Source organism: Klebsiella sp. F11, assembly GCF_056712265.1.
The window spans coordinates 112206-169283 of the sequence record NZ_CM160060.1 but is presented as its reverse complement, the minus strand read 5'-3'; the positions used below and the strand labels follow the sequence as shown (position 1 = coordinate 169283).

Genomic DNA, 57078 nt, shown 5'->3' with positions numbered 1-57078 from the left:
CACCACTTCGCCGACGTATTCGTGCCCGACGACCATCGGCACCGGGATGGTCTTCTGCGACCACTCATCCCAGTTATAGATGTGTACGTCGGTACCGCAAATAGCGGTCTTACGGATTTTAATCAGCAGATCGTTGTGGCCGACTTCCGGTTCCGGTACGTCGGTCATCCAGATGCCTTCTTCCGCTTTCAGTTTGGATAACGCTTTCATCTCACACCCTCAGGCAATGACGCCCAGTTGTTTGCCGATGCGGGTAAAGGCTTCCACCGCACGTTCAATTTGTTCAGGGGTATGCGCCGCAGACATCTGGGTGCGAATACGCGCCTGGCCTTTTGGTACCACCGGATAGAAGAATCCGGTGACGTAAATACCCTCTTTTTGCAGCTCGCGGGCAAAATTCTGCGCCACGGTCGCTTCGCCGAGCATCACCGGGATAATGGCGTGATCGGCGCCCGCCAGGGTAAAGCCCGCCGCGGTCATTTTTTCGCGGAACAGGCGCGCGTTGGACCACAGGCGGTCGCGCAGCTCGGCGCCGGATTCCACCATCTCCAGCACTTTGATAGAGGCGGCGACGATCGCCGGAGCCAGCGAGTTGGAGAACAGATACGGGCGTGAGCGCTGACGCAGCCACTCAACCACCTCTTTGCGCGCCGCGGTATAGCCGCCGGAGGCGCCGCCCAGCGCCTTCCCGAGGGTGCCGGTGATGATATCCACCCGACCCATTACCTCGCAGTACTCGTGGGAGCCGCGGCCGTTTTCGCCGACAAAGCCGACGGCGTGAGAGTCGTCGACCATAACCAGCGCGTCGTATTTATCCGCGAGGTCGCAGACGCCTTTCAGGTTGGCAATCACGCCGTCCATGGAGAACACGCCGTCGGTGGCGATCAGCACGTGACGGGCGCCGGCCTCGCGCGCCTCTTTCAGCCGCGCCTCCAGCTCCTGCATGTCGTTGTTGGCGTAGCGGAAACGCTGCGCTTTGCACAGGCGTACGCCGTCGATGATCGACGCATGGTTCAGAGCATCGGAAATAATCGCGTCTTCCGGCCCCAGCAGGGTTTCGAACAGGCCGCCGTTGGCGTCAAAGCAGGAGGAGTAGAGAATCGCATCTTCCATGCCGAGGAACTCGGCCAGCTTCTTCTCGAGCGCTTTGTGGCTGTCCTGGGTCCCGCAAATAAAGCGCACGGAGGCCATGCCGAAGCCGTGACTGTCCATACCGGCTTTCGCCGCGGCAATCAGCTCCGGGTGGTTGGCGAGGCCAAGATAGTTATTGGCGCAGAAGTTAATCACGCTATTGCCGCCGACGGTGATGTCCGCCTGCTGCGCCGATGTGATGATGCGCTCTTCTTTAAACAGCCCCTCCGCGCGAGCAGTATCCAGGCTATTGGTTAACTGTTGATAAAAATCACCACGCATTGCAACTCTCCAGATTCGGCAAAATTTGGCACATATTACCCAAAGCTATACGCTGATACGAGATGATGCATGCCTGAATGAATTATTTGCAGCATAAATCACGCTCACCCGGCACCTTTTCTGCGAAGGGCTGAAGCCTGTCTCATGTGGTGATATGATAGAAGCATTCATGTCCGGATTATCTCTGGACTCCATACTTCAAAGGTTACTGTTATGATCATCGTTACCGGCGGCGCAGGGTTTATCGGCAGCAATATCGTTAAGGCCCTGAATGACAAAGGCATTACCGACATTTTGGTCGTAGATAATCTGAAAGATGGCACCAAGTTTGTGAACCTGGTTGACCTGAACATCGCTGATTACATGGATAAAGAAGACTTCCTGATCCAGGTAATGGCGGGCGAAGAGTTCGGCGAAGAAATTGAAGCGGTATTCCATGAAGGCGCCTGCTCCTCCACCACGGAGTGGGACGGTAAGTACATGATGGATAACAACTATCAGTACTCCAAAGAGCTGCTTCACTACTGCCTGGAGCGCGAAATCCCGTTCCTGTACGCCTCTTCCGCCGCCACCTACGGCGGCCGCACCAGCGACTTTATCGAATCCCGCGAATACGAGCAGCCGCTCAACATCTACGGCTACTCCAAGTTCCTGTTTGACGAATACGTGCGCCAGATCCTGCCGGAAGTCGATTCGCAGATCGTCGGCTTCCGCTATTTCAACGTCTACGGGCCGCGCGAAGGCCATAAAGGCAGCATGGCGAGCGTGGCGTTCCACCTCAATACCCAGCTGAATAATGGCGAAAGTCCGAAACTGTTCGCAGGCAGCGACGGCTTCAAGCGTGATTTCGTCTACGTCGGCGACGTGGCGGCGGTCAACCTGTGGTTCTGGGAGAACGGCGCATCCGGTATTTTCAACCTCGGCACCGGCCGGGCAGAATCCTTCCAGGCGGTAGCCGATGCCACCCTGGCGTACCACCAGAAGGGCAGCATCGAATACATCCCGTTCCCGGACAAGCTGAAGGGCCGCTACCAGGCATTTACCCAGGCAGACCTCACTAACCTGCGCGCGGCGGGTTATGACAAACCGTTCAAGACCGTCGCCGAAGGCGTAACGGAATATATGGCCTGGCTCAACCGCGACAGCGATACAAATTCACAAAATCATTCTGGCAGCTAAGTGAATCCCCGGGAGCTGACAAAAGCAAGTGACCGGAGTGAACGCAGGCAGCCAACGCAGAGACCGTTTGAAGGATGAAGTGAATGAAAATACTGGTGATCGGCCCGTCATGGGTGGGCGACATGATGATGTCGCAAAGCCTCTATCGCACGCTCAAGGCGCGCTATCCCCAGGCAATCATCGACGTGATGGCGCCCGCGTGGTGCCGTCCGCTGCTGTCACGGATGCCGGAAGTCAACGAAGCCATTCCCATGCCGCTGGGCCACGGCGCGCTGGAGATCGGCGAACGGCGCAAGCTCGGGCTCAGCCTGCGCGAGCGCCGCTACGATCGCGCCTACGTGCTGCCGAACTCGTTTAAATCGGCGCTGGTTCCCTTCTTCGCCAACATCCCGCACCGCACCGGCTGGCGCGGCGAGATGCGCTATGGCCTGCTGAACGACGCCAGAACGCTGGATAAAGACGCGTGGCCGCTGATGGTTGAGCGCTACGTGGCCTTAGCCTATGACAAAGGCGTGATGCGCGGCGCTAAGGATCTGCCGCAGCCGCTGCTCTGGCCGCAGCTGCAGGTGCATGAAGGGGAAAAGTCGCAGGTCCGCGACGCCTTCAATATTGCCACCCATCGCCCCATTATCGGCTTCTGCCCCGGAGCGGAGTTCGGTCCGGCCAAGCGCTGGCCGCACTACCACTACGCCGAGCTGGCAAAACATTTGATCGATGACGGCTATCAGGTGCTGCTCTTCGGTTCGGCCAAGGACCATGAGGCGGGCAACGATATTCTGGCCGCTCTCAGCACCCAGCAGCAGGCATGGTGCCGTAACCTGGCCGGCGAAACCCAGCTTGAACAGGCGGTGGTACTGATTGCCGCCTGCCAGGCGGTTGTCAGCAACGACTCCGGGCTGATGCACGTCGCCGCCGCGCTCAATCGCCCGCTGGTCGCGCTGTATGGCCCAAGCAGCCCCGACTTTACCCCGCCGCTGTCGCATAAGGCGCGGACGATCCGTCTGATCAGCGGCTACCACAAGGTGCGGAAAGGAGAAGCGGCAGAAGGATATCATCAGAGCCTGATCGATATTACGCCGCAGCGCGTGCTGGAAGAGCTGAACCCGCTGTTGCAGAACAAAGCGGAAAAAGAGGAAGCCTAGCGGATGCGGGTATTGATCGTTAAAACTTCGTCTATGGGCGACGTCCTGCACTCGCTGCCCGCGCTGACCGACGCGGCGCAGGCCTTCCCCGGAATTCGTTTCGACTGGGTAGTCGAAGAGGGCTTCGCCCAGATCCCCTCCTGGCACCAAAGCGTTGACCGCGTGATTCCGGTGGCCATTCGCCGCTGGCGCAAGGCGTGGTTTTCCGCGCCGGTGAAGGCCGAGCGTAAAGCCTTTCGTCAGGCGCTGCGGGCGGAGCAGTACGACGCAATCATTGACGCCCAGGGGCTGGTGAAAAGCGCGGCGCTGGTCACCCGGCTGGCGCGCGGCGTGAAGCACGGCATGGACTGGCAGACCGCCCGCGAGCCGCTGGCCAGCCTGTTCTATAACCGCCGCCACCATATCGCTAAGCAGCAGCACGCCGTTGAGCGCACCCGCGAGCTGTTTGCCAAAAGCCTCGGCTACGCCAGGCCAGAGGCCCAGGGCGATTACGCGATTGCCCGCCACTTTCTGCGCCAGGAAAATGCCGGCGCCGCGCCCTATCTGGTCTTCCTGCACGCCACCACCCGCGATGATAAACACTGGCCGGAAGAGAACTGGCAGGCGCTTATCGCCCTGCTTGCCGACAGCGGACTGCGGATCAAGCTGCCGTGGGGCGCGCCGCACGAAGAGGCACGGGCCAAACGGCTGGCGCAGGGCCACGATTTTGTCGAAGTGCTGCCGCGCATGAGCCTGGAGCAGGTCGCTCAGATCCTGGCCGGCGCCCGCGGCGTGGTTTCCGTCGATACAGGCCTGAGTCATCTGACCGCCGCGCTCGATAAGCCGAATTTCACCCTCTACGGCCCGACCGATCCGGGGCTTATCGGCGGTTATGGGCAAAACCAGTACGTCGTGCGTCCGGAAAACGGCAGCAGCACGGGGGATATTAGCGCCGCGCGGGTTCTACAGCAGCTGACCTCCCGGGGACTGGCCTGATGGGTTCACTGTTTAAGCAAATCTATCGCTACACGCACCCGCGCGCCTTTCGCCACAATGAGAACCTGTGGCCGTGGGCGAAGATAACCCGCGCAGCGTCGGGTGAGATTTGTTCAATGATTTACAAAGGCAAAACGGTGCCGCTGTGCAGCCTGAGCAAGCTGAAAAATAGCTTTTCCGGACCACTGCTGCTGACCGCCACGGGGCCATCGGTTAAGGATATTGATTTTTCCGTTATCCCTCGAACCATACCGGTAATGGGCGTGAATGGTGCCTTCTCGCTGGAAGGAAAACTCAGTTTCTCCTTGTACCTTATCGTGGATATGGAATTTTTCGACCGCAAGCCGGACGTTATTTCCGCTATTGTCAGAAATCCGCAGATTCTATTTTTCACAACTACCCACGGTATTGCCAAAATTATCGATCGCATAGGCATGGAGAATATCCGCTGCCGGCTGGCGCTGGTTGAAGATGCCTGCTACAAAATTTATCAACCTCGGGTAGTCAGCAAAGACATTCGCGCCCGATTTACCGATTTTGATACGGTAATATTGCACGAGCGCATTGATAATATTGCTTTCTCTATCGATATTCGTCAAGGGATATTCGATGCAGGCACCGTAGCCTACTGGGCGCTGCAAATTATTGCCTACCTTGGGTTTGATAAAGTTATCATCGCAGGTCTGGATATGAATAATTTCAATCGACCACGATTTTATGAAAATGATGCAAATAAGTTGCCTTCTTATCTCGAAAGCAAGGTTACTGCGCTGATTTTCCCTGCGCTTACGCTGGCCAGCCGCTATATGCAAAGCTCCGGAATCGACATCATCAACACCTCAATAAATAGCGCGGTTCCTGTCGATATATTCCGTAAAGCACCGTTCAGCCAAACGGTGAAAGAAGTGACCGGACAGGCCACCTCTTTCACCTGATCATGCTCGTGCCGGTTTGGCTCCCGATAGACCCGCGAAAATCATGAGACCGGCGATGAGCATGACAATAAATCGGTCATGAATAAAAAGGGAATCCACTGAGCCGAACAAGATAACCGGCGCACATAAAAAGGCAGTGGCGCACGATAATAGCCCTTTTCTATGAACATAGAAAATCATTGCCGCGTACAGGCACAGTAAGATGATGCCCCCGATAACGCCTTGTAATGACATCGTCTCAATGAGGTCATTGTGCAAATGGTAAACCATGTTACGCATTCCCTCCGGATTACCGTGCTCTTTCTCTTGCATCAACTGCGACAGAATTTCATAGCGTTCCTGAGAGCCGACCCCTGAAGGATGGCCGTATATCTCATAGACCCCCGTATGCCACATGCTTAATCTGGCACCCAGCGAGGTGTTGTTATCATTTTGATATTCAGACAGTTCGGTAACAGCTTCCACTGCCCGCACCTTGATGGTCGGAACAGCAAACTCAATCATCACCAGTGAGGCTAATAAAGACGCCACACACAGGGCTATGACTTTTGTCCTGGACAGCATTTTGCTTTTCAGCAAACAATATAACAAAATTACCGGGTAGAAAATTAACACCGACCTGGTTTGCGTCAAAAATATAATCCAGAACGACAAAACAACAACTGTAATAATTATCGCAGGACGATAGCGAATTTTCACACATGATAAAGCATAAAGCGTAATCATGGTATAAAACGCATAAATATAGGCACTTAACGTTGCTGAACTATCTATTCTCAGACGATCATCAGAAATAAAAAAGTGGAAATGCAGTGCGTATAATGTCAAATAGGCAAAACCTAATAGCAGCAGGTAGTTAATAAACTGACCTGGATACGGTTTAATTAGTCGTAGCACTGCTGAAATCAGCAGCATAACTACTGAACCAATAATCAAATAGGCACCCGTTCGTGCATAGCTAAGATCAGCCATATAAACTTCGGTGGCATTAGCAGGAAATCTATATGTCCACAACAGCTGCGAAGCTCCCATTAAAAAAAGAGTAGCCGCTAGCACAATTTCCTCAGCTTTGAAACGTAGAGATTTAAATTTTATTACTGCATAAATAACGGTAATCATTGAGGAAAGGTAAAAAAGATTTCTCCCCATTATCTTTTCTGGGGTTACTACCGCGCAAGATAATATTGCTGTCAGCAATATTATCAACGGAAACTTATCTCTGATCATGTCTAATTAACTTTTCACAAATGGGGGTACCCATACTTCGCCACAATCCCACGGCCTTGGTTTTCCATGGAAGCATACAATTCGAGTTCCGACAGGTACGGAACCGTTTCCGGTCGCATGTTCATTTTTTTTCTTACTAATGACATGCTTTTTATAGCTGACAATTTGTCCTGGTAATATGTCCTGCCAGATCGCTGCTTGAGGATATATTTTACTGATAAACTCCTGATCCCCACCGCCCTGATAGCGCGTCATAAACAGCTGCGGATAGCGTCTGAAAGCTTCCCATACTTTAAATTTCTCTTCATGCGGGATGCGCATTATTGCCGAGTTTTTAGTTTTCTGCGGAAAGAAAAAATCGCTTAACATAGTCAGGCGGGTATTTTGCAAAATATCCGTGATGTCACCTACGACAACCACATCTAAATCTATATAGAAAATATCATCGTCGACTTTTTGCGGATCAAATATTTCAATTTTTGACCACCAGCCGGGAAGATTTTCAGTTAGTTTAATCGTCTGAACGCCCGGAATAGTGAGGTCAGTGAAGCAAATCTTCTCGATATCATCCGGTAATTGCTTATACAACCACTGAACATGATCATGATTATAATCACCACCAGAACGCAATACCGTTACTATCTTCATGAATACCTCAGAAAATGAAAACACATCGCACAGAAAGAACCCAAAAGCCCAATATATAAACGCGGATAATGTTACACCAGAAAGGTCAGATATCTCTATGATACCTGACGCTTTTAGGTAGGATTTCTCCGGAAGGCGGAATACTCCGCCAGGGTCATCCCTTTAACCCGCGGCGCCAGCCAGCTGAAGAAGCTTTCGAGGTCCGCATACAAACGTTCGATATCCTGCTCGTTTTTAAACGTCGGGCTGCCGCCGGGCATGTACTCAGAAGAGTGGAGCATATATTCGACGTAGTCATTACCCTGAGTCAACGTCTGTTCGACGACCTTTTTCATCGTCTCAACGTTACCGCCCATCGGCCGCAGCCAGTGAACCGACGGCGAGCGCACTTTGCCGCGCAGACGGTCATAACCCTGCTTAATGCCGTTCATCAGGGCGCTGTGTTTGTACTGGATGCTCATCGGCACCTCCAGCAGCGAAGAGCTCCCTTCCCGGCTGATATCGTTCTCGTCGAGGAAATAGGCGTGCTGCGGGAAGCGGCGAAAATCGGTGCCGCCATCGCCCTGCGGGGCGCCTTTCGCCGTTTTCCAGTTGACCCGTGGCGTCACCGAGCAGTCGACCTGATAGCCATGCTCCACCAGCAGGCGGGCGTAGCGCTCATCAAACGCCCAGCGCCCGGCGCGATGGCTGACCATTTTGGTCTGGAAGGTCTCTTCCAGCAAACCGGTCATATAGGCGACCTTTTCACGCATCGCCGCGTCGCCGTATTCGATAAGATAGGGCTTATATCGCCAGTCGTCGGCGGTCAGCGGGTCGGTCGGCGGGCTGTTCCAGGCATGCAGATGCATGCCGATTTCGGCGGTGCCTCGGGCAATCACATCTTTGGCGAATTCGATATAGAATGGATCTATCGCCATCTCGTAGTTGGTTAAATAGACCGGTTTAAAACCATACTTTTCGCAAAGCTGCTGAAAACGCGGTAAATAACGCGCATTCTCGGTGGTAATGCTGTCATGTTTTTGCCAGAGGTTATCACCCTCGGTATCAATCGTGATGAGAAATGCGGGATTGTGCACGAAAACGTCCTCAGACCATACGTATCGGGTCATGGTAGAGCAAGACAACGCTTCTCTCAATCTATCTGATCCCCTAGAATCGGAACCCTGATACTGAATGAAGAACAGAGAATGACCCCTGAAACCCGCTCTCCCGGCCCCGTGAACCCGGCGCGCATCCTGATCATCAAGCTGCGCCATCATGGCGATATGCTGCTGCTCACGCCGCTCGTTCACGTCCTCAAACGGCAGTATCCCGCGGCCAGCGTTGATGTGCTGCTTTATGAAGAGACCCGGGATATGCTCGCGGCGAACGCGGATATTAACCAGATTTACGCGATTGACCGCCGCTGGAAAAAGCAGGGAACCCTTCATCAGCTCAAAATGGAGCTGCGGCTGATCCGCACGCTACGCCAGCAGCGCTACGACATGGTGCTCAACCTTGCCGATCAGTGGCCGAGCGCCATTATTACCCGCCTGACCGGCGCCGCCACGCGCATCGGCTTTGATTTCCCGAAGCGCCGCCATCCGGCCTGGCGCTTCTGCCATACCGCCCTGGCCTCCACCCGGGAGCATCAAAGCCTGCATACGGTGGAGCAGAACCTCTCCATTCTGGCCCCCCTCGGGCTGGCCGTTAATGACGCCCCGGCGCGCATGGGCTACAGCGAGCAGGACCGGGAGAGTAGCCGCGCGCTGCTGCCGGAAGGGTTTGAGGATAACTATATCGTCATTCAGCCCACCTCCCGCTGGTTCTTTAAGTGCTGGCGGGAAGAGCGGATGAGTGCGCTGATTAACGCGCTGTCTGACGCCGGCTATGCCATCGTCCTGACCTCCGGGCCGGATGCCAAAGAGAAGCGCATGGTCGAGACCATTATCGCCGGCTGCCCGCACGCCCGCCTGCACTCGCTTGCCGGGCAGCTAACCCTGCGTCAGCTGGCGGCCGTCATTGACCACGCCCGCCTGTTTATCGGCGTGGACTCCGTACCGATGCATATGGCCGCCGCCCTCGGCACGCCGCTGGTCGCGCTGTTCGGGCCGTCGAAACTGACCTTCTGGAGCCCCTGGCAGGCAAAAGGCGAAGTCATCTGGGCCGGAGATTTTGGCCCTCTGCCCGACCCTGACGACATTGATACCGGTACGGAAGAGCGCTATCTCGATTTAATTCCCGCCGACGCGGTTATCGCGGCGGCCAAAAAGGTGCTGGCATGAGCAAATTCAGGCTCGCCCTGGTGCGGCAGAAATATCGCCCCGACGGCGGCGCGGAGCGTTTCGTTTCCCGCGCGCTGGAGGCCCTCGATAGCAGTAATCTTGAACTGAACGTCATTACCCGCGAATGGCAGGGGCCGGTGAAGCCCGAGTGGAATATTCGCATCTGCAACCCGCGCAAATGGGGACGCATCAGCCGCGAACGCGGCTTTGCCGACGCCGCGCGCCGGCTGTGGCAGGCCGAAAACTTCGACCTGGTTCAGAGCCACGAGCGCATCCCGGGCTGCGACCTCTATCGTGCCGGCGACGGCGTCCATCGCCGCTGGCTCCAGCAGCGCTCGCGCATACTCCCGGGCTGGAAAGGCCGCCTGCTGTTCGCCGATCGCTACCACCGCTACGTCATGCGGGCCGAACGCGAGATGTATCACGACCCGCACCTGCGCGGAGTTATCTGCAACGCGGAGATGATTAAGCAGGAGATTATTGAGGACTTCGGCCTGCCGGCGGAGAAGATCCGCGTTATCTACAATGCGATTGATAACCAGCGCTTCCTGCCGCCGACGGAAGAGGCCTTTGCCGCGCTGCGCGCCCAGTGGCACCTGCCGCTGCGGGCAACCTGCCTGATCTACGTCGGCTCCGGCTTTGAACGTAAAGGCCTGGAGGCGGCGATCCGCGCCATCGCTCTCACCGATCGCTACCTGCTGGTGGTGGGCAAAGATAAACAGCAGAGCCGCTATCAGGCGCTGGCTAAAGCGCTGAACTGCGGGGAGCGGGTACGCTTCTTCGGCATGCAGTCGGAAACCCTGCCGTTTTATCAGATGGCCGACGGCCTGCTGCTGCCTACGCTGTACGATCCGTTCCCTAACGTTATCCTTGAAGCGATGGCCTGCGGCCTGCCGGTCATTACCACCACCGGCTGCGGCGGATCGGAGTTTATTATTCAGGGCAGCAACGGTTTTGTTTGCGACGCGCTCGATATTTCGGCGCTGCAGCAGGCGGTAGCCGCGCTCCCCGCCCGCGCCCTGGGCTCGGCGGAAGGCGGCCGGGCGCGCGAGCGCATTATGACCTGCACCAGCGAACGGCTGTCGGCGCAGCTGCTCTCTTTCTATCAGGAGCTGGTAAAATAGCTATGCGCATACTGTTTGTCATCGACGGCCTGCCCGGCGGCGGAGCGGAAAAAGTGGTGCTCACGCTGGCGGAACATTTTTTGCGCCAGGGGGAGCGCGTCTCGCTGTTTTCGCTGCGCGACGTTTGCGACTACCCGCTGCCGGAAGGGCTGGATTACCGGGTGATTATCGACCGCTGCCGCAAACCGTGGCGCAAGCTGACCGAGCTGTCGCGCCGCGCGAGCCAGCTTGACGCGGCCATCGCCGAAGCGGAGCGGCAGGGCGATTTCGATCTGGTGCTCTCCAATCTGCACAAAACCGACCGCATCGTCGCCCGTAGCCGCGCGCTCGCGCAGCGCAACGTCTGGTTCTGCCTGCACGGCGTCTTCTCAACATCGTATCTCGGCCACCGCACCGGCTTTGACCGCTGGATGAAGCAGCAGAAAATCAGGCGCGTCTATCAGGGACGCAATGTGGTAACCGTCTCCGATGCGGTCGGCGAGGATCTGGTCAGCCAGTTCGCCATTCGCCCGGCGCAGCTGAAAACGATTTATAACCCCTTCGATATTGCCGCCCTGCGCGCCGGCGCGGAGATGCCGGGCGGGCAGCCAACCGGCGACTATATTATCCACGTCGGGCGCTTTCATCCCGGGAAGCGTCACGACCGGCTGATTGAAGCCTATGCCCAGAGCGGCATCCAGGCGCCGCTGGTGCTGCTGGGACAGGGCAAACCGGAGCAGGAACAGCGTCTGCGCCAGCTGGCGGAGCGGCTGCAGGTCGGCGATCGCGTGCTGTTTAAAGGCTTTCAGAAAAACCCTCTGCCGTGGATTAAACAGGCGAAGATGCTGGTGCTCAGCTCGGATAGCGAAGGCTTTGGCAACGTGATCGTAGAGGCGCTGCTGCTGAATACGCCGGTGGCCAGCACCCGCTGCCCGGGCGGGATAACGGAGATCCTCACCGGTGAATTGGCCCGCGGCCTCGCCGATCTCAACGGCCCGGCGCTGGCCCAGACGATGCAAAGCATTTACCATAACCCGCCGGTCATTGAGCAATCCGTGCTGGAAAGGTTCAGCGTTGATACGATTTGTCAGCAGTACCGTCAGCTGCGCCGCGCCTGACGCCGTTATTTAACCAGGATCGAATGATTTATGAGTCAAACGCCTTTACTGAGCATCGTGGCCGCCGTCTATAACGGCGAAAAATTCCTTGCGCAATTCTTTGAATGCCTTGAGCAACAGCAGCTGGAAAGCTATGAACTGATCCTGGTGAACGACGGCTCAACGGACGGCAGCCTCGCGGTTATTGAGGCGTGGAAAACGCGGCTACAAAACGTCAGGGTGCTGGAGCAGGAAAACCAGGGCGTCTCGGTTGCGCGCAACACCGGCCTGGCGGTCGCCAGCGGTAAATACCTGGCGTTCCCGGATATCGACGATAAGCTCTATCCTGGCATGTACCGCACGCTGCTGGCGATGGCGGAGCAGGGCAATCTCGACATCGCCACCTGTAACGGCCGCTACGTGTACGAGAGCAAAAACGATATCCACCCGATCCTGCCTCCGGACCGCCTGCCGTCTACCGGCGTGCTGCCGGGACACGTGTGGCTAAAACAGGCGCTGGATTCGCGTAAGTTCCTGCACGTGACCTGGCTGAATATCTATCGTCGCGACTTTATCATGCAGCATCGTTTTCACTTCGAGCCGGGCCTGCGCCATCAGGATATTCCCTGGACCACCGAGGCGCTGCTGGCGGCGGAGCGCGTGCAGTACACCAGCGAACAGTTCTACGATTACTACATCCATTCAGAATCGGTATCGCATAAGCCGGATAACGACGACACGCTGATGCGCTCGGCCCGTCACTATATGAAGATTCTGGAGATGCTCGACGCCATTAACGGACGCTATCCCGATAAGGTGCGCCATATTTCCGCCTGCCGCTGGCAGATTGCGAAAGAGGGTCTGGGAATTATTCATACCTTCGATAGCATGAAAGATGAATCAAAAAAGCATATTATCATTCAAGAGTTCTTCGACCGCGGCATCTGGCAGCTGATCTGGAAAAACGCCAGAACGTTCCGCTTACGCTGGCGCCTTGGGCGGCGCTATCTGCGTATTAAGCGCTATCGCAACGCGGCCTGACGCTGAATCCCTTTGTTTCCGCCAAAGGGATAGCTTTACACGGGCTAAATGCTTAGAATTTGCCCGCTAAAACATAAAACGGATAAATCGCTTGGAATTGCTTTATACCACCCTACTCTATCTTATTCAGCCGCTGGTCTGGCTGCGACTGCTGCTGCGCAGCCGTAAGGCCCCCGCCTACCGCAAACGCTGGGCTGAACGTTATGGCTTCTGTCAGAACAAGGTAGCGCCGGATGGGATTCTGCTGCATTCCGTTTCCGTGGGTGAGACGCTTGCTGCCATCCCGCTGGTGCGCGCCCTGCGCCACCGCTATCCTTCGCTGCCTATTACCGTCACCACCATGACGCCAACCGGCTCCGAGCGCGCAATGTCCGCATTCGGCAAAGACGTGCACCACGTCTACCTGCCTTACGATCTTCCCTGCGCGATGAACCGCTTCCTCAATACCGTGCAGCCGAAGCTGGTTATCGTCATGGAAACCGAGCTGTGGCCAAATATGGTCACCGCCTTGCACAAGCGCAAAATTCCGCTGGTTATCGCTAACGCCCGCCTCTCCGAACGCTCGGCGAAGGGCTATGCCAAACTGGGCAAATTTATGCGCCGTCTGCTAAGCCGCATTACGCTTATCGCCGCGCAGAATGAAGAAGACGCCAGCCGCTTTATCTCCCTTGGGCTGAAGCGCAATCAGCTGGCGGTCACCGGCAGCCTGAAGTTTGATATTTCGGTCACGCCGGAGCTGGCCGCCCGCGCCATCACCCTGCGCCGCCAGTGGGCGCCGCACCGCAAGGTGTGGATCGCCACCAGCACCCATGACGGCGAAGAGCAAATCGTGCTGCAGGCGCATAAAAAGCTGCTGGAAACCTTCCCTGACCTGCTGCTGATCCTCGTCCCCCGCCACCCTGAACGCTTCGGCGACGCGCGGGAGATGGTGCAGAAAGCGGGAATGAGCTTTACCCTGCGCAGCACCGGCGAGATCCCGTCCAATAGCACCCAGGTGGTGATTGGCGATACCATGGGCGAGCTGATGCTGCTGTACGGCATCGCCGACCTCGCCTTCGTGGGCGGCAGCCTGGTGGAGCGCGGCGGTCATAATCCGCTGGAGCCGGCGGCGCACGCCATCCCGGTACTAATGGGCCCGCACACCTTCAACTTCAAAGATATTTGCGCCAGGCTGCAGCAGGATGATGGTCTGATCACCGTGACCGACATGAATTCGCTGGTTACCCAGGTTTCTAACCTGCTGACCGACGAAGATTACCGCCTGTGGTACGGCCGTCACGCGGTGGAAGTGCTGCACCAAAACCAGGGCGCGCTCTCCCGTCTGCTACAGTTACTGCAACCCTATCTGCCGCAGCGGAGCCACTAATGTCGATCCGACTGTCCGTCGTGATGATCGCCAAAAACGCGGCGGATCTGCTGCCGGACTGTCTGGCGTCGGTAAGCTGGGCCAATGAGATCGTGCTGCTGGATTCCGGCAGCAGCGACGGCACCGTTGAGCTGGCGCGCAGCCTGGGCGCTCAGGTCTATATCAACACCGACTGGCAGGGCTACGGCGTTCAGCGCCAGCGCGCCCAGGAGTACGCCACCGGCGACTATGTGCTGATGATTGACACCGACGAGCGCGTCACCCCGGAGCTGGCGGACTCCCTGCGTCAGACGCTGACGGCGCCAAAAGAGGGCGCTATCTACAGCATTGCCCGGCGTAACTATTTCCTCGGCCGCTTTATGCGCCACAGCGGCTGGTATCCCGATCGCGTGATGCGCCTGTACCCGCGCCATAGTTACCGCTATAACAATAATCTGGTGCACGAATCGCTCGATGCCAAAGGCGCGCAGATTATCGAACTTGCCGGCGACCTGCTGCATCTGACCTGCCGCGACTTCTCCGGCTTTCAGCAAAAGCAGCTGGCCTACGCCAGCGCCTGGGCGCAGGAGCGCCATCAGAAGGGGAAAAAAACCTCGCTGCTGAGCATCTTCGGCCATACGCTGGGGGCATTTGTGAAAACGCTGCTGCTGCGCGGCGGCGTGATGGATGGTAAACAGGGCTGGCTGCTCGCCGTGGTCAACGCGCAGTATACGTTTAATAAATACACCGAGCTGTGGGCGCTGAGCCGCGGCTACTCGGAGAGAGTGTAATTATGAGCACAAAAGCGATTTATCCGGGGACCTTCGACCCTATCACCAACGGTCATATCGATATCGTCACCCGCGCGGCCAGCATGTTTGACAAAGTGCTGCTGGCGATTGCCGCCAGCCCGAGCAAGAAGCCGATGTTCAGCCTCGACGAACGCATTGCGCTGGCGCAGCAGTCGACCGCGCACCTCGTCAACGTTGAGGTCATCGGCTTTAGCGATTTGATGGCCAATTTTGCCCGCGCGCAGCAGGCCAACATCTTGATTCGCGGCCTGCGGGCGGTAGCGGATTTCGAATATGAGATGCAGCTGGCGCATATGAACCGCCACCTGATGCCGACCCTCGAAAGCGTCTTCCTGATGCCGAGCAAAGAGTGGTCGTTTATCTCGTCATCGCTGGTTAAGGAGGTCGCGCGCCATCAGGGCGACGTTTCCCACTTCCTGCCGGCTAACGTGCACCAGGCGCTGCTGAAAAAGCTCTAATCTTCATGCCTTCGGGACGACTCCCTACTTCTGACACTGGCGACAATAAAACGTCGCCCGCTGGGCGTGCTTGCCGGCGATAATCGGCGTGCCGCAGGTGCGGCAAGGCTCGCCCTTACGCCCGTAGACCTGCAGCTCCTGGGCAAAATATCCCGGCTTACCGTCGCTTTGCAGGAAATCCTTCAGCGTGGTTCCGCCCTGCTCAATCGAGCGCAGCAGCACGGCTTTAATCACCTTCACCAGCCGCTCGCACTCTTCATGCGATAGCGACGACGCCAGCCGATCCGGATGGATCCCGGCGGAAAACAGCGATTCGCTGGCGTAGATGTTCCCGACCCCCACCACCAGCTTGTTATCCATTAGCCAGGGCTTAATGGCGGTTTTCTTTTTCGCGCACCTCAGCTGTAGGTAGGCGCCGTTGAAATCGTCGCTCAGCGGCTCCGGGCCGAGATGCGCCAGCGCAGGATGTCCTTCCAGCTCTTTGGTCCACAGCCAGGCGCCAAAGCGTCGAGGGTCGGTATAGCGCAGCACTTTGCCGTTGCTCATCACCAGGTCGACGTGATCATGCTTCTCTGCGGGCAGCTCTTCGCTCAGAATGCGCAGGCTTCCCGACATGCCAAGATGAATGATAATCCAGCCGCCAGGCAGCTCCAGCAGCAGGTATTTGGCGCGTCGACGCACGCTGAGCACCGGTACGTCGCTCAGGCGATAGATCTCTTCAGAAACCGGCCAGCGCAGGCGTCCATTGCGGATAGCGGCGTGTAGAATAGTTGCGCCAACCAGATGCGGTTCAATCCCGCGTCGGCTGGTTTCCACCTCAGGTAGTTCAGGCATAGCGTCTCCGGCTGTAGTGCAGATGTCTTTATTATGGGGATGGCCAGAAAACAAAAAACCCCGCCAGGGCGGGGTTTTTTTACATCAAAGCTAAAATTATTTGATTTTAGCTTCTTTGTATAAAACGTGCTGACGGACAACTGGATCGAACTTTTTCAGTTCCAGTTTTTCCGGCTTAGTACGCTTGTTCTTCGTGGTGGTATAGAAGTGACCAGTACCAGCAGAAGAAACCAGCTTGATTTTCTCACGAATACCTTTAGCCATGATTTATTTCCTCTTAGTACTTAGTACTTTTCGCCACGGGCACGCAGTTCGGACAGAACTGTATCGATGCCTTTCTTATCAATAACACGCATACCTTTAGCAGATACGCGCAGGGTGACAAAACGCTTTTCGCTCTCAACCCAGAAACGGTGAGAGTGCAGGTTCGGCAGGAAACGGCGTTTGGTCGCGTTCAGTGCGTGGGAACGGTTGTTACCGGTCACCGGACGCTTGCCAGTAACTTGGCAGACTCGGGACATGTCTATTCTCCAAAAATCAAATTAGCTCGAGCTTCGTATGGGGTATTGGCGCCTCGTCAGGCTTTACAGCCCGGTCATCGCAGTTCTACACGTCATCCTTCAGGCCGCCTTGATGCAACCTGAATGATTGGGTGTCTAAGTGAACCATCGATTGCCAGGCCCAAATGCCAAACCCGAGATTCTCAAAGGTGGCGTAGTATACGCTGACTCGGCGATGTGCTCAAGTCCCGAACAGACAAAGATCCCGCAGGATCGCGTGCTCGGGGCTAAATCCAGCCGCGCTCGGCAAAAGATACGTACGCACCGCGGCCGATAACAAGGTGATCGAGCACACGTATATCCATGAAACCACAACACTTTATCACTCTTTCGGTAATCAACCTGTCGGCCTTACTCGGCTCGGGGCTACCGGATGGATGATTATGTGCCAGGATCACCGCAGCGGCGTTCACTTTGATGGCTTCGCGTACAATTTCTCGCGGATGCACCTCAACGTGGCTAAGAGTACCAGAAAAAAGCCGGCTATGTTTCAATACCCGATTCTGATTATCTAAAAAGATCACCATAAAGATCTCCCGCTCCTCGTCCATCAGCTGGCTTTGCAAAAACTCCCGCGTCATCAGCGGCGTCACCAGAGAAGGCTCCTCTACCATCCGTCGGCTAAAATAGCGCCGCGCCAGCTCGGCGACGCCTTTTAGCTGGGCGAACTTCGCCAGGCCAATGCCGTCGATCTTGTCAAACTGCGCCTTGTCCGCCGATAGCAGACCGTATAGCGAGCCAAAGCGCGCGAGCAGGTCGTGCGAAAACGTCATCACATCCTGCTCGCGGGTGCCGGTACGTAAAAACAGCGCCAGCAGCTCAACGTCCGACAGCACTTCGATACCGTAGAGCAGCATTTTTTCCCTCGGCAACAGGGGTTCCAGTAAATCCATCGCAGCCTCTCCTCTCCAGTGCGCCCCGTATCATGGCATAGCCTTTCGCCGCCGCCGATGGCCGCCTTTTACCCTTGCGTAGCGGCTCGCAAAGTCAATTCCAGGCAGGCGCACGACGCCGACGGGATTGTGATAAGATGCGCGAATTCTGGTGTACTCCAACAGGAAAGAATCATGATGAGTCTGGCTGGTAAAAAGATCGTTCTCGGCGTGAGCGGCGGCATCGCTGCCTATAAAACGCCTGAACTGGTACGCCGCCTGCGCGACCGCGGCGCCGAGGTACGGGTCGCCATGACGGAAGCCGCGAAGGCCTTCATTACGCCACTCAGCCTGCAGGCGGTGTCGGGTTATCCGGTTTCCGATAGCCTGCTCGACCCGGCGGCAGAAGCCGCAATGGGCCACATTGAGCTGGGAAAATGGGCCGACCTGGTTATCCTCGCCCCGGCAACCGCCGATCTAATCGCCCGCGTCGCCGCCGGCATGGCGAACGACCTGGTCTCCACTATCTGCCTCGCCACGCCGTCGCCGGTTGCGGTGGTGCCCGCCATGAACCAGCAGATGTATCGCGCCGCCGCGACGCAGCATAACCTTGAGGTCATCGCCTCGCGCGGCCTGCTGGTCTGGGGCCCGGACAGCGGAAGCCAGGCCTGCGGCGATATCGGCCCGGGCCGGATGCTTGACCCGCTTACCCTCGTCGATATGGCGGCCGCGCATTTTTCGCCTGTCAAAGATTTGCAACATCTCAACATCATGATTACCGCGGGCCCCACCCGCGAGCCGCTGGATCCGGTACGCTATATCAGCAATCAAAGCTCCGGTAAGATGGGCTTTGCGATTGCCGCCGCTGCGGCACGCCGCGGGGCGAACGTCACCCTGGTCAGCGGTCCGGTTTCGCTACCGACGCCGCCGTTTGTGCAGCGGATCGACGTCACTACCGCTTTAGAAATGCAGGCTGCGGTCGACGGCGGCGTGCGACAGCAGCATATTTTTATCGGCTGTGCGGCCGTCGCCGACTACCGCGCCATCACCGTTGCTGAGAAAAAAATCAAAAAGCAAGATGATGAATTAACAATAAAAATGGTCAAAAATCCGGACATCGTTGCCGGGGTCGCTGCGCTAACGGATAGCCGACCTTACGTCGTTGGGTTTGCTGCCGAAACGAATAATGTGGAAGAATACGCGAGGCAAAAACGCGCTCGCAAAAATCTCGACCTGATCTGCGCCAACGATGTATCTAAGCCAAATCAGGGATTTAACAGCGACAGCAACGCATTACACCTTTTCTGGCAGGATGGAGATAAGCGCTTGCCGCACGAGCGCAAGGAACTCCTGGGCCAATTATTACTCGACGAGATCGTGACCCGTTATGATGAAAAAAATCGACGTTAAGCTTCTGGACCCGCGCGTTGGCAAAGAGTTTCCGCTGCCAACCTACGCCACCTCCGGCTCTGCCGGACTTGACCTGCGGGCCTGTCTCGACGCCGCCGTAGAGCTTGCGCCGGGCGCAACGACCCTGCTGCCAACCGGCCTGGCTATCCATATCGCCGATCCGTCCCTGGCGGCGGTTATCCTGCCGCGCTCCGGTCTGGGCCATAAGCACGGCATCGTACTGGGCAATCTGGTCGGTCTTATCGATTCCGACTACCAGGGGCAGCTGATGGTTTCCGTCTGGAACCGCGGCCAGCAGAGCTTTACTATTGAGCCCGGCGAGCGTATCGCTCAAATGGTCTTTGTACCCGTCGTACAGGCGGAATTTAACCTGGTGGAAGATTTTGACGCCACCGAACGTGGCGAAGGTGGCTTCGGTCACTCAGGGCGCGCATAGGCCCGGCTACACAAAACCCGCATCCCAAAGCGCAATAATGCAATAACATCGCCGCAAATGACCGTTTGCGGCCGCTTTGTGGATGTCTGCCTGACAAGTGCTTATTTTCAGGGGTATTTTAAAACATGGCAGAAAAACAAACTGCGAAAAGGAATCGTCGCGAGGAAATACTTCAATCTCTGGCGCTAATGCTTGAATCCAGCGATGGTAGTCAACGTATTACCACGGCGAAACTGGCGGCGTCCGTCGGCGTGTCCGAAGCGGCGCTGTATCGTCATTTTCCCAGCAAGACCCGCATGTTCGATAGCCTGATTGAGTTTATCGAAGACAGTCTGATTACGCGCATCAATTTGATTTTAAAAGATGAAAAAGACACATCCGCGCGCCTGCGCCTGATTGTGCTGCTGATTCTTGGGTTTGGTGAGCGTAATCCTGGGCTGACGCGTATTCTGACCGGCCATGCGCTGATGTTTGAACAGGATCGTCTGCAGGACCGCATCAACCAGCTATTTGAGCGTATTGAAGTTCAGCTACGCCAGGTGATGCGCGAGAAGAAAATGCGCGAAGGTGAAGGCTTTGCCACCGATGAATCTTTGCTGGCCAGCCAGCTGCTGGCGTTCTGCGAAGGCATGCTGTCGCGCTTTGTGCGCAGCGAGTTTAAATATCGTCCGACGGACGATTTTGACGCCCGCTGGCCGCTGGTTGCCGCACAGCTGAAATAATCCAAAGCCCGGCGGCATCGCGCCCCGGGCTTTATTACCTATACGCCAAACGCTTCGCGATACGCCCGCACCGACGCCAGATGCTCTGCCATCTCCGGCTTCTCTTCCAGATAGCTAATCAGGTCCTTGAGGGTGACGATAGAGATCACCTTGCAGCCGTAATCGCGCTCAACTTCCTGAATCGCGGAAATTTCGCCGCGACCGCGTTCCTGGCGATCCAGAGAGATCAGCACGCCGGCGAGCTCGGCGCCGTTGGCCTGGATAATCTCCATTGATTCGCGAATAGCGGTACCAGCGGTTATCACATCGTCGACCAGCATGACGCGACCCTGCAGGGCGCTGCCAACCAGATTGCCGCCTTCGCCGTGCGTTTTGGCTTCTTTGCGGTTAAAGCAGTAGGGTAAATCCAGGTCGTGGTGTTCAGCCAGCGCAACCGCGGTGGTGGTGGCGATAGGAATGCCTTTGTAGGCCGGGCCAAACAGCAGGTCAAAATCGATTCCGGAGTCGACCAGCGCTTCCGCATAGAAACGACCCAACAGTGCCAGATCGCGCCCGGTATTAAACAGGCCGGCGTTGAAGAAATAGGGGCTCTTGCGCCCGGATTTCAGCGTAAACTCGCCAAACTTAAGAACCTGCTTGTTAAGCGCAAACTCAATAAACTGGCGCTGATATGGTTTCATGGATTCGCTCCTCATCGTGCATTCTATGGATCTACGGACAAAAAAAAGGCGACTTCTCAGTCGCCTTAAAAACTAGTTTTCCAACGCCGCCTTCTGCGTCGCGACAATGGATTCGATCCCCCCTCGGGCCAACGCCAGGAGAGTCAGGAGCTCTTCATGGGTAAACGGCTCGCCTTCCGCCGTGCCCTGCACCTCGATGATGCGACCGTCTTCGGTCATCACCACGTTCATATCGGTTTCCGCTGCGGAATCTTCCACGTACTCCAGATCGCAAAGCGCTTCGCCGTTAACGATGCCGACGGAAACGGCGGCAACCATGCCTTTCATCGGGTTAGTTTTCAGCTTGCCGGCGGCGACCAGCTTGTTCAGCGCGTCGGCCAGCGCCACGCAGGCGCCGGTGATGGATGCGGTACGGGTGCCGCCGTCGGCCTGCAGCACATCGCAATCGAGGGTAATGGTGAACTCGCCGAGCGCCTTCAGGTCTACCGCAGCGCGCAGCGCGCGGGCGATAAGGCGCTGGATTTCCATGGTGCGACCGCCCTGCTTACCTTTGGCGGCTTCACGCGCGTTACGGGTGTGCGTCGCGCGCGGCAGCATGCCGTATTCCGCGGTGATCCACCCCTGACCCTGGCCTTTCAGAAAACGCGGTACGCCTTCATCAATTGACGCGGTGCACAGCACTTTGGTGTCACCAAATTCGACCAGCACGGAGCCTTCAGCGTGTATGGTATAGTTACGGGTCAGGGTTACGGGACGCACCTGATTAGCGCTACGGCCTGCTGGACGCATGATGTTCTCTCCGGCTTGAAACGAATATGGCTGCGCATTATACGGATAATGGTCGCTTATTCCTATCCTGATAAGGCCCTGAAAGCTATAATCCCCCCCACTCTCCTTTAAAAACAGGAACGTCTATGATCCGCAGTATGACCGCCTATGCCCGTCGTGAAATTAAGGGCGAATGGGGCAGCGCCGCGTGGGAACTGCGCTCGGTAAACCAGCGCTATCTGGAAACCTATTTCCGCCTGCCGGAGCAGTTCCGTAGCCTGGAGCCCGTGGTGCGCGAGCGTATTCGTGCGCGTCTGACCCGCGGCAAAATCGAATGTACCCTGCGTTTTGAACAGGATCCCAGCGCTCAGGGTGAGCTGATCCTGAACGAAAACCTGGCGAAGCAGCTGGTCAACGCCGCCAACTGGGTAAAAATGCAGAGCGATGAAGGGGAAATCAACCCGGTTGATATCCTGCGCTGGCCCGGCGTAATGGCCGCTCAGGAGCAGGACCTCGACGCTATTGCCGCCGAAATTCTCACCGCACTGAACGGCGCGCTGGATGACTTTATCGTCGCTCGCGAGACCGAAGGTCAGGCGCTGAAGCTGCTTATCGAACAGCGCCTGCAGGGCGTCAGCAGCGAAGTCGGTAAAGTTCGCAGCCATATGCCGGAAATCCTGCAGTGGCAGCGCGAGCGCCTGGTGTCGAAGCTGGAAGACGCGGAAGTTCAGCTGGAAAACAACCGTCTCGAGCAAGAGCTGGTGCTGATGGCACAGCGTATCGACGTTGCCGAAGAGCTGGACCGTCTGGAAGCGCATGTCAAAGAGACCTACAACATTCTGAAGAAAAAAGAAGCCGTTGGCCGCCGCCTCGACTTTATGATGCAGGAGTTCAACCGCGAGTCGAACACCCTGGCGTCAAAATCGATTAATGCGGAGGTCACCAATTCTGCCATCGAGCTGAAAGTGCTGATTGAGCAGATGCGCGAGCAAATTCAGAACATCGAATAACCGCAGGCACATCGATTAAAGGCTGGTTTTACCAGCCTTTTTTATCCCTTCAATTCAGAACCTGTACTTTCCGTCCAGGATTCGACAGGTGATAAACGCGCCCGCAGCGCACAGCAGCGTGGGGGCCAGATAGCTATGGTCCATATGGGTAAACTCCATCACCAGCGCAACCGCCGTTAGCGGCATCTGCATTGACGCCGCCAGAAAAGCCGCCGCCCCAACCAGCGCAAAGCTGCTGGCGTCGCCGCCGGGCACCAGCTGCTGCCAAAGCATACTCAGCAGCAGGCTCACCAGGCTCCCCACCGCCAGGCCAGGGGTCAGCAGCCCGCCTTCCGCACCGCCGCGCAGCACCGCCAGAATCACGATCGCTTTCAGGAGCAGAAGCACCAGCGCGCTATGAAATCCCAGCCCGTCGCCGATCGCGAGCTGCATCGGGCCCTTGCCGTTGCCGGGTAGCTGCGGAAAATAGAGGCTCAGCCCGGCAAGCAGGGCAAACGCCAGCAGGCAAAATAGCGGCATCTGCCAGTTCGCCTTGACCCGCGCCCGCGCGGCGCTGGTGGCCCGACGAAACAGCCACGCCGCCGCGCCAAGCAGCGGACTGGCGATTATCGCCCACCACATAAACGAGCCCGGGAGCGCCCCGGAGATAAAATGATACTGCGACTCATCCCCCAGTCCGAGGGTCGCCGTCCAGGCAGCAACGGCGGACGTCACAACGGCCGCCAGGGTCTTCTCCCAGCTAAACGACAGCAGCATCACTTCGAGGCTAAACAGGGCGCCGGCCAGCGGCACGTTATACACCGCCGCCAGCCCGGCACCGGCGCCGCAGGCAATCAGCGTGCGAGTCTCATCTTCATGCAGGCCCATTCTGCGCGCTACGATACCGGCCCCCAGCGCCCCCATCTCTCGCGGCGCCACCTCCCGACCAAGCGGGGAGCCCAGCGCCACGGTGACGATCTGCAGCAAGGCGTGCAGGGTTGTGGTGCCAGCGGGCATCGGCACCGCGGGCGTGGCGACGGCGGCGGAAATCGATACCCGCTTCTGACCGTAGCGGCCCAGCAGCCACCAGCCAAACCCGGCGATGGCGCCGCCGCCGACGATGGCCGTAAAGCGTCGAGGCCAGGAGGCGTCCGTTACCCCCTGCAAAAATGACTCCGTACCGATAATACGATCGAGGCTGTACCCAAAAGCAAGGTGTTGAATAGCGTGCAAAATCATCGCCAGAACCATTCCCGACAGCCCGGCCAGGACGCCGGTCAGAACAACAGCAGCCAGGCGGAGCAGGTGGTTTTTCTCGCCGGTCACTCCGGTCATATTCACAAGCCTCGGAAAGAGAAAAAGAAATGATAAAGGCCGCAAGTTAAATATTACGTATTTAGCGCGTATTTTCCTTAGCGGGCCCTCCCGGATCTTATTTATTACTTTTTCTAATCCAACATATGACAAAAAAACATCATAACCCCCAATAAATAAAGGCAACAGACAAAATCAGGCATTATTTTTTCAAGGCGAAAATGGTTCACCTTAGAAAATCTCAGTCGTGATCCTGCGCACAAATCGCTAACCTGCCGGCTCTCATCGTGGGGGATCTATGCTGCTTCATATTCTGTATTTAATTGGTATTACCGCGGAAGCGATGACCGGCGCGCTGGCGGCCGGACGCCGTCGTATGGATACCTTTGGGGTGATCATTATCGCGACCGCCACCGCGCTGGGCGGCGGGTCGGTGCGGGATATCCTGCTCGGGCACTATCCTCTCAGCTGGGTCAAAAACCCGGAATACGTCATCATTGTTGCCGTCGCCGCGGTGCTGACCACCATTGCCGCCCCGGTTATGCCCCACCTGCGCCGGCTGTTTTTGGCCCTGGATGCCCTCGGCCTGGTGGTGTTTTCTATCATCGGCGCGCAGATTGCCCTCGATATGGGAGAAGGCCCGGTTATCGCCTCCATCGCGGCGGTCATCACCGGCGTATTCGGCGGCGTGCTGCGGGATATGTTCTGCAAGCGCATCCCGCTGGTGTTCCAGAAAGAGCTGTACGCCGGGATCTCTTTTGCCGCCGCCATTCTCTATATCGCCCTGCAGCACTACGTCAGCAGCCACGACGTGGTGGTCATCGCCACCCTGCTGTTTAGCTTCACCGCCCGCATGCTGGCCCTGCGCTGGAAGCTAGGCTTACCGGTCTTCCACTACAATCACGGCGCGCACTGAGCGGATTAAAAACCGGAGATACCCTGCCCGCGGAGCCACTGCGCCAGCGCGGTAACGTCAGGATGGCGAAGAAAGGCCACCAGCTGACGCGCTCTTTCATTCCCCACTCCCGGCAGGCGCCGCCACTGCTCTGCGTTTCGAGCCAGCAGCTGCGGCCAGCCATCTCCGGCCAGGCCCGCCAGCGCCGCCTGCGGCACCGGCACCCCCAGGGCCTGCACCCAGCGTAGAAAGGGCTGCTGGCGGGCGAGGTTAAACTGGTGCCACAGCCGCTGACCGCGTTGCGCAGAGATCCCCGGGACCGACTGCAGCTGCTGAGGGGTAAGTACCAGCCACGAAAAAAGATGCTCCATACGGAGAGACTGATGGACGGCGCGCCAGACGGACTCGCCGACGCTGTCGAGGTCCAGTACGGGTTTTGACGATAGCCAGACCAGCCGTGCAAGAAACTGCCCGGCGCACTCGGGGGAGAAAAAATAGCAGGTCAGCGCGTTAAAATGCGCCGGCGGCGGTTGCGGCTTCTGACGCTGGGCCGTTCGCCACACCACGCTGTCTATCCGCGGTATTCCCTGCCCCGCCAGGCTAATCTGCAGCTGATCGCCAATAGCAATATCCAGCTTTTGCCAGCGGGCCAGCGACCCGACGTTTACGCGTTTTACCTGCTTATCATCCAGCCGCTGCGGTTCAAGCCCTGCCACCACGGCAATTTTCCCGCTACGCCCGACGTAAAAGCGGATGTCGCGCACCTCCATAATGCGGATGGCCGGAGGATACTTCCACGCGGCGACCCAGTCACCCTGCCCCGGTGACCAGAAGCGGCCGGCCGGTTCTCTCCCGAGACGCACGACCACGCCATCGGTAGCAAAAGGCAGCGCTGACGTTAGCCAGCGTTCACGCCAGCGCGCAACCTGTTCCACGTTTGCCACCGGTTGAGAAAAGCCGGCGCTCTCGCTAAACCCGGCCTGCTGCAGCAGAGCCTGGCGCTGGCGCATCTCCGCGGGCCCGTCCGGCCACGCCCAGATAAAGACCCCCAGATCCGCTAACGCTGTCGACGTATCCAGCCGCATCATGGCGCCCGCCACCGTCGCCCGGGCGTTAACTCCCCCCATCCGCTTCTGAATATGTCCGGCGCGACGGAGAAAAAGTTCTCCCTGCAGCACGCTATTGGCCAGCGCGCCCTTCGTCACCCTCGGCACACCGGGAATCTGCCTCACTTTTGCCGTCCAGTCTTCTCCAGCCCGGCCATCTCCCCGGCTGATTGCCTGTACCAGCCGCCCGCGGCGGTAAAGCAGCGTCACCGCAACGCCATCCACTTTTGGCTGCACCCACAGATCGGTTTTGCCCCGCATCCAGCGCGCAACGTCGGTTTTTTCCGCCAGCTTGCGCACGCCGGTGTGGGCAACCGGATGCCGGACCTCGCCGCGGGGCGGCGGTAAATCATCGATTACCGGCGTTTTGATGGCAAAACAGCGCTGCCACTCGATTAACCGCGCTAAAAGCCGATCGTAGACGTCATCAGCGACCTCGCTGCCCCCGCGCAGCCAGTAGTCGTTTTTCCACCCGGTAATCTGCTGACTCAGGCGGCTAACCTCCTGCTCAGCCCGCGCCTGCGTCCACGCGGGGCAGGCCGACTGGCCGTATCCCGCCGTCATCCATATTCCTATCGCCCAAAGCCATTTTTGCACTGCGCTGCCCTCCTTTTTGCCCATTGGCATTCTGCCGCCGACGGGGCTTCACCGGCGATAAGGGCTTTTCCGCGCCGCGAGCCGGCTTCCAGAGTTTGTCCGTCATTACGGCAACTCACAGAGAAATCAGGGAAACAGCAGGCAAAATGAAAGAAACCGTGGGAAAAAGTGTGACAGGGACTACGTCACGGCTCGGCGGCGTGTATAATAGGCTCGTATGTAGTTTCTCTTTCGACCATCACATACAAAAGACTCTCATGGCTCAAGGCACGCTTTATATTGTTTCCGCCCCAAGTGGCGCGGGTAAATCCAGCCTGATTCAGGCTTTATTAAAAACCCAACCGCTGTACGACTCCCAGGTCTCTGTTTCGCATACCACGCGCGCGCCGCGTCCTGGCGAAGTGCACGGTGAACACTATTTCTTTGTTAATCACGACGATTTCAGAGCGATGATTAGCAGAGACGCGTTTCTTGAGCACGCGGAGGTTTTTGGCAACTATTACGGCACCTCGCGCGAAGCCATCGAGCAGGTACTGGCAACCGGCGTTGATGTCTTCCTCGATATCGACTGGCAGGGCGCTCAGCAAATCCGTCATAAAATGCCGGGCGCGCGCAGCATTTTTGTTCTGCCGCCGTCCAAAGATGAGCTTGACCGTCGCCTGCGCGGCCGCGGCCAGGACAGCGAAGAGGTGATCGCAAAACGTATGGCGCAGGCTGTTGCAGAAATGAGCCATTACGCGGAATATGATTACCTTATTGTGAATGATGATTTTGATACCGCCCTCGGCGATCTGAAAAACATCATCCGCGCCGAACGCCTGCGCATGAGCCGCCAAAAGCAGCGACATGGCGCTTTAATCACCAAACTGTTGGCAGACTGAACCGACATTCAGTATCATGCCCAGTCCTTTCTTCATCTGTGGAGCATTTTAAGTATGGCACGCGTAACTGTTCAGGACGCTGTAGAGAAAATTGGTAACCGTTTTGACCTGGTGCTGGTCGCCGCGCGTCGCGCTCGTCAGATGCAGGTTGGCGGAAAAGATCCGCTGGTAGCGGAAGAAAACGATAAAACTACCGTTATCGCACTGCGCGAAATCGAAGAAGGTCTGATCAACAACCAGATCCTCGACGTGCGCGATCGTCAGGAACAGCAAGAGCAGGAAGCCGCTGAATTACAAGCAGTTACCGCTATTGCTGAAGGTCGTCGTTAATAACGCAGCGGGTCGCCCTTGTATCTGTTTGAAAGCCTGAATCAGCTGATTCAAAACTACCTGCCGGAAGAGCAAATCAAGCGTCTTCGGCAGGCGTATCTCGTTGCACGTGACGCTCACGAGGGTCAGACACGTTCAAGCGGTGAACCCTATATCACGCACCCGGTAGCGGTAGCCTGCATTCTGGCCGAGATGAAGCTCGACTACGAAACGCTGATGGCCGCCCTGCTGCATGACGTGATCGAAGATACCCCTGCCACCTACCAGGACATGGAGCAGCTCTTTGGTAAAAGCGTTGCCGAGCTGGTAGAGGGGGTATCGAAACTTGATAAGCTCAAGTTCCGCGATAAGAAAGAGGCGCAGGCCGAAAACTTTCGCAAGATGATTATGGCGATGGTGCAGGATATCCGCGTCATCCTCATCAAACTTGCCGACCGCACCCACAACATGCGCACCCTGGGCTCATTACGCCCGGATAAACGCCGCCGCATCGCTCGCGAAACGCTGGAAATCTATAGCCCGCTGGCCCACCGTTTAGGTATCCATCACATTAAAACCGAGCTCGAAGAGCTGGGCTTTGAAGCGCTGTATCCCAATCGTTATCGCGTCATTAAAGAAGTCGTTAAAGCGGCGCGCGGCAACCGTAAAGAGATGATCCAGAAGATCCTCTCCGAAATCGAAGGGCGTTTACAGGAAGCGGGAATCCCCTGTCGCGTCAGCGGTCGCGAGAAGCATTTGTACTCCATCTACTGCAAAATGGTGCTCAAAGAGCAGCGTTTTCACTCGATCATGGATATCTACGCCTTCCGCGTAATCGTGCATGATGCCGACACCTGCTACCGCGTGCTTGGCCAGATGCACAGCCTCTACAAGCCGCGCCCGGGGCGGATGAAAGACTACATCGCCATTCCGAAAGCGAACGGCTATCAATCTTTGCACACCTCGATGATCGGCCCGCACGGCGTCCCGGTTGAGGTACAGATTCGTACCGAAGACATGGACCAGATGGCGGAAATGGGGGTTGCGGCGCACTGGGCCTATAAAGAGCACGGCGGCGAGAGCAGCACCACCGCGCAGATCCGCGCCCAGCGCTGGATGCAGAGCCTGCTGGAACTGCAGCAGAGCGCAGGCAGCTCGTTTGAATTTATCGAGAGCGTCAAATCCGATCTGTTCCCGGATGAGATTTACGTTTTCACCCCGGAAGGGCGCATTGTCGAACTTCCCGCCGGCGCGACGCCGGTGGACTTCGCCTACGCGGTACATACCGATATCGGCCATGCCTGCGTTGGCGCACGCGTTGACCGCCAGCCCTATCCGCTGTCGCAGCCGCTCTCCAGCGGCCAGACGGTAGAGATCATCACCGCACCGGGCGCGCGTCCGAACGCCGCCTGGCTGAACTTTGTCGTCAGCTCGAAAGCACGCGCGAAGATCCGCCAGCTGTTGAAAAACCTCAAGCGCGATGACTCCGTCAGCCTCGGCCGCCGGCTGCTTAACCACGCCCTCGGCGGCAGCCGTAAGCTGGCAGAAATCCCGCCAGAGAACGTTCAGCGCGAGCTTGAGCGCATGAAGCTGGCGACGCTGGACGATCTGCTGGCGGAAATCGGCCTCGGCAACGCGATGAGCGTGGTGGTGGCGAAAAACCTGCAGCAGGGTGAAACCGTCACCGCACCGGTGCAAAGCGCCTCGTCAGGCCACGGCCATCTGCCGATTAAAGGCGCCGACGGCGTGCTGATTACCTTTGCCAAGTGCTGCCGCCCGATTCCCGGCGATCCGATTATCGCCCACGTCAGCCCCGGCAAAGGCCTGGTCATTCACCATGAGTCCTGTCGTAACATTCGCGGCTACCAGAAAGAGCCCGAGAAGTTTATGGCCGTCGAATGGGATAAAGAGACCGCCCAGGAATTTATCACCGAAATTAAGGTGGATATGTTTAACCACCAGGGCGCGCTGGCGAACCTCACGGCCGCGATCAATACCGCCGCTTCCAATATTCAAAGCCTGAATACGGAAGAAAAGGATGGCCGCGTCTACAGCGCCTTTATTCGCCTTACGGCGCGCGATCGCGTGCATCTGGCGAATATCATGCGCAAAATTCGCGTGATGCCGGACGTGATAAAAGTCACCCGTAACCGAAACTAGCCTTATGAATCCACAGCGTTATGCGCGTATCTGTGAGATGCTCGCCAGGCGTCAGCCTGACCTGACGGTCTGCATGGAGGAGGTCCACAAACCTCATAACGTCTCTGCGGTGATTCGTACCGCAGATGCCGTTGGCGTGCACGAAGTGCACGCTATCTGGCCCAGTAGCCGCATGCGCCCCATGGTCTCCGCCGCCGCGGGCAGCAACAGCTGGGTACAGGTCAAAACGCACCATACCATTGGCGACGCCGTCGGTCACTTGAAGGGCCAGGGCATGCAGATCCTCGCCACCCATCTTTCTGACAAAGCCGTCGACTTTCGTGAAATAGACTACACCCGGCCCACCTGTATCCTGATGGGCCAGGAAAAAACCGGCATCACCGCGGAAGCCTTAGCGCTGGCGGACCAGGACATCATTATTCCGATGACCGGCATGGTACAGTCGCTAAACGTCTCCGTCGCCTCCGCCTTAATTCTGTATGAAGCGCAGCGCCAGCGGCAGAACGCGGGCATGTATAAACGCGAAAACAGCATGCTGCCGGAAGAAGAGCAGCAGCGCCTGCTGTTTGAGGGTGGTTATCCGGTGCTGGCGAGGGTGGCAAAACAAAAAGGTCTGCCCTATCCCCACGTCAACGGCCAGGGCGAAGTTGAAGCCGACGCCGCGTGGTGGGCCACGATGCAGGCAGCGAGGTAAACCGATGCAAAGCCGTCTGCTGGATGCTGTCCCGCTCAACACGTTAACCGGCGTTGGCGCAGCGCAGAGCAGCAAGCTGGCAAAAATCGGCCTGCATACCGTGCAGGATCTTCTGCTGCATCTGCCGCTACGCTACGAAGACCGAACCCATCTATATCAAATCGGCGAACTGCTGCCGGGGGTCTACGCCACCGTTGAAGGCGAAGTGCTCAACAGCAATATCACCTTCGGCGGCCGCCGGATGATGACCTGTCAGATAAGCGATGGCTCCGGTATTCTCACCATGCGCTTCTTCAACTTCAACGCCGCGATGAAAAACAGCCTTGCCGCCGGCCGCCGGGTGCTGGCCTACGGCGAAGCGAAGCGCGGCAAATACGGCGCGGAGATGATCCACCCGGAATACCGCGTGCAGGGCGATATGAGCACGCCCGACCTGCAGGAGACCCTCACTCCGGTCTACCCCACCACCGAAGGTATCAAGCAGGCTACGCTGCGTAAGCTGACCGATCAGGCGCTGGAGCTGCTGGAGACCTGCGCTATCGCCGAGCTGCTGCCGCCCGAGCTGGCGCAGGGGATGATGAGTCTCCCGGAGGCGCTGCGCACGCTGCATCGCCCGCCGCCGTCGCTCCAGCTCAGCGAGCTGGAAACCGGCAAGCACCCGGCCCAGCAGCGCTTAATTCTGGAAGAGCTGCTGGCGCATAACCTGAGCATGCTGGCGGTTCGCGCCGGCGCCCAGCGTTTCCACGCCCTGCCGCTCAGCGCGAACGACTCTCTGAAAAACAAGCTGCTGGCTTCCCTGCCCTTTAAGCCAACCGGCGCGCAGGAGCGGGTGACCGCCGAGATCGAGCGGGATATGGCGCTCGATGTGCCGATGATGCGCCTGGTGCAGGGCGACGTCGGCTCCGGTAAAACGCTGGTTGCCGCCTTCGCGGCGCTGCGGGCCATCGCCCACGGCAGGCAGGTGGCGCTGATGGCGCCGACGGAGCTTCTGGCGGAGCAGCACGCCGCCAACTTCCGCAGCTGGTTTGCGCCGCTGGGCGTTGAGGTCGGCTGGCTGGCCGGCAAACAAAAAGGCAAGGCGCGTCAGGCGCAGCAGGATGCCATCGCTAGCGGGCAGGTACAGATGATTGTCGGCACCCACGCCATTTTCCAGGAGCAGGTGCAGTTCAACGGCCTGGCGCTGGTGATTATCGACGAACAGCACCGCTTCGGGGTCCACCAGCGGCTGGCGCTATGGGAAAAGGGCCAGCAGCAGGGCTTCCATCCGCATCAGCTGATCATGACCGCCACCCCCATTCCGCGCACCCTGGCGATGACCGCCTACGCCGACCTCGACACCTCGACCATCGACGAGCTGCCGCCGGGTCGTACGCCGGTCACCACGGTGGCTATCCCGGACACCCGCCGCAGCGATATTATCGACCGCGTGCGTAACGCCTGTACCCAGGAGGGGCGTCAGGCCTACTGGGTCTGTACGCTGATTGAAGAGTCGGACCTGCTGGAAGCGCAGGCGGCGGAAGCCACCTGGGAGGAGCTGAAGCTGGCGCTGCCGGAGCTAAATATCGGCCTGGTGCACGGCCGGATGAAGCCGGCAGACAAGCAGGCGGTCATGCAGGCCTTTAAGCTGGGCGAGCTGCATCTGCTTATCGCCACCACGGTTATTGAGGTCGGGGTGGACGTACCTAACGCCAGCCTGATGATTATTGAAAACCCGGAACGCCTGGGGCTGGCGCAGCTGCACCAGCTCAGAGGCCGCGTCGGGCGCGGCGCGGTCGCCTCCCACTGCGTGCTGCTCTATAAGTCGCCGCTGTCGAAGACGGCGCAGCTGCGCCTGCAGGTCCTGCGCGACAGCAACGACGGTTTCGTCATCGCGCAAAAGGACCTTGAGATCCGCGGCCCGGGCGAGCTGCTCGGCACCCGGCAGACCGGCACCGCCGAGTTTAAAGTCGCGGACCTGCTGCGCGATAAGGCAATGATCCCGGACGTTCAGCGCATTGCCCGCCATATTCACCAACGTTATCCACAGCAGGCCCAGGCGCTTATCGAGCGCTGGATGCCGGAAACCGAACGCTATTCCAACGCCTGACGCCTCTGTTCCCGGCGCCGTGGGCAATTTTCCTTCACAACGAGTGAATTATGAAACGAGAACTGGCCATCGAATTTTCGCGTGTTACCGAAGCCGCCGCGCTGGCGGGCTACAAGTGGCTGGGCCGCGGTGATAAAAATATCGCCGACGGCGCCGCGGTTAACGCCATGCGTATTATGCTCAACCTGATTGATATCGACGGTACTATCGTCATCGGCGAAGGTGAAATCGATGAAGCGCCGATGCTCTATATCGGCGAGAAGGTCGGCACCGGCCGCGGCGACGCGGTAGATATCGCCGTCGACCCGATCGAGGGCACGCGGATGACGGCGATGGGCCAGGCGAACGCGCTGGCCGTCATGGCGGTGGGCGATAAGGGCTGCTTCCTGAATGCGCCGGATATGTACATGGAAAAGCTGATTGTCGGTCCGGGGGCGAAAGGGGCGATTGACCTCAATCTGCCGCTGGCGGAGAACCTGCGTAACGTGGCGAGCGCGCTGAATAAGCCGCTCAGCGAGCTGACGGTGACCGTGCTCGCCAAGCCGCGCCATGATGCGGTGATTGCCGAGCTGCAGCAGCTGGGCGTTCGCGTCTTCGCCATTCCCGACGGCGACGTGGCGGCGTCTATTCTGACCTGCATGCCGGATAGCGAAGTTGACATTCTGTACGGCATCGGCGGCGCCCCGGAAGGCGTGGTATCCGCCGCGGTTATCCGGGCGCTGGACGGCGACATGCAGGGCCGCCTGCTGGCCCGCCACCACGTCAAGGGCGACAGCGAAGAGAACCGCCGCATCGGCGAGAACGAGCTGGCCCGCTGCAAGGAGATGGGCATTGAGGCCGGCATCGTGCTGCGCCTCGACGAGATGGCGCGCAGCGATAACGTGGTCTTTGCCGCCACCGGGATCACCAAAGGCGACCTGCTGGACGGTATCACCCGCAAGGGCAATATGGCCACCACCGAGACGCTGCTGATCCGCGGCAAATCGCGCACCATCCGCCGTATCCAGTCCATTCACTATCTCGATCGCAAAGATCCGGATATCCAGCGGCACATCCTGTAAGCCGTCCGGCGGACGGGCTAAAGCAGGCGCTAATATTTGATCAATAGAGCTTTCCGGCCCCGTTGGGCTGGAAATCTTTGTCGTCTGCAACGAAGATAGGGCAACGCTTCGCAACGGGAGAAGATCATGGCGGACTGGATTAGCGGCAAAGTAACAAAAGTAGAATACTGGACCGACGCGCTGTTTAGTTTGCACGTGCGGGCCCCTGTTCACCCGTTTACCGCCGGGCAGTTTGCCAAACTGGGCCTCGACGTTGACGGCGAGCGCGTGCAGCGCGCCTACTCCTACGTGAACGCCCCGAGCAATCCCGATCTTGAATTCTACCTGGTGACGGTTCCGGAGGGCAAACTCAGCCCGCGGCTGGCCGCGCTGCGGCCGGGCGATGACGTGCAGATCGTCAGCGAAGCCGCCGGCTTCTTCGTGCTGGAAGAGGTGCCGGATTGCGACACCCTGTGGATGCTGGCCACCGGCACGGCAATCGGCCCGTATCTGTCGATTCTGGAAGAGGGCAAGGACCTCGAGCGCTTTAACAACCTGGTGCTGGTTCACGCCGCGCGCTATGCCGCCGATCTTAGCTATCTGCCGCAAATGCAGGCGCTGGAAGAACGCTATAAGGGCAAGCTGCGCATCCAGGCGGTGGTCAGTCGGGAAACCGTACCGGGGATGCTAACGGGGCGCGTTCCGTTCCTGATCGAAACCGGCGCCCTGGAAGAGGCGGTTGGCCTGCCGATGAACGCTGACAATAGCCACGTGATGCTCTGCGGCAACCCGCAGATGGTGCGGGATACCCAGCAGCTGCTGAAGGATACCCGGCAGATGAGCAAACATCTGCGCCGCCGGCCGGGCCATATGACGGCCGAACACTACTGGTGATCAGGACTCCGCCTTCCAGCGAACGTCCTGCGTCTCTTTACCAAATTTATTTTCGCCCTGGGTGCCGACGAACGCCCCCAGGTCGATCAGCATCATCACCATAATCAGCGTCGGCACAAAGCGGCCGACCACCCACTGCCAGGCCCCCGGAATCACCGCCCAGTTCCCGGCCAGCAGCATCCACGCCAGAACCATCAGCAGCGCCCAGAGCCCCGATCTGCCGCGATCGTGCAGCCGCTTGATGGTCACCGCCGCCGTTGGCCAGAGCAGGCACACCAGCATAAAGGCCGCGGTCTGTAGATTCAGCAAATTTGACCCGGCGAGGGTAAACAGCGCGCTCATGGTCGCTATCCAGATAACGATCCAAATCCAGAAATCACGGCGTCCAATACGCCCTTTAATTGAGAACATCCACTGCTGTAGGGTCATGTTTTATTCCTTATCCTCATCATTCGCGTAGTTTACCCTGGAGCGGTGACTTTTTGACAAGCGCGACGGTTCCCGTTTTAATCGTCAGCAGGCAAAAAAAGGAAGGACCGGTATGAAGAAGTGGGCGACCTTATGTTTGATTGGGCTGACGGCGTTATCCGTCGGCCATAAGGCGCTGTCCGCCGAGCCAGAAACCTCCTCCGCAGCGCCCTATCTACTCTCCGGCGCGCCGGCCTTTGATATCTCCATCAGCGAATTTCGCGAAAAATTCAACGCCGAGAACCCCAAACTGCAGCTCAACGAATTTCGCGCGATTACCTCCAGCCGCGATCGGGCTAACCTGACCCGGGCGGCCAGCAAGATTAACGAAAACCTGTACGCCTCCACGGCGCTGGAGCGCGGCACGCTCAAAATCAAATCAATGCAGGTGACCTGGCTGCCCGTTCAGGGGCCGGAGCAGAAGGCGGCAAAGGCGAAAGCGCAGGAGTATATGAGCGCCGTTGTGCGCGCGTTCGTCCCGACATTAAGTCCGGCGCAAAGCGGGCAAAAGCTGCAAAAACTGCTCGCCGCCGGCAAAGGGAAACGCTACTTCGCCGAAACCGAAGGCGCGATTCGCTATGTAGTGGCAGATAACGGCGAAAAGGGGCTTACCTTCGCGGTTGAACCGATTAAGCTAGCGCTATCTGAAACGCTGGAGAGCAATAATAAATGACAAAAAGCAAAGCCTTTCCAACGACGAAACTCTATACTGTTTGACAGACCATGCTGCCCCCAGGGGCGGCTATATTCCTTAATTCGCTTATGTAGCGTGGAGAATTAAAATGCGACATCCTTTAGTGATGGGTAACTGGAAACTGAACGGCAGCCGCCACATGGTAAACGAGCTGGTAGCGAACCTGCGTACCGAGCTGGCCGGCGTGACCGGCTGTGCTGTTGCTATCGCTCCGCCGGAAATGTATATCGATCTGGCTAAGCATGCGGCAGAAGGCAGCCATATTCACCTGGGCGCGCAGAACGTTGACCTGAACCAGTCCGGCGCATTCACCGGTGAAACCTCCGCCCAGATGCTGAAAGATGTCGGCGCTGAATACATCATCATCGGCCACTCTGAGCGTCGTACTTACCACAAAGAGTCTGACGAATTCATCGCGAAGAAATTCGCCGTGCTGAAAGAGCAGGGCCTGATCCCGGTTCTGTGCATCGGTGAAACCGAAGCGGAAAACGAAGCGGGCAAAACGGAAGAAGTTTGCGCGCGTCAGATCGACGCCGTGCTGAAAACTCAGGGCGCAGCGGCATTCGAAGGCGTGGTTATCGCTTACGAACCCGTATGGGCTATCGGTACCGGCAAATCCGCTACCCCGGCTCAGGCTCAGGCCGTGCACAAATTTATCCGTGACCACATTGCGAAAGTGGACGCTAAAGTGGCCGAACAGGTCATCATTCAGTACGGCGGTTCCGTTAACGCATCTAACGCCGCAGAGCTGTTCACCCAGCCGGACATCGACGGCGCGCTGGTTGGCGGCGCATCGCTGAAAGCAGACGCTTTCGCGGTCATCGTTAAAGCGGCAGAAGCAGCGAAAAAAGCGTAATTCACGACGCCGGGGAGCCCCGGCGAGATGAATCCGCAGCCCGGCTTAGCGTAGCGCTAGCCGGGTTTTTTTATAGTTTCCCCAGCAGCTGATACCACAGATAATCCAGCGGCAGCAGCAGCAGATAGCTGACCGCCGCCAGCGCAATGCACAGCAGCATCCCCGACCGCGCCGGGACTTTGCCCAGCGCCATCGCCACCACGATGGGCGATGCCTGATACGGCAGCAGCGGCGTCGAATAGCCCAGGACCTGAATCATAATCACGCTCAGCAGCGGAAAACCGGTGGCGTCAGCAAAACTCTGCGCAAAGGTGGTGTACAGCGCGGGTACGCCGTTGGCGGTCATAATAAAGTTGAGGGCGCTGGTGATCCCGGTCAGGGCAAGGAAGCTGGTAAAAGGGCTCTCTTTGTCGAGCGGCATCACCTGCAGCAAAGCGTTGCCGACCGCGCCGCCGATCCCCGTCTGCGTGACGGTAATCGCCAGCCCCAGGATCCCGGCGACGTAAATGCAGGTGCGGATATTCACCCCGCTGGAGAACTCTTCCCCGCTGATAAATCCCACCCGCGGCAGCAGCGTAATCACCGCCGCCGCCAGCCCCGTCCAGGCAGGGCCGATGCCGTGCCAGCTCTCGCTCACCCAAAGGGTCAATACCACCGCCAGCAGCCAGGCGAGGCGCTTCTCATCCCGGCTCATCGGCGGCAGCGGCGTCCGCTCCCGCGGCGGATGCGGCCTGCCGGGGAACAGCCAGCAGATCAGCGCGATCAGCGCCGCGCCCTTCAACCAGCCCAGCACCGGCGTATGCAGCAGCAGGTACGGCAGGTAGTTGAGATGGATTCCGTACGACCCTTCCGCCGCGCCGCTCATCACTAAATTCGGCACGTTGGCGGGCAGGATCGTCGCCGACAGCTGGAAGGTGCCGAAGCCGACCGCCAGCGCCAGCCCGTACCAGGCGCGGGTGCCGTCCTCAATCCCGGCGCGCCTCGCCATCGCCGCGACGATCGGCATCAGCAGCGCAATCCGCCCCATATTGGAGGGCATAACGAAGGCCAGGGCATAGCTGAGCAGCACCACGCTGCCCACCATCAGCGGCCAGGAGTCGGTGAGCCTGGCCGACAGCGCCTGCGCCGCCCTGTCCGCCAGCCCGGTTTTACGGATCGCGATCCCGAGGACAAAACCGCTGAACACCAGCCAGAACGCCGATGACGCAAAGCCGCCAAAGATAACCTCCGGCGGCGCGATTTTCGCCATCATCGCTACGGCGAAAAACAGCAGCGCGGTAATAAACTCCGGCAGCAGGGAGGTCGCCCACAGCAGGATGGTAATACCGACAATCAGGGAAGGAAGGAACAGAGGGTGAGAAAGCCAGAGCGACATACCTGTCTCCTGTCGTTTTTTTCAGCAAGAATACGACGCCGGGTCGGACAGGTAAATGCCAGATATGGTGGGATGGCCGGCCGCCTGGCTGCGCTGTGAGCTATCGCACGGCGCAGAGCGCGCGGTTAGTGGTAGTGAATTTCGCCGAAATATTCCGACAGCACGTAATAGCGGCAGTATTCAAAGGGGATATCCCGACCGGCCTGAAACGTCTGTCGCGCCACGGACAGCAGCGGCTTGTTGGCGGCAACCTGCAGCTTCTCGCACAGCTCCGCGGAGGGCAAAATGGCCTCCACTTTTTCAATCGCCGAGTCGCTGGTGACGTTGAGCAGCGAATACAGCGAGGTGTGCTCCAGCGCCTCAGCCGTCAGTTCGAGGCCGGGAAAGAAGCTCAGATCGAGATAGATTTTCTCATGGTTGAACGGGCGATTATTCAGGTAGCGAATGCGCGAAATAAAAAGATAGTGCTGATGCGCGGGCAGGCTCAGGCCATCGGCCAGGGCGTCGCGCGCCCGACGGGGCGCAATGTCGAGGATGCGGTTTTCAACGGCAACGCTGGCATCCTGTAGATCGCGGGTGATGCCGCGAAAGGTATGGCCGTAGTTGACCCCTTCCGGCATGGCGCAAACCACCGAACCGCTCCCGCGCTGCGAGGAGATAATGCCCGCGTTGATAAGCTCGCTCCAGGCCTGCTTCACCACAATCAGCGAAACCTGATACTCCCGGGCCAGCTCCTTTTGCGTCGGCAGCTGGCTGCCTAAAGGCAAGGAGCCGTTCTGGATCCGCTGACAGATGATAAAAAATAGTTGCTTATAAAGCGGGGTAAAGCTCGTTTTATCAACCTGCAAACTACGCACCTCGCGTCTTCGCCAGCGGGGGACGCGCTACCGTCCCCGGCAGGGCGAATTCGCTACCCTGCGATCTCTCTGGCCAGTTCTGTTAAATCGAAATGATTCATCCGATCTACGGTCGTTAAATAATCGGCGGGAAGAGCGTCCACGCCGTGGAATGCGCCGGAGATCGCCCCAACCATGGTGGCGACGGTATCAGTATCATTGCCGATATTAACGCCGGAGATAATAGCATCTACGGCAGAATTCGGACAACACGCGAACAGGCCGAAGGCGGCTGGCACGGCTTCGCTGACGTGCAGCCCGCTGCCGATAATATCGGCCAGTTCCACCACCGCCGTTTCCCAGTGGCGATGCCGCTTGCCGATCGCCGCGGCCAGCTCAATGCGCCGGGCGACGGACGGCCCGGCGACCATCATCGCGCCCTGCGCTTCTGCCAGCAGATAGCCCCGCTGCGCGCCGTAAACCCCCGCCGCGATAATGCTGTCGGCATCGGTCTGCGCCCTTAGCGCTTCGCTGGTCGCCGCCGCCATCGCCGCCGCGCCGGACATCGCCAGCACGTTGTTGTGCGTAAAGCGGCAAATCTGCAGCGCGCAGTCAATCGCCGCGTCGAGATTGCCGGGATGCAGCACCGCCGCGGGCCAAATCTTCATCGCCGCGCCGTTCGTCGCCTCGGCGTTGCCCTTATTAATAATCTGTACGGACTGCTTTTCGCCCTCCAGCTCGCCCTGCAAAGAGGCGCGGGTATCGTTAAATATCGCCTTCATCGCCGCCCGGGTGGTGGGGCCGGTAAAGTTGGCGTAGTAGGGGTAAGCCAGCCATTGCTGGAACGCCTCGCGCATCGCCGCGTCGCTGACCTCCCGCCGATGGCGCAGCAGCGCCTCCATAATGTACTTCGCCTGGATAAAGTCATCGGTACACATCCCGGCCTCGTTGCAGCGGCCAAAGGTGTCGGCGGGAGGCTGCTGAAAGGTGGTGACCCAGCCGCCAAAATAGTCCTTTATTTGCTGCTGAGTTCGCACTTCCGTCGCCGCGCCCATCGCGTCCGCCGCAGCGGCGCCAACCAGGCATCCCAGTATTTTGTTTTGCTCAACGTGCATGATGACTCCTTATTTCACGGTCATGGCTTGTTCCAGCGCGTGGCTGGAGAGAAAAGTGTTTAGCTGGTCGGGGAACGGCAGCGCGGTCATCGCCCCTTTCGCCGTTACCGCCATCGCGCCGCAGGCGTTAGCCTGCCGAATAGCGGCGGCCAGCAGCGCGGCGTCCCAGCGGTCAGCCTGCGCGAGGGTGTGAAGCAGGCCGCCGACAAAAGCGTCGCCGGCGCCGGTGGTATCGACGACCTCAACGCGGGGAGCGGGAAACCACCGCTCGCCCTCGGGGCTCACCAACAGCGCGCCCTCGGCGCCTAATGAGATCACGGTGGTGTCGCAGCCCAGATCGCGCAGGTAGTAGCGGGCGTCCTGCCAGCGGCCGGCGCCGCTCAGCTGGCAGAGCTCATCGGCAGAGACTTTGCAGATGGAGGCAAGCGCCGCGGAGCGGGCGATCAGCGCGGGAATTTCGCCGGTATCCCGCCACATCTTGCTGCGTAAATTGACGTCGAACAGCACGTAGCCGCCGGCCTCGCGCGCTCTTTTCGCCCCTTCCAGGCACGCCTCCCGCGCCGGCTGGTCCGTTAGCCCTATCGAGCTGAAGTAAAACCACTCGTGCGGGCGGAACGATGGCAGATCCGCCGGCGACACGTAGGTATCGGCCCCGGGGTGCACCAGATAGGTGAAGCTGCGCTCCCCGTCGGCCGCCAGGTTGACGATCAGCACCGCGCTGGTCAGCGCCGCATCGTGCCTCAGGTATGAGACATCCACGGCGTTATCCTGAAACACCTGGCGCAGGAAGCGCCCCGCATCATCGTCCCCGAGGCATCCGATAAAGCCGCACCGCCCTCCCAGCCTGGCGACGCAGACGCTGACATTCGCCGAGGCGCCGCCGGGACACTTCAGGTAGCTGTCCTGCCTTTCCGCAACCAGGTCAACGGAGGCATCGCCGATAACCCAGACCTTATTCATGGCGTTCATCTGCGCCTCCTTATGCCTGCCGCTGCGCCAGCTGGTGCTGAATATCGCGGTAGTAGTGGTTATTGATCAGATACTTTTTCATCAGCAGGCCCACCGCCAGGTGGAACAGCGCCGGGATTAACGTCATCATCAGCGCAATGCCGGTCAGCGAACGGGCGCTCTGCTCAACGTCGGCCTGATAGCCAAAGTGGCTCAGCAGGAAGCCCAGTACCCCGCCCGCTATCCCCATGCCGAACTTCTGGAAGAAGAGAATGCCGCCAAACGCGAGGCCGGAGACGCGGAGCCCGGTTTTCTTTTCTCCGTAATCCACCGCCTCGGCGATAGATGACCAGAACACCGGCATTTGCATGTCGCAGAAGAAGTTGATGAGAAAATAGAAGGCAAACGCCAGCGCGAGGTTTTCACGGCCGACGAAGAAGTACATCAGTGCGCTGAGGACGAAAGTCGTCAGCTGGGTATAGCGGAACATCTTAATTTTGTCCCAGAAGCGGGTGACCCAGGTGGTGGCGACCATCGCCAGAATCGAGGCGACGACGCCGGTGGTCAGGAAGGGCGAAATCAGGCTATCGCCGCCGTTCAGGTAGTATTTCGCGTAGTAGGCGGCGACGGAGCCGCGGATCACGTAGCCGCACATCAGCAGTAAAATAACCGCGCCGAGGATAAGCCACTGATCGTTACGCAGCAGATACTTAAACTGCTTGCCGACGGAGAGAGAGGTAATTTCCGGGAGGCTGCGTTCGCGGGTGGTGAGGAAGCAGAAGATAAACAGCAGCGCGCCCATAGCGCCCATCAGCCCCATCGAAAACTGGTAGCCCAGGGCCTTGTTGCCCTGCCCCAGCCAGACGGCCAGCATCGGCACCACGATCGTCACTAAAAACGCGGCAATCTTGGTCATAACAAAGCGATAGCCGTTGGCGCTCAGGCGCTCAACGGGGTCATCGGTGATCACGCCAATCATCGAGATGTAGGGAATGGTAATGGCGGTATAGACCAGCGTCATCAGAATATAGGTGCCGTAGGCCCACGCCAGCTTGGCCATATACGCCATATCCGGGGTGATAAACATCAAATAGACGGCAAAGCCAAAAGGCACGGCAAACCACAGCAGCCACGGACGATAGCGCCCCCAGCGGGTATTAAACTTATCGGTCAGGATCCCCATTGCCGGATCGATAATGGCATCGATCAACCGTACGACCACAAACAGCACGCCGACATCCGCGGCGCTCAGGCCATAGATATCGGTATAGAAATAAGCGAGGAGCAGCTGCATAGCAATAATGACAACGTTTATCGCCATATCCCCTGCACCAAAGCCGATTTTTTCCACGATAGAAAGTTTCATGTTGAAATTCCTTTACGCTCAGAAGCGCAAATCTGTCGAACAATTGATGATGACACTACGTGAAATAAAAACGTTTTTATGGATAAGTCATCCAATAAGATGACTATGAGAAGAGTGTAACGATCGCCAAAAAGATATAAAGGTATACCTTTATATCTTTTGATCAAATTCACATTAATTTTACGTATGGATCTACATCCCGGTAGCAACCGGGATGAGAATCAATAAGATACCGGCAGGGCGCCGATGGGGAGAAAACTACCGGGAGGTCAGGATCGCGCAGCTATGGTCCTGAATCTCTTCCGCAGAGGCGCGGTTGAGGGTCAGCAAATTGCGCTCGGTTGCCAGCAGCACCAGTGAACCGTCGCTCTGTTTGGCCATCGCCAGCGCGAAGCGTCCCATATGTTCACGCGCCTCGGGCACCTCTTCCGCCAGCATCAGGAAGGGGCTGCGCTGGGCCAGCTCCGCTTCGGTCACCCGGCGCGCCAGGTATTCATGGCCGAGCAAACCGCCCGGCAGCGGCAGCCAGCGGCTGCTGATCGTCGAAGCCTCGCGGTCCAGCTGGGCGCGAACGTCCTCGCGCAGGCAGGAGATATGAATATGGAGGTGGTTCTGCGTGCGTCCGCTGCGGGAGTTAATCGTCAGCGCAACCGCGTTATCCGCTACCGGCGAGCCGCGACGTTCGCTCATAATTTCCCGCCCTTGCCAGGCCTGCCAGAAGAAGTTTGGCGTCTGAGGGTTGAGCAGGAGCGGGCTCTCGGTGCCGTTAATCCGGTACGTCGGCATCAGCAGATACTGCAGCGGCCCGTTACGGTCTTTAAACAGGACATAGCCGCCTTGCAGATTGACCTCAGCGCAGGGGGACGGGTTTTGCTGCTGCTGTTGGTTGACCACGCACTGCTGCAACACGATGTGCCGCAGCGCATCGGGGTTACCGGAGCGCAGCCAGTACCAGCCGCCCGCCGCTGCCGCCGCAGCAGCCACCGCCAGCCCCAGTAAAAGGTATCGTACTCTTCGCATTATGTTTTCCTGTCTCAGCCAGAACCGGAAGAGTAGCGTAATTTGATGACCAAATGAAAACGCCCGGTGATTAAACCGGGCGTTGAGGGGGGAGGTTAACGCTGACTAATTTGGTCGAAGGTCCCGCCGTTAGAAAAGTGCTCCTTCTGGGCTTTGGTCCAGCCGCCAAACTCCTGGTCGATAGTAAACAGCTTCAGCTTCGGAAACTCGCTGGCATATTTGCTGGCGACGGCCGGATCGCGCGGGCGATAGTAGTTCTTCGCCGCAATCTCCTGGCCTTCCGGAGAGTAGAGATACTTCAGGTAGGCTTCCGCCACCTGGCGGGTGCCTTTTTTATCGACCACCTTATCCACGACGGAAACGGTCGGCTCGGCCAGAATCGATTCGCTCGGGGTGACGATCTCAAACTTGTCTTTACCCAGCTCGTTTGCCGCCAGCAGGGCTTCGTTTTCCCAGGCAATCAGCACATCGCCGATCCCACGTTCAACGAAGGTATTCGTTGAGCCGCGGGCGCCGGAATCCAGCACTTCGACGTTTTTAAACAGCGCCTTCACGAACTCCTGGGCTTTCGCCTGGTCGCCGTTATTCTGGTGCAGGGCGTAGCCCCAGGCCGCCAGATAGTTCCAGCGCGCGCCGCCGGAGCTTTTCGGGTTTGGCGTAATGACCGACACGCCCGGCTTAATCAGGTCGTTCCAGTCATGAATCTGCTTCGGGTTGCCTTTGCGCACGAGGAACACGATGGTTGAAGTATAAGGAGCAGAGTTATCCGGCAGGCGTTTCAGCCAGTTTTTATCGATGCGGCCGCGCTCGGCAATCGCGTCGACGTCATAGGCCAGCGCCAGGGTCACGACGTCAGCTTCAATGCCGTTAATGACCGAGGTCGCCTGCTTGCCGGAGCCGCCGTGAGACTGACGGATCACCACGTTATCGCCGGTTTCCTGCTTCCAGTGCGCGCTGAACGCTTTGTTGTACTGTTCGTACAGCTCGCGCGTCGGATCGTAAGATACGTTTAATAGCTGAATGTCTTTTGCCAGAACGCTGGCGGATGCCAGCAACAGAGTTAACCCCACGCCCCACTTATTCATCGCACCGCTCTCTATATGTCGTGTTGTGATGAACTAAGCGTGCCAGAAAGCGAATCAATGATTAAAGAATAAAAAAAGATTGGCTATAACTTGGGGGAATATACAAAGGAGTAAAACTAACCCCCTCCCGGACAGGAGAGGGCGAGGAGGAGCGGGTTACACTTCTTCCATGCGACCCAGCAGCGCCTGCAGACGATCCTGCCAGCCCTGCTGCTGCTCTCTCAGCTGGCCGTTTTCACGCTCCAGCTCTTCACGGCTATGCTGCGCGCCCTGAACTTCCTGCGCCAGCGAGTTGTTCTTTTCTTTCAGCTCTTCGATTTCCATCTGCAACAGCGTGATGGTATCAATCGCCTGCTGTACTTTTGACTCTAACTTCTCAAACACTTCTAATGACATCGTCATACCTCTCCTGAACTTGCAAGGCGTTGATAGAAACCGTCCGTTTCGTATACGCGTTGACGCCTTAACGAAAATAAGCGCACTACAGTGGTGATGCAGTCGATTGTATGAATCCCCGCCTTCCCTGTCCAGCGACAACCCGCGCAGATTGCGGTTTGCAACACTTTTCAGCCTTTACCTGGCTTATTCGGCGCTTATCGCCGTCGCTTCTCCGGCAATTGTTAATCATTGGGTTAGCGCTGCGCGGCCGTAAACGCTCTTTAATGTGCTACAACACGCGTTTGTGGCGCGAAAACGCTCATTTTCTTGAGCTGGCACACACATTTTGAGTTCGATATTTCTCGTTTTTGTTCGTTAACGATAAATTAACACTATGCCTACATGGCAGCGTGGTCGACGACGACCTTCATACTTACAATAATCACCACTTTGTTTCAGGATTCGATTATGAGCCAAACATCAACACTAAAAGGCCAGTGCATCGCAGAGTTCCTCGGTACCGGGTTGTTGATCTTTTTCGGCGTTGGGTGCGTCGCTGCGCTCAAAGTCGCGGGAGCCAGCTTCGGTCAATGGGAAATCAGCATCATCTGGGGTCTGGGCGTCGCGATGGCGATTTACCTGACCGCGGGCGTGTCCGGTGCTCACCTTAACCCGGCGGTTACCATCGCGCTGTGGCTGTTCGCCTGCTTTGACGGACGTAAAGTTGTTCCTTTTATCGTTGCGCAATTCGCTGGCGCCTTTTGCGCTGCGGCATTAGTTTACGGGCTTTATTACAATCTTTTCCTCGATTTCGAACACTCGCATAATATGGTGCGCGGTAGCGTCGAAAGTCTTGACCTGGCAGGTATTTTCTCCACTTACCCGAACCCGCATATCAACTTCATGCAGGCCTTTGCGGTAGAAATGGTGATAACCGCTATCCTGATGGGCGTGATTCTGGCGCTGACCGACGACGGCAACGGCATCCCGCGCGGCCCGATGGCGCCGCTGCTGATTGGCCTGTTAATCGCCGTCATCGGCGCATCGATGGGCCCGCTGACCGGCTTTGCGATGAACCCGGCGCGCGATCTTGGGCCGAAAACGTTCGCCTGGCTTGCCGGCTGGGGTGAGGTCGCCTTCACCGGCGGCAAAGATATTCCCTATTTCCTGGTGCCGTTGTGCGCGCCGGTGGTCGGTGCCGCTCTGGGCGCGTTCGGCTATCGCAAGCTGATTGGCCGCCACTTGCCCTGCGACATCTGCGAAGTCGAGGAGAAGGACGTCACGTCCACCTCAACGACGCAATCCAAAGCTTCGCTGTAATCTGACTACGAGACTCATACTATGACCGACAAAAAATATATCGTTGCGCTCGACCAGGGCACCACCAGCTCCCGGGCCGTAGTGATGGATCACAATGCCAATATCGTCAGCGTTTCTCAGCGTGAATTTGAGCAAATTTATCCCCGGCCGGGCTGGGTCGAACACGACCCGATGGAGATTTGGGCCTCGCAAAGCTCCACGCTGGTAGAAGTGCTGGCAAAAGCGGATATCAGCTCCGACGAGATCGCCGGCATTGGCATCACCAACCAGCGTGAAACCGCCATCGTCTGGGAACGTGAAACCGGCAAACCGATTTATAACGCCATCGTCTGGCAGTGCCGCCGCACCGCCGAGATCTGCGAGCAGCTCAAGCGTGACGGCATGGAAGAGTATATCCGTCAGGTCACCGGGCTGGTCGTTGACCCGTACTTCTCCGGCACCAAGGTGAAGTGGATCCTCGATCACGTTGAGGGCTCGCGCGAACGCGCTAAGCGCGGCGAGCTGCTGTTCGGCACCGTGGACACCTGGCTGGTGTGGAAAATGACCCAGGGCCGCGTGCACGTCACCGACTACACCAACGCCTCGCGCACCATGCTGTTCAATATCCACGATCTGGACTGGGACGACAAAATGCTCGACGCGCTGGATATTCCGCGCGCCATGCTGCCGGAAGTGCGCAAATCTTCCGAGATATACGGCCAGACCAACATCGGCGGTAAAGGCGGCACGCGTATTCCTATCGCCGGCATCGCGGGCGACCAGCAGGCGGCGCTGTTCGGCCAGCTGTGCGTCAAAGAGGGGATGGCGAAAAACACCTACGGCACCGGCTGCTTTATGCTGATGAACACCGGCGAGAAAGCGGTTGCCTCGACCCACGGCCTGCTGACCACCATCGCCTGCGGCCCGCGCGGCGAAGTGAACTACGCCCTGGAAGGGGCGGTCTTTATGGCCGGCGCCTCTATTCAGTGGCTGCGCGACGAGATGAAGCTGATCAACGACGCGTTCGATTCCGAATATTTCGCCACCAAGGTGAAGGATACCAACGGCGTATACGTGGTTCCGGCGTTTACCGGCCTCGGCGCGCCCTACTGGGACCCGTACGCTCGCGGCGCGATCTTTGGCCTGACCCGCGGCGTAAATGCTAACCACATTATCCGCGCAACTCTGGAGTCTATCGCCTATCAGACCCGCGACGTGCTGGAGGCGATGCAGGCTGACTCCGGCATCCGTCTGCACGCGCTGCGCGTCGACGGCGGCGCGGTCGCCAACAACTTCCTGATGCAGTTCCAGTCCGATATTCTCGGCACCCGCGTCGAGCGCCCGGAAGTCCGTGAAGTCACGGCGCTGGGTGCGGCCTACCTGGCCGGTCTGGCGGTCGGCTTCTGGCAGAACCTGGACGAACTGCAGGAGAAAGCGGTGATCGAGCGCGAGTTCCGTCCGGGGATCGAAACCACCGAACGTAACTACCGCTACAGCGGCTGGAAAAAAGCGGTGAAACGCGCCCTGGCGTGGGAAGAGCACGAAGAGTAATCCCGCCGATACGGCCCCGGTAGCGCAGCGCTTGCCGGGGCGACGGCTTCATGCGCAACGTTTTTTCTTCGCCCGGATTAAGGTGCCCGGCACCGCCTCCGGGCCTCTTTTTCGTCCCGCCACACGAATGCCTTTTCCCCACACCTTTTCGGCGGAATTATTTTTCCGTAAACGCTGGCAAACGTTTGCTTTTGCACTATAGTCCGCTAAAATCCCCGCTTTGCCACCTTGGGATTGCTTGTGATGTCCGTGAATACCGCCGAGCCAGAAAATGCGCAACCGGTTGCGCATAAACAAACCAGCGAATTAATCTACCGCCTCGAAGACCGCCCCCCGCTTCCACAAACGCTGTTCGCCGCCTTCCAGCACCTGCTGGCGATGTTCGTCGCGGTGATCACGCCGGCGCTGTTAATTTGCCAGGCTCTGGGTCTTCCCGCCCAGGATACGCAGCACATTATCAGCATGTCGCTGTTCGCGTCCGGCGTGGCATCGGTTATTCAGATTAAGGCCTGGGGACCGGTCGGCTCCGGACTGCTCTCCATCCAGGGCACCAGCTTTAACTTCGTCGCCCCGCTAATTATGGGCGGTACCGCGCTAAAAACCGGCGGCGCCGACGTGCCGACGATGATGGCCGCGCTGTTCGGCACCCTGATGCTGGCCAGCTGCACGGAAATGGTCCTCTCCCGCATTCTGCACCTTGCGCGACGCGTCATTACCCCGCTGGTCTCCGGCGTGGTGGTGATGATTATCGGCCTGTCGCTGATTCAGGTTGGCCTGACCTCCATCGGCGGCGGCTACGCGGCGATGGCCGACCACACCTTCGGCGCGCCGAAAAACCTGCTGCTGGCGGGTATCGTGCTGGGGCTGATTATTATTCTTAACCGTCAGCGCAACCCCTACCTGCGCATCGCTTCGCTGGTGATCGCGATGGCGGCCGGCTACCTGGCGGCCTGGCTGCTCGATATGCTCCCCGCCAATACCGCGCCGACCGACGGCGGCCTGATTATGGTGCCGACCCCGTTCTATTACGGCCTGGGGATCGACTGGAACCTGCTGCTGCCGCTGATGCTGGTGTTCATGATCACCTCCCTGGAAACCATCGGCGATATCACCGCCACTTCCGACGTCTCCGAGCAGCCGGTTTCCGGCCCGCTGTATATGAAGCGTCTCAAGGGCGGCGTGTTGGCCAACGGCCTGAACTCGTTCGTCTCGGCGGTATTTAATACCTTCCCGAACTCCTGCTTCGGCCAGAATAACGGCGTGATCCAGCTCACCGGCGTGGCCAGCCGCTACGTCGGTTTTGTGGTGGCGCTGATGCTTATCGCGCTCGGGCTGTTCCCGGCGGTCAGCGGCTTCGTGCAGCATATCCCCGAGCCGGTGCTCGGCGGCGCGACGCTGGTGATGTTCGGTACTATCGCCGCATCCGGCGTGCGTATCGTCTCCCGCGAGCCGCTGAACCGCCGGGCGATCCTGATTATCGCCCTGTCGCTGGCGGTGGGTCTCGGCGTCTCCCAGCAGCCGCTGATCCTGCAGTTCGCCCCCGACTGGCTGAAGAACCTGCTCTCTTCCGGTATCGCCGCCGGCGGTATTACGGCGATTGTGCTGAATCTGGTCTTCCCGCCAGAGAAAAATTAATCCGGGCCCGCTCCCCGGCCGTGCGCTGCGGCCGGGGCAACTTCACGTATTACGTTCTTCGCTGCTTCACATCCTCTTATTCGCCCATTCCTGTCTTGAGGATTGCGCATAATTCGGGCATAACAGCCTTATGTGCCTCGCTCAGGATGTAAGATCATGAAATTTCCTGGAAAGTTGATTCTCTGGCTGCTGACCGTTCTGCTGGTCGCGATCGTTGCCGCCTGGTTCCTGCTACAGACCCACTGGGGCGCGCGTCAGGCCAGCGCCTGGCTGAGCGACGGCACCGGCTGGCAGGTCTCCTTCGATGCGATGGATCACGACTTCTCGGCGCCTCTCCACCTGCGGCTGCAAAACGTGACGTTCGGTCGCGACGGTAAGCCGCCGACGCTGGTCGCCAAAACGGTGGATATCGGCTTCAGCTCCCGCCAGTTCAGCGATCCGCTGCATGCCGATGAGATTGTGCTCAGCGACGGGACGTTAAACCTCTCCCCCTCCTCCGCCTCTTTGCCTTTTGCCGCCGATAGCCTGCAGCTGCGCAATATGGCGTTCAACAGCCCGGAAACCGGCTGGGACCTGAGCGCGCAGCGGGTAACCGGCGGAGTCAGCCCGTGGGCGCCGGAAGCGGGCAACGTGCTGGGGAAAAAAGCGCAGATTCAGATGAGCGCGGGTTCGCTGACCCTCAACGGGGTTGAGGCCAGCAACGTCCTGATTCATGGTGCTATCGATAATGGCGAAGTCACGCTCTCTACCCTCGGCGCCGACGTTGCCCGCGGAACGCTAACCGGCAACGCTAAACGCAGCGCCGACGGCAGCTGGCTGGTTGATAATCTGCAGCTGAATGAAACCCGCCTGCAGAGCGATAAAGCGCTGGCTGACTTCTTCGCTCCGCTGACCACCGTCCCTTCGCTGCAAATTGGCCGCCTCGACGTCACCGATGCCAGCCTACAGGGAACCGACTGGGCGGTCACCGGCCTGGACCTCAGCCTGCGCAATCTGACCCTGAGCCACGGCGACTGGCAGAGCGAGGACGGTACCCTGTCGATGAACGCCAACGAATTCATTAACGGCTCGCTGCACTTCCTCGATCCTATCCTGAACGCCGAATTCTCGCCGCAGGGTATCGCCCTGCGTCAGTTTACCTCGCGCTGGGAAGGCGGGATGGTGCGCACCTCCGGCCGCTGGCTGCGCGACGGCAAGGCGCTGGTGCTGGATGACACCGCCTTTGCCGGGCTGGAATATACCCTGCCGGAAAACTGGAAACAGCTGTGGATGGAGCCGCTGCCGACGTGGCTGCAGAGCCTGACGCTGAAGAAATTCGGCGCCAGCCGCAACCTGGTTATCGATATCGACCCGCAGTTCCCGTGGCAGGTCACCGCCCTCGACGGCTACGGCGGCGAGCTGCAGCTGGTGAAGGATCGGCGCTGGGGCGTATGGAACGGCAGCGCAACGCTCAACGCCGCCGCCGCCACCTTTAACCGCGTTGACGTCCGGCGCCCGTCGCTTAAGCTCAGCGCCAACGCCTCAACGGTCAATATCAACGAACTTAGCGCCTTTACCGAGCGCGGTATTCTGCAGGCCACCGCCGCGGTGTCGCAGCTCCCCCAGCGCCAGGTTAACCTCAGCCTGAACGGGCGCGGCGTACCGTTAAGCGTCCTGCAGGCGTGGGGCTGGCCCGCGCTGCCGGTTTCCGGTGACGGTAACTTCCAGCTAACCGCCAGCGGCAGCGTGCTGGCCGATGCGCCGCTCAGGCCGACGGTTAACGGCCAGCTCAGCGCGACCAATATGGAAAAACAGCAGGTTGCGCAGGTGATGCGCAGCGGCGAGGTAAGCGGCACCCAGCCCGCGTCTGTCGCTCCTTAATTTCCTCGTCCTCCAGCCTTCTCCCTGCCGGGAGAAGGCCTCGCCATATTTCCCGCCCCTGAAACCTGTTGCCATTTTGCGGCTGTTTGTACCTATTTCCCGCAACATGTTCCTTTCAAAATGCAGAATTGCTATAACCAAAACGCTGGAAGTAAAAAATAATTAAAGTCCCTGTACCTACAAAAATAAAAGGAACAACTATGTCCGCAATACGTCAACATGCGCTGGAGAATATGCAAAAATTCTCCAGAGCGATGATCGGTGCTGTATTGTTCTTGCCGGTCATCGGTTTAATTCTGGCACTCAGTTCTGTCTTAACCAACCCAACATTAATTTCCGAAACCAGCTTTTTACATCAGCTTGGCCAGCTGCTCGGCGATACCTTCTGGCCATTATTCGGCAATCTCGGATTACTCTTTTGCGTGGGTATTAGCTACGGTCTGGCAAAAGATAAAAAAACGGAAGTGGCGCTGGTTTCGGTCATGTGTTTTATCATGTTCCTGGGGGCCAACCACTCATGGCTGGAGCATACTCACGGCATTGCCGAAAAAATTAACGGTGAATATTACGGCACCGGCCAGACGCAGCTCTTAGGGTTTGTCGTCGTCGATATGGGAGTATTCCTCGGCATTATTCTCGGCTGCACCATCGCCTGGGTACATAATAAAGTCTCCACCATTGAGCTACCCGGCGCGCTGTCGATGTACGGCGGCGCGAAGCTGACCCTGGTGGCCATGACGCCCGTCATCATTTTCTACGCCATCGCCTTCACCTGGATCTGGCCGTTTATGACCCACGGCATCGCGGCGTTAACCGGGTTTATGAAAAACGCCGGCGTCGCGGGCGTCTTCGTCTACGGTTTCTTTGAAAAATTCCTCATCCCCACCGGCCTGCACCATTTCGTGTGGTCGCCGTTCCAGCTGACGCAGATCGGCGGCACGCTGAACGTTGACGGCCAGGTCGTTTCCGGCACCCAGGCGATTTTCCTCGCCTATATGCGCCATCCGGATCTCACCCCGGTGATGAACGACGCCCTGCGCTTCTCCCAGCAGGGGATGACCACGATTTTCGGCCTGGCCGGCGCCTCTCTGGCGTTTTACCACACCGCGAAGCCTGAGAAGAAAATGCTGGCTAAGGCGATTCTGCTGCCCGCCATTATCACCTCAATGCTGACCGGGATTACCGAGCCCATTGAGTTCACCTTCCTGTTTGTTTCGCCGCTGCTGTGGGTGATTCACGCCACGTTAACCGCCGCATCCCAGGCAATTTGCGACATCTTTACCGTTCGCCCGTGGGGCGCATCCGGGCTGATCGAATTCCTGATTTATAACCTGCCGCTGCCGGTTTCGTTAACGCGCTGGCCCGGCTACGTGCTGATCGGCATCGGGCAGTTTGCCGTCTACTACGTTATTTTCCGCACCCTGGTAGTAAAACTGAATTTAAAAACCCCGGGCCGCGAAGACGACGAAAATGTGAAGCTATATAGCAAAGCGGACTATCGTAAAAAAATGAACGATAAGTCGGCGGTCACCGATGAAATTATTAATGGCTTAGGCGGCAAGGATAATATTATTTCCATTGATAACTGCTTCACCCGCCTGCGGGTTGCAATTAAAAATATGCAACTGGTTGACGACGATATATTGAAAAGCACCGGTGCCAATGGCGTCGTACGCAACAGAAATGAAGTACAGGTTATTTATGGCGTCAAGGTGGGACAGGTTCGTTCCCGGGTTGATAGCTGGCTCGCAGAAAATTAATCAGGAGTTATTTATGAAATTAACCGTATTAGGCGGGGGCGGCGTTCGCTCCGCGTTCCTGGCAAAATCACTGGCTTATAACGCGCACCGCATTGGCTTAACGGAAGTGGTATTTCTCGACAGCTCCGCTGATAACCTGGCCATCTTTGGCGAGATCGCCCGCTACGTCTTTCAGGCTATCCGCCCGGATATTCACTTTAGCGTTACCCGCGACCCGGTCGCCGCGCTGACGAATACCAACTACGTTATTACCACCCTGCGGGTCGGCGGCGACGAGAGCCGTATTCGCGATGAGCGCATTGCGCTTGAGCATAATACTTTAGGCCAGGAAACCACCGGCGCCGGCGGTTTTGCCATGGCGATGCGCTCGATTCCGGCGATTCTGGACTACTGCCGGCTCATCGAAGAGCACGCCGCCGAGGACGCGATCCTGTTTAACTTCACCAATCCGTCAGGGCTGGTGACCGAGGCGATTATCAAGTCCGGCTTTAAGCGCCGGGTGTACGGTATCTGCGATGCGCCATCGGAGCTGATTCGCGAACTGCCGGAGATCCTCGGCTGCGACGAGCGTGACCTTGGCGTCGAGTGCTACGGCCTGAACCACTTCTCGTGGTTTACCCACTTCACGGTGCGCGGAGAGGACGTGACCGAGCGCCTGATCGCCAGCCCGGACCTCTATCGTAAAACGGCGATGCAGTACTTCTCGCCCGAGCTGGTTGAACTGTGCGATAAGCAGCTGCTGAACGAATATCTCTACTATTACTACTACCGCGAAGTGGCGTTAAAAGCGATTCAGGAAGCGCCGGAAACCCGCGGGGAGCAGATCGCCCGCATCAACCGCGATATGCGCGATGAGCTGCAAACCGTTGACGTACAGGCCAATCCGGAGGCGGCGTTCAATATCTGGATGAAGCACTACCTGCGCCGGGAAAACAGCTATATGCAGAATGAGTCGCAGCAGGAGAAGTTCCATACCCGCGAGCCGCTCACCCTGCAGCAGTTTATCGAAGAGCCGGATACCGGCGGCTACGCGGGCGTAGCGCTGGATATTCTGGAAGCGGTCAACAGCACCACCACCAAGCGTATCGTAGTGTCGATATCCAACAACGATACCCTCGACTTCCTGCGCCCGGACGACGTGATTGAGATTAGCTGCGATCTGAGCAAAGACGGCCTGAAGCCGGTCACCCCGGCGCACGTGCCGACGGCGCAGAAGAACATGATCGCCAGCGTCAAAGAGTATGAGCGCCTGGCGGTGGCGGCGATCCTGCAGCGGGATAAGTCGCTGGCGATACGGGCGCTGATGGCCCATCCGCTGGTCGGCTCCTGGTCGCTGGCGCAGAAGCTGGTTAACGCCTACCTCGACGATAAGCTGGTTGCCGACTGGCGGTAGTCTCCGCCGGCCTCCGGGCTGCAGCCTCAGCGCCGCAGCCCGGAAGCGCTGCGGCGCCGCGTCTAAGGGGCATCGCCCGTATTCCCTTTTGAAGTCTGGATAAACCACATCTTCAGGAAGCGCTCAAAGCCTAATATGCAGTAGCCGAAAAACGGGTTGCTCCAGTAAATATCATCATCAAACTTCTGCGGGTCGTGAATAATAAACGCGGTATCCGCCGCCTGGGCCAGCGGGCTTTGATAGTCGCCGGTAAAGCAGACCAGGTTAATCTCTTTCCCCTCCAGCGCCTTCACCCAGTTTAACGCCGAGCTGCTGCGCCCCGATTTAGAAATTATCCAGATCGAGTCGAATTTGGCGGCGTTTTTTTGCTCAAGAATTTCATAATCCGGCCACAGCGCAAGGCTGGCGTTTACGCCGGTCACCAGAAACTTATTATAAATATATTGCGCAATCAGCTGCGAGAAGCCGCTGCCGTGAACCAGAATGCGGTGCTGCTGCAGGCTTTCCAGCAGCGGGGTGATCTGCTCCGCCGGCAGAATGCTCATATAGTCGATGTCGTTGGTGACATCGAGCTTAGGCATGGTGATATTGAATTTAATAAAATAGACCAGCTCCAGCCAGCCGCTGAACTTGAGCTTCTTTGCCAGACGCACCAGCGAAGAGGGGTTGCTGTAGCAGCGCTCGGCGACGGCGCGGATCCCCTCCCGCACGCAGCGTTCAGGATCGTGCTGAATAGAGCGCAGGACGGTCATTTCCGTTTTGCTCAGCTTAACGTCACGAAAGATGTTTTCTAAATCCATTCCGGGCTCCTCTCAGCGGCAGAGTACGCTACCACCGAACGGCAAAACTGTCTGTGGCGTGAGTCACCGGAATGAAACAGAAATTACTTTTTTAGAATAAATGGAATAAAAAAACCTTTTACCGCCGCGGCATCGGGCGTGGTTAGCAAAAAAGCGGCGCCGTTGTCCCTCCATCGGAGCGGCGCTTCAGGCTTTTCTTAACTCCAGCGGCGTCGTGCGCAGCATCTTTCCGGGCGTTTGCGAGGGGATAATCGACGCGAGAACCCCGCCGAAGGGGAGATTGCGCTAACGCGCGGGAATGTAAAAAAGTGTAAGCCACGGATTTTGAAGGGATTTGACCAGGAGTGTTCTGTAAAGTCCAGTTTTAACAGTAAAAAAGTGCGTTTAGGTATGTGGTAAATGCCTGAAAGTAGCTATAATGCGCCCCGCCTCCATGTAGCAATCGAGGCGCGGAAGATCGTCATCTCCGGTGAGGTGGCTGGACTTCAAATCCAGTTGGGGCCGCCAGCGGTCCCGGGCAGGTTCAACTCCTGTGATCTTCCGCCAGTTGCTCCGCTGCTATCCTAGAACGTCTAAAAATCCCTTTATTTTAAATACATATAGAAAATCCCTCATCCGTAATCGTCTGACAAGTTCTCCCTGAATCCATGAAAAATATATAGTGATGTGTATAGATTTTTATACACATTTTTGACTTATACACATGGCACTTACAGACATACAAATCAGACGAGCAAAGGCTCAAGACAAGCGCTACATATTGAATGACGGACAAGGCTTATCGTTACTCGTCAATCCAGACGGTTCAAAGGGCTGGTGCTTCCGCTTTCGTTTTGCCGGTAAAGCAAGGCTAATGTCATTTGGTAGCTACGCCTCGCAGAAGCACGAGAGAAACGAGATACGGCCCGTAAACAGGTCACAAATGGCATTGATCCAGTCGAAGAACGTAAAGCCCAAAAGCTGGCACAGCAACTCTCAACAGAGAATTCATTCGAAGCCATATGTCGAGAATGGCACGCCAACAAAGCTGACCGCTGGACAGTGGCCTATCGCGAAGAAATCATTAAGACATTCGAGCAAGATGTGTTCCCGTTCATTGGTAAACGTCCTATCAGTGAAATCAGACCGTTAGAACTGCTTGAAGTATTGCGACGAATAGAGAAGTGTGGAGCACTAGAGAAAACGCGTAAGGTGCGTCAGAGGTGCGGTGAGGTTTATCGCTACGCAATCATAACTGGCCGTGCTGAATACAATCCTGCGCCTGATTTAGCCATCGCTCTAGCCGTTCCTAAGCAAAAACATCATCCATTTCTATCTGCCGAAGAATTGCCTCATTTTATTCGGGATCTCGAAGCGTATACCGGTAGCATCATCACCAAAAATGCTACGAAGATAGTCATGTTGACTGGTGTAAGAACGCAGGAGATGCGCTTTGCTACGTGGGAAGAGGTTGACCTTGAGAAAGGTATATGGGAAATCCCCGCTGAACGTATGAAAATGCGTAGGCCTCACATTGTTCCACTATCTACTCAGGTGCTCGATTTATTCAAGCAGCTCAAGCCATTAACCGAACATTATCCCTATATTTTTATTGGTAGGAATAACCGTAGCAAATCTATCTCTAAAGAAAGCGTGTCACAAGTGATTGAATTACTAGGTTACAAAGGACACGCAATAGGTCACGGATTTAGACATACGATGTCGACAATTTTGCATGAACAAGGATTTGATAGTGCATGGATTGAAATGCAGT

General features: G+C 57.8%; 54 protein-coding genes, 1 tRNA gene and 1 pseudogene (2 of these 56 running past the window's edge). 33 read left to right on the top strand and 23 right to left on the bottom strand.

The window, feature by feature from the left end; translation table 11 throughout:
- Window positions 1-210, bottom strand: the start of a protein-coding gene (tdh, locus tag AC1M2H_RS00940; protein WP_480149956.1) for an L-threonine 3-dehydrogenase. The gene continues 816 nt to the left of window position 1, outside the view; only the first 210 of its 1026 coding nucleotides appear in the window; its start codon is at window positions 208-210; its stop codon lies beyond the left edge, outside the window.
- Between the two features lie 9 nt (window positions 211-219).
- Window positions 220-1413: a glycine C-acetyltransferase gene (gene kbl / locus AC1M2H_RS00935; RefSeq protein ID WP_426813780.1), complete on the bottom strand. Its 1194-nt coding sequence runs from the start codon at window positions 1411-1413 to the stop codon at window positions 220-222.
- 213 nt (window positions 1414-1626) lie between these two features.
- On the opposite strand from kbl, the gene rfaD reads away from it, so the two are divergent.
- The 4 genes from rfaD (at window position 1627) to AC1M2H_RS00915 (ending at window position 5644) form a co-directional block, all read left to right on the top strand.
- Window positions 1627-2592 carry an ADP-glyceromanno-heptose 6-epimerase gene (gene rfaD / locus AC1M2H_RS00930; protein WP_480149955.1) on the top strand — a complete coding sequence of 322 codons (966 nt, stop codon included), beginning with the start codon at window positions 1627-1629 and terminating at the stop codon, window positions 2590-2592.
- Between the two features lie 83 nt (window positions 2593-2675).
- Window positions 2676-3734 carry an ADP-heptose--LPS heptosyltransferase RfaF gene (gene rfaF, locus AC1M2H_RS00925; protein WP_480149954.1) on the top strand — a complete coding sequence of 353 codons (1059 nt, stop codon included), beginning with the start codon at window positions 2676-2678 and terminating at the stop codon, window positions 3732-3734.
- 3 nt (window positions 3735-3737) lie between these two features.
- A complete protein-coding gene (rfaC, locus tag AC1M2H_RS00920) occupies window positions 3738-4709 on the top strand; it encodes a lipopolysaccharide heptosyltransferase RfaC (RefSeq protein WP_480149953.1) in 972 nt (323 codons plus the stop codon).
- On the top strand, window positions 4709-5644 hold the full coding sequence (locus tag AC1M2H_RS00915) for a sugar glycosyltransferase (protein WP_480149952.1): 936 nt from the start codon (window positions 4709-4711) through the stop codon (window positions 5642-5644). The genes rfaC and AC1M2H_RS00915 overlap by 1 nt, the downstream gene beginning before the upstream one ends.
- Here the strand turns inward: AC1M2H_RS00915 and AC1M2H_RS00910 are convergent, their stop codons facing one another.
- The 3 genes from AC1M2H_RS00910 to AC1M2H_RS00900 all read right to left on the bottom strand — a co-directional run bounded on the left by AC1M2H_RS00910 (window position 5645) and on the right by AC1M2H_RS00900 (window position 8595).
- Window positions 5645-6763 carry an O-antigen ligase family protein gene (locus tag AC1M2H_RS00910; protein ID WP_480149951.1) on the bottom strand — a complete coding sequence of 373 codons (1119 nt, stop codon included), beginning with the start codon at window positions 6761-6763 and terminating at the stop codon, window positions 5645-5647. It abuts the gene before it with no gap.
- 114 nt (window positions 6764-6877) lie between these two features.
- Complete coding sequence (locus AC1M2H_RS00905; RefSeq protein ID WP_480149950.1) at window positions 6878-7519, bottom strand: hypothetical protein; 642 nt, start codon at window positions 7517-7519, stop codon at window positions 6878-6880.
- A 113-nt stretch (window positions 7520-7632) separates the two neighbouring features.
- The gene (locus tag AC1M2H_RS00900; RefSeq protein ID WP_480149949.1) at window positions 7633-8595 is read right to left on the bottom strand and encodes a polysaccharide deacetylase family protein; all 963 of its coding nucleotides are present in this window, start codon (window positions 8593-8595) and stop codon (window positions 7633-7635) included.
- Between the two features lie 111 nt (window positions 8596-8706).
- Here AC1M2H_RS00900 and rfaQ point away from each other — a divergent pair, with 111 nt between their 5' ends.
- From rfaQ to coaD, 7 genes are all read left to right on the top strand, one after another.
- Window positions 8707-9783, top strand: a complete 1077-nt coding sequence (rfaQ, locus tag AC1M2H_RS00895; RefSeq protein WP_480149948.1) for a putative lipopolysaccharide heptosyltransferase III — start codon at window positions 8707-8709, stop codon at window positions 9781-9783.
- Window positions 9780-10907, top strand: coding sequence for a glycosyltransferase family 4 protein (locus AC1M2H_RS00890; protein ID WP_480149947.1), 1128 nt, complete (start codon window positions 9780-9782; stop codon window positions 10905-10907). Before rfaQ ends, AC1M2H_RS00890 begins: the two co-directional genes overlap by 4 nt.
- 2 nt (window positions 10908-10909) lie before the next feature.
- Entirely contained in the window at window positions 10910-12004 is a 1095-nt protein-coding gene (locus AC1M2H_RS00885) for a glycosyltransferase (protein WP_480149946.1), read from the top strand.
- Between the two features lie 30 nt (window positions 12005-12034).
- On the top strand, window positions 12035-13024 hold the full coding sequence (locus AC1M2H_RS00880; protein ID WP_480149945.1) for a glycosyltransferase: 990 nt from the start codon (window positions 12035-12037) through the stop codon (window positions 13022-13024).
- Between the two features lie 91 nt (window positions 13025-13115).
- Entirely contained in the window at window positions 13116-14390 is a 1275-nt protein-coding gene (gene waaA / locus AC1M2H_RS00875; protein ID WP_480149944.1) for a lipid IV(A) 3-deoxy-D-manno-octulosonic acid transferase, read from the top strand.
- A complete protein-coding gene (locus AC1M2H_RS00870; RefSeq protein ID WP_480149943.1) occupies window positions 14390-15160 on the top strand; it encodes a glycosyltransferase family 2 protein in 771 nt (256 codons plus the stop codon). Before waaA ends, AC1M2H_RS00870 begins: the two co-directional genes overlap by 1 nt.
- A gap of 2 nt (window positions 15161-15162) precedes the next feature.
- On the top strand, window positions 15163-15639 hold the full coding sequence (gene coaD, locus AC1M2H_RS00865) for a pantetheine-phosphate adenylyltransferase (RefSeq protein ID WP_480149942.1): 477 nt from the start codon (window positions 15163-15165) through the stop codon (window positions 15637-15639).
- 24 nt (window positions 15640-15663) lie between these two features.
- Here the strand turns inward: coaD and mutM are convergent, their stop codons facing one another.
- The 4 genes from mutM to radC form a co-directional block, all read right to left on the bottom strand.
- Complete coding sequence (gene mutM, locus AC1M2H_RS00860) at window positions 15664-16473, bottom strand: bifunctional DNA-formamidopyrimidine glycosylase/DNA-(apurinic or apyrimidinic site) lyase (protein WP_480149941.1); 810 nt, start codon at window positions 16471-16473, stop codon at window positions 15664-15666.
- 96 nt (window positions 16474-16569) lie between these two features.
- Window positions 16570-16737 carry a 50S ribosomal protein L33 gene (gene rpmG / locus AC1M2H_RS00855; protein WP_003024094.1) on the bottom strand — a complete coding sequence of 56 codons (168 nt, stop codon included), beginning with the start codon at window positions 16735-16737 and terminating at the stop codon, window positions 16570-16572.
- A gap of 20 nt (window positions 16738-16757) precedes the next feature.
- Window positions 16758-16994 carry a 50S ribosomal protein L28 gene (rpmB, locus tag AC1M2H_RS00850; protein WP_002436699.1) on the bottom strand — a complete coding sequence of 79 codons (237 nt, stop codon included), beginning with the start codon at window positions 16992-16994 and terminating at the stop codon, window positions 16758-16760.
- 266 nt (window positions 16995-17260) lie between these two features.
- Entirely contained in the window at window positions 17261-17926 is a 666-nt protein-coding gene (gene radC / locus AC1M2H_RS00845) for a RadC family protein (protein WP_480149940.1), read from the bottom strand.
- Window positions 17927-18103: 177 nt separating this feature from the next.
- On the opposite strand from radC, the gene coaBC reads away from it, so the two are divergent.
- From coaBC to slmA, 3 genes are all read left to right on the top strand, one after another.
- A complete protein-coding gene (gene coaBC / locus AC1M2H_RS00840; protein ID WP_480152063.1) occupies window positions 18104-19315 on the top strand; it encodes a bifunctional phosphopantothenoylcysteine decarboxylase/phosphopantothenate--cysteine ligase CoaBC in 1212 nt (403 codons plus the stop codon).
- A complete protein-coding gene (dut, locus tag AC1M2H_RS00835; RefSeq protein ID WP_045853835.1) occupies window positions 19293-19751 on the top strand; it encodes a dUTP diphosphatase in 459 nt (152 codons plus the stop codon). Before coaBC ends, dut begins: the two co-directional genes overlap by 23 nt.
- 125 nt (window positions 19752-19876) lie before the next feature.
- The gene (slmA, locus tag AC1M2H_RS00830) at window positions 19877-20473 is read left to right on the top strand and encodes a nucleoid occlusion factor SlmA (protein ID WP_480149939.1); all 597 of its coding nucleotides are present in this window, start codon (window positions 19877-19879) and stop codon (window positions 20471-20473) included.
- A gap of 38 nt (window positions 20474-20511) precedes the next feature.
- On the opposite strand, the gene pyrE is transcribed toward slmA, so the two are convergent.
- The gene (pyrE, locus tag AC1M2H_RS00825) at window positions 20512-21153 is read right to left on the bottom strand and encodes an orotate phosphoribosyltransferase (protein ID WP_045853833.1); all 642 of its coding nucleotides are present in this window, start codon (window positions 21151-21153) and stop codon (window positions 20512-20514) included.
- Window positions 21154-21225: 72 nt separating this feature from the next.
- The gene (rph, locus tag AC1M2H_RS00820) at window positions 21226-21942 is read right to left on the bottom strand and encodes a ribonuclease PH (protein ID WP_032690259.1); all 717 of its coding nucleotides are present in this window, start codon (window positions 21940-21942) and stop codon (window positions 21226-21228) included.
- 125 nt (window positions 21943-22067) lie between these two features.
- Between rph and AC1M2H_RS00815 the strand changes: the two genes are divergently transcribed.
- Window positions 22068-22931: a YicC/YloC family endoribonuclease gene (locus AC1M2H_RS00815; protein WP_480149938.1), complete on the top strand. Its 864-nt coding sequence runs from the start codon at window positions 22068-22070 to the stop codon at window positions 22929-22931.
- Window positions 22932-22985: 54 nt separating this feature from the next.
- Here AC1M2H_RS00815 and AC1M2H_RS00810 read toward each other — a convergent pair whose 3' ends face one another.
- Window positions 22986-24245, bottom strand: a complete 1260-nt coding sequence (locus tag AC1M2H_RS00810) for a chloride channel protein (RefSeq protein ID WP_480149937.1) — start codon at window positions 24243-24245, stop codon at window positions 22986-22988.
- Between the two features lie 277 nt (window positions 24246-24522).
- Here AC1M2H_RS00810 and AC1M2H_RS00805 point away from each other — a divergent pair, with 277 nt between their 5' ends.
- The gene (locus AC1M2H_RS00805) at window positions 24523-25140 is read left to right on the top strand and encodes a trimeric intracellular cation channel family protein (protein ID WP_480149936.1); all 618 of its coding nucleotides are present in this window, start codon (window positions 24523-24525) and stop codon (window positions 25138-25140) included.
- Between the two features lie 5 nt (window positions 25141-25145).
- Here the strand turns inward: AC1M2H_RS00805 and ligB are convergent, their stop codons facing one another.
- Entirely contained in the window at window positions 25146-26822 is a 1677-nt protein-coding gene (ligB, locus tag AC1M2H_RS00800; RefSeq protein ID WP_480149935.1) for an NAD-dependent DNA ligase LigB, read from the bottom strand.
- Window positions 26823-27079: 257 nt separating this feature from the next.
- Between ligB and gmk the strand changes: the two genes are divergently transcribed.
- From gmk to fpr, 7 genes are all read left to right on the top strand, one after another.
- Window positions 27080-27703, top strand: coding sequence for a guanylate kinase (gene gmk / locus AC1M2H_RS00795; protein WP_480152062.1), 624 nt, complete (start codon window positions 27080-27082; stop codon window positions 27701-27703).
- A 54-nt stretch (window positions 27704-27757) separates the two neighbouring features.
- Window positions 27758-28033 (top strand): DNA-directed RNA polymerase subunit omega, encoded by a 276-nt coding sequence (rpoZ, locus tag AC1M2H_RS00790; protein WP_006817787.1) that lies wholly within the window; start codon window positions 27758-27760, stop codon window positions 28031-28033.
- An 18-nt stretch (window positions 28034-28051) separates the two neighbouring features.
- Window positions 28052-30172, top strand: coding sequence for a bifunctional GTP diphosphokinase/guanosine-3',5'-bis pyrophosphate 3'-pyrophosphohydrolase (spoT, locus tag AC1M2H_RS00785; protein ID WP_480149934.1), 2121 nt, complete (start codon window positions 28052-28054; stop codon window positions 30170-30172).
- 4 nt (window positions 30173-30176) lie between these two features.
- Window positions 30177-30866: a tRNA (guanosine(18)-2'-O)-methyltransferase TrmH gene (gene trmH / locus AC1M2H_RS00780; protein ID WP_480149933.1), complete on the top strand. Its 690-nt coding sequence runs from the start codon at window positions 30177-30179 to the stop codon at window positions 30864-30866.
- 4 nt (window positions 30867-30870) lie between these two features.
- A complete protein-coding gene (gene recG / locus AC1M2H_RS00775) occupies window positions 30871-32952 on the top strand; it encodes an ATP-dependent DNA helicase RecG (protein WP_480149932.1) in 2082 nt (693 codons plus the stop codon).
- A 50-nt stretch (window positions 32953-33002) separates the two neighbouring features.
- Entirely contained in the window at window positions 33003-34013 is a 1011-nt protein-coding gene (gene glpX / locus AC1M2H_RS00770) for a class II fructose-bisphosphatase (RefSeq protein ID WP_480149931.1), read from the top strand.
- A 126-nt stretch (window positions 34014-34139) separates the two neighbouring features.
- The gene (gene fpr / locus AC1M2H_RS00765) at window positions 34140-34886 is read left to right on the top strand and encodes a ferredoxin--NADP(+) reductase (protein ID WP_480149930.1); all 747 of its coding nucleotides are present in this window, start codon (window positions 34140-34142) and stop codon (window positions 34884-34886) included.
- On the opposite strand, the gene AC1M2H_RS00760 is transcribed toward fpr, so the two are convergent.
- A complete protein-coding gene (locus tag AC1M2H_RS00760) occupies window positions 34887-35315 on the bottom strand; it encodes a DUF805 domain-containing protein (protein WP_426813756.1) in 429 nt (142 codons plus the stop codon). It lies immediately after the preceding gene.
- Window positions 35316-35427: 112 nt separating this feature from the next.
- Here AC1M2H_RS00760 and AC1M2H_RS00755 point away from each other — a divergent pair, with 112 nt between their 5' ends.
- Both AC1M2H_RS00755 and tpiA read left to right on the top strand, forming a co-directional pair.
- Window positions 35428-36027, top strand: a complete 600-nt coding sequence (locus AC1M2H_RS00755; RefSeq protein WP_480149929.1) for a DUF1454 family protein — start codon at window positions 35428-35430, stop codon at window positions 36025-36027.
- A gap of 109 nt (window positions 36028-36136) precedes the next feature.
- Window positions 36137-36904 carry a triose-phosphate isomerase gene (gene tpiA, locus AC1M2H_RS00750; RefSeq protein WP_095102601.1) on the top strand — a complete coding sequence of 256 codons (768 nt, stop codon included), beginning with the start codon at window positions 36137-36139 and terminating at the stop codon, window positions 36902-36904.
- A 70-nt stretch (window positions 36905-36974) separates the two neighbouring features.
- Here the strand turns inward: tpiA and AC1M2H_RS00745 are convergent, their stop codons facing one another.
- From AC1M2H_RS00745 to zapB, 8 genes are all read right to left on the bottom strand, one after another.
- A complete protein-coding gene (locus AC1M2H_RS00745; protein WP_480149928.1) occupies window positions 36975-38279 on the bottom strand; it encodes an SLC13 family permease in 1305 nt (434 codons plus the stop codon).
- A gap of 125 nt (window positions 38280-38404) precedes the next feature.
- Window positions 38405-39127 carry a GntR family transcriptional regulator gene (locus AC1M2H_RS00740; RefSeq protein WP_480149927.1) on the bottom strand — a complete coding sequence of 241 codons (723 nt, stop codon included), beginning with the start codon at window positions 39125-39127 and terminating at the stop codon, window positions 38405-38407.
- A gap of 62 nt (window positions 39128-39189) precedes the next feature.
- Window positions 39190-40230 carry an ADP-ribosylglycohydrolase family protein gene (locus AC1M2H_RS00735; RefSeq protein WP_480149926.1) on the bottom strand — a complete coding sequence of 347 codons (1041 nt, stop codon included), beginning with the start codon at window positions 40228-40230 and terminating at the stop codon, window positions 39190-39192.
- Window positions 40231-40239: 9 nt separating this feature from the next.
- Window positions 40240-41199: an aminoimidazole riboside kinase gene (locus AC1M2H_RS00730; RefSeq protein ID WP_480149925.1), complete on the bottom strand. Its 960-nt coding sequence runs from the start codon at window positions 41197-41199 to the stop codon at window positions 40240-40242.
- Between the two features lie 10 nt (window positions 41200-41209).
- On the bottom strand, window positions 41210-42544 hold the full coding sequence (locus AC1M2H_RS00725) for an MFS transporter (protein ID WP_480149924.1): 1335 nt from the start codon (window positions 42542-42544) through the stop codon (window positions 41210-41212).
- A 258-nt stretch (window positions 42545-42802) separates the two neighbouring features.
- Entirely contained in the window at window positions 42803-43564 is a 762-nt protein-coding gene (locus AC1M2H_RS00720; protein WP_480149923.1) for a CDP-diacylglycerol diphosphatase, read from the bottom strand.
- A gap of 95 nt (window positions 43565-43659) precedes the next feature.
- Window positions 43660-44649: a sulfate ABC transporter substrate-binding protein gene (locus AC1M2H_RS00715; protein ID WP_480149922.1), complete on the bottom strand. Its 990-nt coding sequence runs from the start codon at window positions 44647-44649 to the stop codon at window positions 43660-43662.
- Window positions 44650-44805: 156 nt separating this feature from the next.
- Window positions 44806-45051: a septal ring assembly protein ZapB gene (zapB, locus tag AC1M2H_RS00710; protein ID WP_123709547.1), complete on the bottom strand. Its 246-nt coding sequence runs from the start codon at window positions 45049-45051 to the stop codon at window positions 44806-44808.
- A gap of 444 nt (window positions 45052-45495) precedes the next feature.
- On the opposite strand from zapB, the gene AC1M2H_RS00705 reads away from it, so the two are divergent.
- The 6 genes from AC1M2H_RS00705 (at window position 45496) to AC1M2H_RS00680 (ending at window position 54525) form a co-directional block, all read left to right on the top strand.
- On the top strand, window positions 45496-46347 hold the full coding sequence (locus AC1M2H_RS00705) for an MIP/aquaporin family protein (protein ID WP_480149921.1): 852 nt from the start codon (window positions 45496-45498) through the stop codon (window positions 46345-46347).
- Between the two features lie 21 nt (window positions 46348-46368).
- On the top strand, window positions 46369-47877 hold the full coding sequence (glpK, locus tag AC1M2H_RS00700; RefSeq protein ID WP_480149920.1) for a glycerol kinase GlpK: 1509 nt from the start codon (window positions 46369-46371) through the stop codon (window positions 47875-47877).
- A gap of 243 nt (window positions 47878-48120) precedes the next feature.
- Window positions 48121-49512, top strand: coding sequence for a nucleobase:cation symporter-2 family protein (locus tag AC1M2H_RS00695; RefSeq protein WP_480149919.1), 1392 nt, complete (start codon window positions 48121-48123; stop codon window positions 49510-49512).
- 156 nt (window positions 49513-49668) lie between these two features.
- Entirely contained in the window at window positions 49669-51372 is a 1704-nt protein-coding gene (locus tag AC1M2H_RS00690) for an AsmA family protein (RefSeq protein ID WP_480149918.1), read from the top strand.
- A gap of 200 nt (window positions 51373-51572) precedes the next feature.
- Window positions 51573-53132: a PTS transporter subunit EIIC gene (locus tag AC1M2H_RS00685; protein ID WP_480149917.1), complete on the top strand. Its 1560-nt coding sequence runs from the start codon at window positions 51573-51575 to the stop codon at window positions 53130-53132.
- A gap of 13 nt (window positions 53133-53145) precedes the next feature.
- Window positions 53146-54525, top strand: coding sequence for a family 4 glycosyl hydrolase (locus AC1M2H_RS00680; RefSeq protein WP_480149916.1), 1380 nt, complete (start codon window positions 53146-53148; stop codon window positions 54523-54525).
- Between the two features lie 62 nt (window positions 54526-54587).
- Here the strand turns inward: AC1M2H_RS00680 and AC1M2H_RS00675 are convergent, their stop codons facing one another.
- Window positions 54588-55325, bottom strand: coding sequence for a MurR/RpiR family transcriptional regulator (locus AC1M2H_RS00675; protein ID WP_480149915.1), 738 nt, complete (start codon window positions 55323-55325; stop codon window positions 54588-54590).
- Window positions 55326-55776: 451 nt separating this feature from the next.
- Between AC1M2H_RS00675 and AC1M2H_RS00670 the strand changes: the two genes are divergently transcribed.
- Both AC1M2H_RS00670 and AC1M2H_RS00665 read left to right on the top strand, forming a co-directional pair.
- Window positions 55777-55871: transfer RNA gene (locus AC1M2H_RS00670), tRNA-Sec, on the top strand.
- A 157-nt stretch (window positions 55872-56028) separates the two neighbouring features.
- A pseudogene (locus AC1M2H_RS00665) lies at window positions 56029-57078 on the top strand (tyrosine-type recombinase/integrase); its annotated part runs 98 nt beyond the window's last position; the annotation flags it as partial.

Coding starts and splice junctions, on each gene's coding strand:
- AC1M2H_RS00715 (WP_480149922.1), bottom strand. CDS start 44,649: ATGAATAAGTGGGGCGTGGGGTTAACTCTGTTGCTGGCATCCGCCAGC.
- mutM (WP_480149941.1), bottom strand. CDS start 16,473: ATGCCTGAACTACCTGAGGTGGAAACCAGCCGACGCGGGATTGAACCG.
- AC1M2H_RS00880 (WP_480149945.1), top strand. CDS start 12,035: ATGAGTCAAACGCCTTTACTGAGCATCGTGGCCGCCGTCTATAACGGC.
- kbl (WP_426813780.1), bottom strand. CDS start 1,413: ATGCGTGGTGATTTTTATCAACAGTTAACCAATAGCCTGGATACTGCT.
- AC1M2H_RS00680 (WP_480149916.1), top strand. CDS start 53,146: ATGAAATTAACCGTATTAGGCGGGGGCGGCGTTCGCTCCGCGTTCCTG.
- radC (WP_480149940.1), bottom strand. CDS start 17,926: ATGGATTTACTGGAACCCCTGTTGCCGAGGGAAAAAATGCTGCTCTAC.
- rph (WP_032690259.1), bottom strand. CDS start 21,942: ATGCGTCCAGCAGGCCGTAGCGCTAATCAGGTGCGTCCCGTAACCCTG.
- zapB (WP_123709547.1), bottom strand. CDS start 45,051: ATGACGATGTCATTAGAAGTGTTTGAGAAGTTAGAGTCAAAAGTACAG.
- pyrE (WP_045853833.1), bottom strand. CDS start 21,153: ATGAAACCATATCAGCGCCAGTTTATTGAGTTTGCGCTTAACAAGCAG.
- AC1M2H_RS00735 (WP_480149926.1), bottom strand. CDS start 40,230: ATGCACGTTGAGCAAAACAAAATACTGGGATGCCTGGTTGGCGCCGCT.
- AC1M2H_RS00915 (WP_480149952.1), top strand. CDS start 4,709: ATGGGTTCACTGTTTAAGCAAATCTATCGCTACACGCACCCGCGCGCC.
- gmk (WP_480152062.1), top strand. CDS start 27,080: ATGGCTCAAGGCACGCTTTATATTGTTTCCGCCCCAAGTGGCGCGGGT.
- rfaQ (WP_480149948.1), top strand. CDS start 8,707: ATGACCCCTGAAACCCGCTCTCCCGGCCCCGTGAACCCGGCGCGCATC.
- tpiA (WP_095102601.1), top strand. CDS start 36,137: ATGCGACATCCTTTAGTGATGGGTAACTGGAAACTGAACGGCAGCCGC.
- coaBC (WP_480152063.1), top strand. CDS start 18,104: ATGAGTCTGGCTGGTAAAAAGATCGTTCTCGGCGTGAGCGGCGGCATC.
- AC1M2H_RS00910 (WP_480149951.1), bottom strand. CDS start 6,763: ATGATTACCGTTATTTATGCAGTAATAAAATTTAAATCTCTACGTTTC.
- glpX (WP_480149931.1), top strand. CDS start 33,003: ATGAAACGAGAACTGGCCATCGAATTTTCGCGTGTTACCGAAGCCGCC.
- AC1M2H_RS00675 (WP_480149915.1), bottom strand. CDS start 55,325: ATGGATTTAGAAAACATCTTTCGTGACGTTAAGCTGAGCAAAACGGAA.
- AC1M2H_RS00890 (WP_480149947.1), top strand. CDS start 9,780: ATGAGCAAATTCAGGCTCGCCCTGGTGCGGCAGAAATATCGCCCCGAC.
- AC1M2H_RS00815 (WP_480149938.1), top strand. CDS start 22,068: ATGATCCGCAGTATGACCGCCTATGCCCGTCGTGAAATTAAGGGCGAA.
- AC1M2H_RS00695 (WP_480149919.1), top strand. CDS start 48,121: ATGTCCGTGAATACCGCCGAGCCAGAAAATGCGCAACCGGTTGCGCAT.
- dut (WP_045853835.1), top strand. CDS start 19,293: ATGATGAAAAAAATCGACGTTAAGCTTCTGGACCCGCGCGTTGGCAAA.
- fpr (WP_480149930.1), top strand. CDS start 34,140: ATGGCGGACTGGATTAGCGGCAAAGTAACAAAAGTAGAATACTGGACC.
- AC1M2H_RS00730 (WP_480149925.1), bottom strand. CDS start 41,199: ATGAACGCCATGAATAAGGTCTGGGTTATCGGCGATGCCTCCGTTGAC.
- rpmG (WP_003024094.1), bottom strand. CDS start 16,737: ATGGCTAAAGGTATTCGTGAGAAAATCAAGCTGGTTTCTTCTGCTGGT.
- rfaC (WP_480149953.1), top strand. CDS start 3,738: ATGCGGGTATTGATCGTTAAAACTTCGTCTATGGGCGACGTCCTGCAC.
- AC1M2H_RS00745 (WP_480149928.1), bottom strand. CDS start 38,279: ATGTCGCTCTGGCTTTCTCACCCTCTGTTCCTTCCTTCCCTGATTGTC.
- rpmB (WP_002436699.1), bottom strand. CDS start 16,994: ATGTCCCGAGTCTGCCAAGTTACTGGCAAGCGTCCGGTGACCGGTAAC.
- trmH (WP_480149933.1), top strand. CDS start 30,177: ATGAATCCACAGCGTTATGCGCGTATCTGTGAGATGCTCGCCAGGCGT.
- AC1M2H_RS00705 (WP_480149921.1), top strand. CDS start 45,496: ATGAGCCAAACATCAACACTAAAAGGCCAGTGCATCGCAGAGTTCCTC.
- AC1M2H_RS00870 (WP_480149943.1), top strand. CDS start 14,390: ATGTCGATCCGACTGTCCGTCGTGATGATCGCCAAAAACGCGGCGGAT.
- slmA (WP_480149939.1), top strand. CDS start 19,877: ATGGCAGAAAAACAAACTGCGAAAAGGAATCGTCGCGAGGAAATACTT.
- AC1M2H_RS00720 (WP_480149923.1), bottom strand. CDS start 43,564: ATGCGAAGAGTACGATACCTTTTACTGGGGCTGGCGGTGGCTGCTGCG.
- AC1M2H_RS00810 (WP_480149937.1), bottom strand. CDS start 24,245: ATGACCGGAGTGACCGGCGAGAAAAACCACCTGCTCCGCCTGGCTGCT.
- rfaD (WP_480149955.1), top strand. CDS start 1,627: ATGATCATCGTTACCGGCGGCGCAGGGTTTATCGGCAGCAATATCGTT.
- AC1M2H_RS00805 (WP_480149936.1), top strand. CDS start 24,523: ATGCTGCTTCATATTCTGTATTTAATTGGTATTACCGCGGAAGCGATG.
- AC1M2H_RS00905 (WP_480149950.1), bottom strand. CDS start 7,519: ATGAAGATAGTAACGGTATTGCGTTCTGGTGGTGATTATAATCATGAT.
- AC1M2H_RS00685 (WP_480149917.1), top strand. CDS start 51,573: ATGTCCGCAATACGTCAACATGCGCTGGAGAATATGCAAAAATTCTCC.
- rfaF (WP_480149954.1), top strand. CDS start 2,676: ATGAAAATACTGGTGATCGGCCCGTCATGGGTGGGCGACATGATGATG.
- AC1M2H_RS00725 (WP_480149924.1), bottom strand. CDS start 42,544: ATGAAACTTTCTATCGTGGAAAAAATCGGCTTTGGTGCAGGGGATATG.
- AC1M2H_RS00690 (WP_480149918.1), top strand. CDS start 49,669: ATGAAATTTCCTGGAAAGTTGATTCTCTGGCTGCTGACCGTTCTGCTG.
- AC1M2H_RS00885 (WP_480149946.1), top strand. CDS start 10,910: ATGCGCATACTGTTTGTCATCGACGGCCTGCCCGGCGGCGGAGCGGAA.
- recG (WP_480149932.1), top strand. CDS start 30,871: ATGCAAAGCCGTCTGCTGGATGCTGTCCCGCTCAACACGTTAACCGGC.
- coaD (WP_480149942.1), top strand. CDS start 15,163: ATGAGCACAAAAGCGATTTATCCGGGGACCTTCGACCCTATCACCAAC.
- AC1M2H_RS00755 (WP_480149929.1), top strand. CDS start 35,428: ATGAAGAAGTGGGCGACCTTATGTTTGATTGGGCTGACGGCGTTATCC.
- glpK (WP_480149920.1), top strand. CDS start 46,369: ATGACCGACAAAAAATATATCGTTGCGCTCGACCAGGGCACCACCAGC.
- rpoZ (WP_006817787.1), top strand. CDS start 27,758: ATGGCACGCGTAACTGTTCAGGACGCTGTAGAGAAAATTGGTAACCGT.
- AC1M2H_RS00760 (WP_426813756.1), bottom strand. CDS start 35,315: ATGACCCTACAGCAGTGGATGTTCTCAATTAAAGGGCGTATTGGACGC.